This is a genomic window from Streptomyces sp. CB02366, assembly GCF_001905905.1.
Lineage (GTDB): Bacteria > Actinomycetota > Actinomycetes > Streptomycetales > Streptomycetaceae > Streptomyces.
This window is the reverse complement of sequence record NZ_LIVT01000003.1, coordinates 345,663-402,414: the sequence shown is the minus strand read 5'-3', so window position 1 is coordinate 402,414 and position 56,752 is coordinate 345,663. Positions and strand designations below refer to the sequence as shown.

50 protein-coding genes are annotated in these 56,752 nt (G+C 73.1%); 35 read left to right on the top strand and 15 right to left on the bottom strand.

Annotation, left to right across the window (positions count from 1 at the left end; genetic code table 11):
- The first annotated feature begins 63 nt into the window (after positions 1-63).
- On the top strand, positions 64-1,122 hold the full coding sequence (locus AMK24_RS10360; protein ID WP_073767353.1) for a VWA domain-containing protein: 1,059 nt from the start codon (positions 64-66) through the stop codon (positions 1,120-1,122).
- 11 nt (positions 1,123-1,133) lie between these two features.
- Here the strand turns inward: AMK24_RS10360 and AMK24_RS10355 are convergent, their stop codons facing one another.
- Positions 1,134-1,781 carry a LysE family translocator gene (locus AMK24_RS10355; RefSeq protein ID WP_073767351.1) on the bottom strand — a complete coding sequence of 216 codons (648 nt, stop codon included), beginning with the start codon at positions 1,779-1,781 and terminating at the stop codon, positions 1,134-1,136.
- Positions 1,782-1,958: 177 nt separating this feature from the next.
- Here AMK24_RS10355 and AMK24_RS10350 point away from each other — a divergent pair, with 177 nt between their 5' ends.
- Positions 1,959-3,302 (top strand): aminotransferase-like domain-containing protein, encoded by a 1,344-nt coding sequence (locus AMK24_RS10350; RefSeq protein WP_073767349.1) that lies wholly within the window; start codon positions 1,959-1,961, stop codon positions 3,300-3,302.
- A gap of 82 nt (positions 3,303-3,384) precedes the next feature.
- Here AMK24_RS10350 and AMK24_RS10345 read toward each other — a convergent pair whose 3' ends face one another.
- The gene (locus AMK24_RS10345) at positions 3,385-3,816 is read right to left on the bottom strand and encodes a hypothetical protein (RefSeq protein WP_073767347.1); all 432 of its coding nucleotides are present in this window, start codon (positions 3,814-3,816) and stop codon (positions 3,385-3,387) included.
- A gap of 114 nt (positions 3,817-3,930) precedes the next feature.
- On the opposite strand from AMK24_RS10345, the gene AMK24_RS10340 reads away from it, so the two are divergent.
- Positions 3,931-4,746, top strand: coding sequence for a helix-turn-helix domain-containing protein (locus AMK24_RS10340; RefSeq protein WP_073767345.1), 816 nt, complete (start codon positions 3,931-3,933; stop codon positions 4,744-4,746).
- A gap of 25 nt (positions 4,747-4,771) precedes the next feature.
- Here the strand turns inward: AMK24_RS10340 and AMK24_RS10335 are convergent, their stop codons facing one another.
- Complete coding sequence (locus AMK24_RS10335) at positions 4,772-4,990, bottom strand: hypothetical protein (RefSeq protein ID WP_073768747.1); 219 nt, start codon at positions 4,988-4,990, stop codon at positions 4,772-4,774.
- A gap of 153 nt (positions 4,991-5,143) precedes the next feature.
- Between AMK24_RS10335 and AMK24_RS10330 the strand changes: the two genes are divergently transcribed.
- The 5 genes from AMK24_RS10330 (at position 5,144) to AMK24_RS10310 (ending at position 10,243) form a co-directional block, all read left to right on the top strand.
- Positions 5,144-6,097, top strand: coding sequence for a hypothetical protein (locus AMK24_RS10330; protein ID WP_073767343.1), 954 nt, complete (start codon positions 5,144-5,146; stop codon positions 6,095-6,097).
- A gap of 179 nt (positions 6,098-6,276) precedes the next feature.
- On the top strand, positions 6,277-7,326 hold the full coding sequence (locus tag AMK24_RS10325; RefSeq protein ID WP_073767341.1) for an iron-siderophore ABC transporter substrate-binding protein: 1,050 nt from the start codon (positions 6,277-6,279) through the stop codon (positions 7,324-7,326).
- 50 nt (positions 7,327-7,376) lie between these two features.
- Complete coding sequence (locus AMK24_RS10320) at positions 7,377-8,414, top strand: FecCD family ABC transporter permease (protein ID WP_073767339.1); 1,038 nt, start codon at positions 7,377-7,379, stop codon at positions 8,412-8,414.
- The gene (locus tag AMK24_RS10315; RefSeq protein WP_073767337.1) at positions 8,411-9,478 is read left to right on the top strand and encodes a FecCD family ABC transporter permease; all 1,068 of its coding nucleotides are present in this window, start codon (positions 8,411-8,413) and stop codon (positions 9,476-9,478) included. The genes AMK24_RS10320 and AMK24_RS10315 overlap by 4 nt, the downstream gene beginning before the upstream one ends.
- A 225-nt stretch (positions 9,479-9,703) precedes the next feature.
- A complete protein-coding gene (locus AMK24_RS10310) occupies positions 9,704-10,243 on the top strand; it encodes a hypothetical protein (protein ID WP_073767335.1) in 540 nt (179 codons plus the stop codon).
- A 192-nt stretch (positions 10,244-10,435) separates the two neighbouring features.
- On the opposite strand, the gene AMK24_RS10305 is transcribed toward AMK24_RS10310, so the two are convergent.
- A complete protein-coding gene (locus AMK24_RS10305; protein WP_073767333.1) occupies positions 10,436-11,329 on the bottom strand; it encodes an SIS domain-containing protein in 894 nt (297 codons plus the stop codon).
- Between the two features lie 240 nt (positions 11,330-11,569).
- Between AMK24_RS10305 and AMK24_RS10300 the strand changes: the two genes are divergently transcribed.
- The 11 genes from AMK24_RS10300 (at position 11,570) to AMK24_RS10250 (ending at position 24,962) form a co-directional block, all read left to right on the top strand.
- The gene (locus AMK24_RS10300) at positions 11,570-12,367 is read left to right on the top strand and encodes a DeoR/GlpR family DNA-binding transcription regulator (RefSeq protein ID WP_073767331.1); all 798 of its coding nucleotides are present in this window, start codon (positions 11,570-11,572) and stop codon (positions 12,365-12,367) included.
- A 204-nt stretch (positions 12,368-12,571) separates the two neighbouring features.
- Positions 12,572-12,976 carry a cell division protein SepF gene (locus tag AMK24_RS10295; protein ID WP_073767329.1) on the top strand — a complete coding sequence of 135 codons (405 nt, stop codon included), beginning with the start codon at positions 12,572-12,574 and terminating at the stop codon, positions 12,974-12,976.
- A gap of 156 nt (positions 12,977-13,132) precedes the next feature.
- Complete coding sequence (locus tag AMK24_RS10290) at positions 13,133-13,492, top strand: nucleotide pyrophosphohydrolase (RefSeq protein ID WP_073767327.1); 360 nt, start codon at positions 13,133-13,135, stop codon at positions 13,490-13,492.
- A 124-nt stretch (positions 13,493-13,616) separates the two neighbouring features.
- Complete coding sequence (locus AMK24_RS10285; protein ID WP_073767325.1) at positions 13,617-14,111, top strand: DUF6099 family protein; 495 nt, start codon at positions 13,617-13,619, stop codon at positions 14,109-14,111.
- An 82-nt stretch (positions 14,112-14,193) separates the two neighbouring features.
- A complete protein-coding gene (locus tag AMK24_RS10280) occupies positions 14,194-15,117 on the top strand; it encodes an LLM class F420-dependent oxidoreductase (protein ID WP_073767323.1) in 924 nt (307 codons plus the stop codon).
- Between the two features lie 41 nt (positions 15,118-15,158).
- The gene (gene mmuM / locus AMK24_RS10275) at positions 15,159-16,076 is read left to right on the top strand and encodes a homocysteine S-methyltransferase (RefSeq protein WP_073767321.1); all 918 of its coding nucleotides are present in this window, start codon (positions 15,159-15,161) and stop codon (positions 16,074-16,076) included.
- A gap of 191 nt (positions 16,077-16,267) precedes the next feature.
- The gene (locus AMK24_RS10270) at positions 16,268-17,785 is read left to right on the top strand and encodes a 3' terminal RNA ribose 2'-O-methyltransferase Hen1 (RefSeq protein WP_073768745.1); all 1,518 of its coding nucleotides are present in this window, start codon (positions 16,268-16,270) and stop codon (positions 17,783-17,785) included.
- A gap of 116 nt (positions 17,786-17,901) precedes the next feature.
- Positions 17,902-20,466 (top strand): polynucleotide kinase-phosphatase, encoded by a 2,565-nt coding sequence (locus AMK24_RS10265; RefSeq protein WP_073768743.1) that lies wholly within the window; start codon positions 17,902-17,904, stop codon positions 20,464-20,466.
- Between the two features lie 228 nt (positions 20,467-20,694).
- Complete coding sequence (locus AMK24_RS10260; protein ID WP_073767319.1) at positions 20,695-21,930, top strand: arginine deiminase; 1,236 nt, start codon at positions 20,695-20,697, stop codon at positions 21,928-21,930.
- Positions 21,931-22,209: 279 nt separating this feature from the next.
- On the top strand, positions 22,210-23,214 hold the full coding sequence (gene argF, locus AMK24_RS10255) for an ornithine carbamoyltransferase (RefSeq protein WP_073767317.1): 1,005 nt from the start codon (positions 22,210-22,212) through the stop codon (positions 23,212-23,214).
- 260 nt (positions 23,215-23,474) lie between these two features.
- Complete coding sequence (locus tag AMK24_RS10250; protein ID WP_073767315.1) at positions 23,475-24,962, top strand: amino acid permease; 1,488 nt, start codon at positions 23,475-23,477, stop codon at positions 24,960-24,962.
- Here the strand turns inward: AMK24_RS10250 and AMK24_RS10245 are convergent.
- The gene (locus AMK24_RS10245; RefSeq protein WP_073768741.1) at positions 24,913-25,362 is read right to left on the bottom strand and encodes an ATP-binding protein; all 450 of its coding nucleotides are present in this window, start codon (positions 25,360-25,362) and stop codon (positions 24,913-24,915) included. The genes AMK24_RS10250 and AMK24_RS10245 overlap by 50 nt on opposite strands.
- 311 nt (positions 25,363-25,673) lie before the next feature.
- Between AMK24_RS10245 and AMK24_RS10240 the strand changes: the two genes are divergently transcribed.
- The gene (locus AMK24_RS10240; RefSeq protein ID WP_073767313.1) at positions 25,674-26,501 is read left to right on the top strand and encodes an enoyl-CoA hydratase family protein; all 828 of its coding nucleotides are present in this window, start codon (positions 25,674-25,676) and stop codon (positions 26,499-26,501) included.
- 68 nt (positions 26,502-26,569) lie between these two features.
- Complete coding sequence (locus tag AMK24_RS10235) at positions 26,570-28,843, top strand: bifunctional salicylyl-CoA 5-hydroxylase/oxidoreductase (protein ID WP_073768739.1); 2,274 nt, start codon at positions 26,570-26,572, stop codon at positions 28,841-28,843.
- On the opposite strand, the gene AMK24_RS10230 is transcribed toward AMK24_RS10235, so the two are convergent.
- From AMK24_RS10230 to AMK24_RS10220, 3 genes are read right to left on the bottom strand one after another with little or no spacing between them, the layout of a single operon-like run.
- Entirely contained in the window at positions 28,827-29,231 is a 405-nt protein-coding gene (locus tag AMK24_RS10230; protein ID WP_384579014.1) for a hypothetical protein, read from the bottom strand. The two genes, AMK24_RS10235 and AMK24_RS10230, sit on opposite strands and share 17 nt — an antisense overlap.
- A gap of 38 nt (positions 29,232-29,269) precedes the next feature.
- Positions 29,270-30,103, bottom strand: coding sequence for a PaaX family transcriptional regulator (locus tag AMK24_RS10225; protein ID WP_073767309.1), 834 nt, complete (start codon positions 30,101-30,103; stop codon positions 29,270-29,272).
- 40 nt (positions 30,104-30,143) lie between these two features.
- Positions 30,144-31,832, bottom strand: coding sequence for an AMP-binding protein (locus AMK24_RS10220; protein WP_073767307.1), 1,689 nt, complete (start codon positions 31,830-31,832; stop codon positions 30,144-30,146).
- Positions 31,833-31,993: 161 nt separating this feature from the next.
- On the opposite strand from AMK24_RS10220, the gene AMK24_RS10215 reads away from it, so the two are divergent.
- From AMK24_RS10215 to AMK24_RS10175, 9 genes are all read left to right on the top strand, one after another.
- Positions 31,994-33,232 (top strand): acyl-CoA dehydrogenase family protein, encoded by a 1,239-nt coding sequence (locus AMK24_RS10215; protein ID WP_073767305.1) that lies wholly within the window; start codon positions 31,994-31,996, stop codon positions 33,230-33,232.
- Positions 33,229-33,630 (top strand): RidA family protein, encoded by a 402-nt coding sequence (locus AMK24_RS10210; protein WP_073767303.1) that lies wholly within the window; start codon positions 33,229-33,231, stop codon positions 33,628-33,630. Before AMK24_RS10215 ends, AMK24_RS10210 begins: the two co-directional genes overlap by 4 nt.
- A gap of 199 nt (positions 33,631-33,829) precedes the next feature.
- On the top strand, positions 33,830-36,733 hold the full coding sequence (locus AMK24_RS10205; protein WP_073767301.1) for a Na+/H+ antiporter subunit A: 2,904 nt from the start codon (positions 33,830-33,832) through the stop codon (positions 36,731-36,733).
- Complete coding sequence (locus AMK24_RS10200; protein WP_073767299.1) at positions 36,730-37,347, top strand: Na(+)/H(+) antiporter subunit C; 618 nt, start codon at positions 36,730-36,732, stop codon at positions 37,345-37,347. The genes AMK24_RS10205 and AMK24_RS10200 overlap by 4 nt, the downstream gene beginning before the upstream one ends.
- Complete coding sequence (locus AMK24_RS10195) at positions 37,344-38,996, top strand: Na+/H+ antiporter subunit D (protein WP_073767297.1); 1,653 nt, start codon at positions 37,344-37,346, stop codon at positions 38,994-38,996. The genes AMK24_RS10200 and AMK24_RS10195 overlap by 4 nt, the downstream gene beginning before the upstream one ends.
- Positions 38,993-39,622: a Na+/H+ antiporter subunit E gene (locus tag AMK24_RS10190; protein WP_073767295.1), complete on the top strand. Its 630-nt coding sequence runs from the start codon at positions 38,993-38,995 to the stop codon at positions 39,620-39,622. Before AMK24_RS10195 ends, AMK24_RS10190 begins: the two co-directional genes overlap by 4 nt.
- Positions 39,619-39,942, top strand: coding sequence for a monovalent cation/H+ antiporter complex subunit F (locus AMK24_RS10185; protein ID WP_073767293.1), 324 nt, complete (start codon positions 39,619-39,621; stop codon positions 39,940-39,942). Before AMK24_RS10190 ends, AMK24_RS10185 begins: the two co-directional genes overlap by 4 nt.
- Positions 39,939-40,292 (top strand): monovalent cation/H(+) antiporter subunit G, encoded by a 354-nt coding sequence (mnhG, locus tag AMK24_RS10180; RefSeq protein ID WP_073767291.1) that lies wholly within the window; start codon positions 39,939-39,941, stop codon positions 40,290-40,292. The genes AMK24_RS10185 and mnhG overlap by 4 nt, the downstream gene beginning before the upstream one ends.
- Before the next feature lie 115 nt (positions 40,293-40,407).
- The gene (locus tag AMK24_RS10175) at positions 40,408-41,142 is read left to right on the top strand and encodes a CDP-alcohol phosphatidyltransferase family protein (protein WP_073767289.1); all 735 of its coding nucleotides are present in this window, start codon (positions 40,408-40,410) and stop codon (positions 41,140-41,142) included.
- On the opposite strand, the gene AMK24_RS10170 is transcribed toward AMK24_RS10175, so the two are convergent.
- Entirely contained in the window at positions 41,111-41,560 is a 450-nt protein-coding gene (locus AMK24_RS10170; protein ID WP_073767287.1) for an adenylyltransferase/cytidyltransferase family protein, read from the bottom strand. The two genes, AMK24_RS10175 and AMK24_RS10170, sit on opposite strands and share 32 nt — an antisense overlap.
- Before the next feature lie 150 nt (positions 41,561-41,710).
- Between AMK24_RS10170 and AMK24_RS10165 the strand changes: the two genes are divergently transcribed.
- The 3 genes from AMK24_RS10165 to AMK24_RS10155 are packed head-to-tail and all read left to right on the top strand — an operon-like array spanning position 41,711 to position 45,899.
- Entirely contained in the window at positions 41,711-42,973 is a 1,263-nt protein-coding gene (locus AMK24_RS10165) for a glycosyltransferase (protein ID WP_073767285.1), read from the top strand.
- A complete protein-coding gene (locus AMK24_RS10160) occupies positions 42,970-44,658 on the top strand; it encodes a tyrosine-protein kinase domain-containing protein (RefSeq protein WP_073767283.1) in 1,689 nt (562 codons plus the stop codon). Before AMK24_RS10165 ends, AMK24_RS10160 begins: the two co-directional genes overlap by 4 nt.
- Entirely contained in the window at positions 44,655-45,899 is a 1,245-nt protein-coding gene (locus AMK24_RS10155) for a hypothetical protein (RefSeq protein ID WP_073767281.1), read from the top strand. Before AMK24_RS10160 ends, AMK24_RS10155 begins: the two co-directional genes overlap by 4 nt.
- On the opposite strand, the gene AMK24_RS10150 is transcribed toward AMK24_RS10155, so the two are convergent.
- Positions 45,868-47,367 carry a hypothetical protein gene (locus AMK24_RS10150; RefSeq protein ID WP_073767279.1) on the bottom strand — a complete coding sequence of 500 codons (1,500 nt, stop codon included), beginning with the start codon at positions 47,365-47,367 and terminating at the stop codon, positions 45,868-45,870. The genes AMK24_RS10155 and AMK24_RS10150 overlap by 32 nt on opposite strands.
- Before the next feature lie 107 nt (positions 47,368-47,474).
- Here AMK24_RS10150 and AMK24_RS10145 point away from each other — a divergent pair, with 107 nt between their 5' ends.
- Entirely contained in the window at positions 47,475-48,638 is a 1,164-nt protein-coding gene (locus AMK24_RS10145; protein ID WP_073767277.1) for a glycosyltransferase, read from the top strand.
- Between the two features lie 12 nt (positions 48,639-48,650).
- On the opposite strand, the gene AMK24_RS10140 is transcribed toward AMK24_RS10145, so the two are convergent.
- From AMK24_RS10140 to gmd, 4 genes are all read right to left on the bottom strand, one after another.
- On the bottom strand, positions 48,651-49,490 hold the full coding sequence (locus AMK24_RS10140; RefSeq protein WP_073767275.1) for a glycosyltransferase family 2 protein: 840 nt from the start codon (positions 49,488-49,490) through the stop codon (positions 48,651-48,653).
- Complete coding sequence (locus tag AMK24_RS10135; RefSeq protein WP_073767273.1) at positions 49,487-50,218, bottom strand: hypothetical protein; 732 nt, start codon at positions 50,216-50,218, stop codon at positions 49,487-49,489. The genes AMK24_RS10140 and AMK24_RS10135 overlap by 4 nt, the downstream gene beginning before the upstream one ends.
- A gap of 4 nt (positions 50,219-50,222) precedes the next feature.
- Positions 50,223-52,481 (bottom strand): LamG domain-containing protein, encoded by a 2,259-nt coding sequence (locus AMK24_RS10130; protein WP_073767271.1) that lies wholly within the window; start codon positions 52,479-52,481, stop codon positions 50,223-50,225.
- A gap of 356 nt (positions 52,482-52,837) precedes the next feature.
- Positions 52,838-53,851 (bottom strand): GDP-mannose 4,6-dehydratase, encoded by a 1,014-nt coding sequence (gmd, locus tag AMK24_RS10125; RefSeq protein WP_073767269.1) that lies wholly within the window; start codon positions 53,849-53,851, stop codon positions 52,838-52,840.
- Positions 53,852-53,965: 114 nt separating this feature from the next.
- On the opposite strand from gmd, the gene AMK24_RS10120 reads away from it, so the two are divergent.
- Positions 53,966-54,949: a GDP-L-fucose synthase family protein gene (locus AMK24_RS10120; RefSeq protein WP_073767267.1), complete on the top strand. Its 984-nt coding sequence runs from the start codon at positions 53,966-53,968 to the stop codon at positions 54,947-54,949.
- Between the two features lie 71 nt (positions 54,950-55,020).
- Here the strand turns inward: AMK24_RS10120 and AMK24_RS10115 are convergent, their stop codons facing one another.
- The gene (locus AMK24_RS10115) at positions 55,021-56,574 is read right to left on the bottom strand and encodes a sugar transferase (protein ID WP_199876407.1); all 1,554 of its coding nucleotides are present in this window, start codon (positions 56,572-56,574) and stop codon (positions 55,021-55,023) included.
- Between the last annotated feature and the right edge of the window lie 178 nt (positions 56,575-56,752).

Sequence of the window (56,752 nt, the reverse complement as noted above, 5' to 3'; positions counted from 1 at the left end):
CTGTCAGTGCCCCCCCATACAGTCGAAACATCACTCGGGGAGCACCGGAGAAGGAGCCCAGCCATGTCCGCCAACAGGATCCAGCACAAGGTGAATCACGTCGCTCTGGTCGTGGACGCCTCCGGTTCCATGTACCAGCACCAGGGTCAGCTGATCCGCGTCGTGGACGAGTTCGTGGCGGGGCTGAAGGCGGAGTCGGACAGCCTCGGCCACGAGACCCGGATCAGCCTCTACTCCTTCGACCACCGGGTGGAGAACCTGGTCTGGGACATGGACGTGAAGCACCTTCCGTCCATGCGGGGGCTCTACAAGGTCAACAACGGCGCGACCGCGCTCATCGAGGCGTCCCTGAAGTCCCTGGACGACCTGGGGCACATCTGGGAGGAGTACGGCGAGCACAGCTTCCTCCAGATCGTGGTGACGGACGGCGAGGAGAACGCCTCCGGCGGCGACCGGCGGCACGACGGCGACATGACCATCCTCGGGCCCTGGCTCGACCGCATCACCGCGAAGATGAGCGGGCTGCCGGGGCACTGGACCTCCGCGATCCTCGTCCCGAACTCCCTGGCGAAGCGCACCGCCCAGAACTACGGCTTCCCCGCCGGCAACATCGCCATCTGGGACGCCGACTCCCAGAAGGGCGTCGAGGACGCGATCGGCACCGTGCGCGCCGCCGCCACCAGCTTCCTGCGCGGCCGTGAACAGGGCGTGCGCGGTACGAAGAACCTGTTCGCCGTCGGCCAGGACATATCGGTGGCCGACGTGCGGGCCACCCTCGAACCGGTACCGGCCGACAAGTACCGCCTGTTGAAGGTCGACAAGGAGGCGGAGATCCGCGCCTTCGTCGACTCGCACCCGGGCGTCACCTACGAACGCGGCTCCTGCTACTACCAGTTGGGCACCCGCGTCCAGGTGCAGCCCGACAAGGAGGTCATCGTCGTCGAGAAGGACACCGACCGCGCCTACACCGGCGAGGCGGCGCGCAACCTCCTGTTCGGCACGGGCGTGCGCGGGACCGTCTCGGTGAAGGCCGGCACCAACCCCAAGCTGGAGGTGTATGTGCAGAGCCGCTCGGTGAACAGGAAGCTCAAGGCCGGCACCCGCCTGCTCGTCATGCTCTGAGCCGGGGGCGTTCAGCCCGGAGCGGCCGGATCGGAGGTGTCCGCCGCCACCGACACCGCGAGCGCGCCCAGGGCCGTGCCCATGAGAAGGCGCTGGGCGCGGAGCCAGGAGGGGCGGCGGGCGAGGAAGACCGCGAGGGCTCCGGCGGCCAGCACGATGCCCAGGTTGACGGCGAGGGCCACCGCGATCTGGACGGACCCCAGCACCAGCCCCTGGAGCAGCACGTCCCCCCTCTCCAGACTGATGAACTGGGGGATGAGGGAGAGGTACATGACGGCGATCTTCGGGTTGAGCAGATTCGTCGTCAGCCCCATCGCGAACAGCCTGCGCGGGGAGTCCTGCGGCAGGTCGGCGGGTGCGAAGACGGAGACGCCGCCGGGGCGCAGAGCGGACCAGGCCAGATGGGCGAGATAGGCGGCCCCGGCCAGCTTCACCGCCACGTACAGCTCGGGCACCGCGACGAAGACCACGGACAGGCCGAGGTTCGTGGCCAGCAGATAGACCAGGAAGCCCACGGCCACCCCGCCCAGGGAGACCACCCCCGCCCGCCGTCCCTGGGTGATGCTCCGGGAGACGAGATAGATCATGTTCGGCCCCGGGGTGAGGACCATGCCCAGGGCGACCAGCGCGACCCCCAGCACCCCGCTCAGCTCGACCACGTGCGTCCACCGCTCTGTTCACGGAGGGCCGGACGGCCCGGCGCCCTGCGCACCGACCGGTCTGCTCGGTGCGATCGAAGCCTAGGTCCGCCATCCGGGTCGGTTCAATAGCGGACATTGCACTCGGTGCAATGCTGTGCTTCGATGCCGTTCCGTTCACCAGGGGGAGGGGGACCCGTGAAGGATTTCCGGTCCGTCGCGGACGCCGTGGCGCGGGAGATCGCGAGCGGTCGGCTCACGCCCGGGGAACGGCTGCCTCCGCAGCGGGAGTTCGCCCGCCGCCACGCGATCGCCGTCTCCACCGCCGCCCGGGTCTACCGGGAACTCGCCCGCAGGGGCCTCACCGTCGGCCAGGTCGGCCGCGGCACGTTCGTCACCGGGAAACCGGGCGCCCCCGCCCCCGCACCCGTCCTGTCCGAGCCCTCCGCCGCCCGCGTCGACCTGGAACTGAACCACCCCGTCGTCCCCGAACAGGCCGCGCTGCTCGCCGCCGGCCTGGAGCACCTGGCGCACCCCGCCCGACTGGAGTCGGTGCTCCACCCCGTCGGGCCCGCCGGAACCCCCGCCGCGCGCGAGGCCGCCGCGGCACTCCTCGCGCGGGGCGGCGGGCGGCCCGACCCGGGGGACGTCCTGTTCGCCGGGAACGGCCGGCAGGCCGTCTCCGCCGCCGTCGCCGCGCTGACCCGGCCGGGCGCCCGGCTGGGCGTGGAGGAGTTCACCTACCCGGTGCTCAAGGCCATCGCCGCCCGCCTCGGCGTCACCCTCGTGCCCCTGGCCGTGGACGAGGACGGACTGGTCCCCGAAGCGGTGGAGGAGGCGCACCGCACCGAACCCCTGCACGCCGTCTACGTACAGCCGGTCCTCCACAACCCGCTCTCCCGCACCATGTCCGCACGGCGGCTCGACCACCTGGCCGATGTCCTCCTGACCTCCGGGATCCCCGCGGTCGAGGACGCCGTCTGGGCCTTCCTCCGGGACGACCTGCCGTCCCTCGCCTCCCGCGCCCCCGAACGGACCGTCCTCGTGGACAGCCTCTCCAAGCGGCTCTCCCCGGGACTGACCCTCGGGTTCGCGGTGGCCCCCGCCCCGCTGGCGGGCCGGGTCACGGGGGCCCTGCGCTCCGGCGGGTGGACGCCCATGCGGTTCCCCCTGGAGGCGATGGCGCGCTGGCAGGCGGACGGGGCCGTCGCCACCCTCGTACGGGCCAAGCGGCGTGAGGCGCGGGCGCGTCAGGAGATCGCGCACCACCACCTCGGAGACTTCCGTACGAGCGGCGCCACCTGTTCGTACTACCGCTGGTGGGAGCTGCCCGCCCCCTGGCGCGCCGACACCTTCGTCGCCGCCGCCGCGCGACACGGCATCGCGGTGACCCCGGCCGCCGCGTTCCGCGTCGGCCGCCGGAGCGGCCCGCACGCGGTCCGCCTGGGGCTGGCGTCGCCCACCCGGGACGTGCTCTCCCGGTCCCTCGCCACCCTCGCCGAACTCGCCCGGACCGCGCCGGACGACCTGGCGGAGGGCTGAACGGCGTGTCGCCCGCCCGCCACGCCTTCCCCGTCCGGCCGGCCCGTTCGGCGGGACCGGGCCCCGCTCCGGGGGCGGCCGCTCAGGCCGTTCCGGCGGTCATCCGCCGCAGCCCCGTGTACTGGAGCGCGGTGTAGACCCCCACGATCCCCGAGCCGATCAGCAGGAACACCACCCCGGCGTCGTTGAGCGGCACGAAGTCGGCGAAGGCCGTCACCAGGCAGCCCACCGCGCACACGGCGTTGACCGCGACGACGGTCCTGGCCAGGGCGGGCGGGATCACCGGGTAGCCCGCGATCAGGGCGAGGCAGGCCGCGCCGCCGAGCTGGAAGAGCCCGAACGCCACCGCGAAGGCCACCGGCATCCCGGTCAGGGAGGCCAGGGGCGCGGCGGCGGCGACCAGGACGAGACCCATCACGGCGGTGCTGACGCTGTCCACGCGCAGTACCAGACGGAGGAAGCGGGCGGCGTCCGCGGCGGAGGCCGCCGCGGTCGGGGCGAGGGTGTACGACATCACGTGTCTCCTTCGTTCGGGGGGTCGGTGACACCGTGCCAGGCGGGGACGGCGGAACTCCATGACCTCCCGGGTCAAGAACGCGGGGTGCGGCGGCCTGGGTACGGTGGGGGCATGGAGACCCAGGAGCCTTCTCGCGTAGGCCCGTTGCTTCGGGAGTGGCGCCGCCGCCGCAAGCTCAGCCAGCTCGAACTGGCCCTGCGGGCGGACTCCTCGACCCGGCACCTCTCCTGTGTGGAGACCGGGCGCGCCCGACCGAGCCGCGAGCTTCTCCTGCGTCTCGCCGAGCACCTCGACATCCCGCTGCGGGACCGCAACGGCCTCCTGCTGGCGGCCGGTTACGCACCCGCCTACCGGGAGTCGCCGTTCGACAGCGAGCCGATGGCCATGGTCCGCTCCGCCGTCAGGGCGATGCTCGCCGGTCACGAGCCCTACCCGGCCGCCGCGATCGACCGGATGTGGAACATCGTCGACCGCAACGGCGCCATGTCCCTGCTCATGGGCGCCGTGCCACCGCACCTGACGGAATCGGGCGGCAACGTGATGCGGCTGATCCTCCATCCGCAGGGGCTCGCCCCCCAGTGCCTGAACTTCGCCCAGGTCCGCGCCCACGCCCTCGGCCGGCTGCGACACCAGGCCGACACCACCGGCCACCGGGAGCTGCGGGAGCTGTACGAGGAGGTGTCCGCCTATCCCGCCCCGCCGGGCCTCGACGCCGGCCCGGGCCCGGTGGACCCGGCCGGCATCGTCGTTCCGCTGCGCATCCGTACGCCCCTCGGCGACATGGCGTTCTTCAGTACGATCGCCACCTTCGGGGCCCCGGCCGACGTGACCCTGTCGGAGCTGGCGGTGGAGTCGTTCTTCCCGATGGACGAGCGCACGGACGCCCTGCTGCGCACCCTGGCGGCGACGAGCGCCGAGGGCCGCTGACCGTACGCTCCCGGTCCGCGCGGCGTCAGTAGCGGGGCGGGCCGGGGCTCCCCTTGGCGTACGGGTGGGCCCGGAAATCCCGTCCTTCGCTCCGCAACTGCTGGGCCCGCAGCCGGGCCGCCTGTTCGATCAGCAGGCCGTCCGCGTTCTCGGTGGGGCCGCGACGCCCGCGTCGGACCAACACCGTCGCGCACCACGCGGCCACCGCGCCGATGACCCCCACCACTGCGGCGAACGTCCCCATGAGCCCCCGCTCCCCCCGTGCCCCACCGGACCGATGGCCCATCGTCCCGTCCCCGCCGGGGCGGCGCAAGGCCGTCACCGGTTGACTTCATACCCCCAGGGGGTATCTTGGAGAAGTGGCCGCGACCCGGCGGCCCTGACGAGGGAGTGGGACATGCAGACCGGTCTCAAGATCACGGCCTTCGCCGCGGGGCTCGCGGCGGTCTTCGGGTCGGCGTACGCGGTGGGCGGCGCGACGGAGCCCGCCTCCGCCCCGAAGGAACCGGCCCACCGGGACGCCCACGCCGAGAAGGGGCGCCCGGCGGAGAAAGAGGGCGGGGAGTCCCGAGAGCTTCCCAGCGGTCTGCAGATCTCCCGGGACGGCTTCACGCTCGACCTCGACACCCCGCGCATCGAGGCGGGCGAGCCCGCCGAACTGCGCTTCTCCGTCGTGGACGAGGACACCTCCCGCAAGGTGACCGCGTTCCGCCGCGAGCACGGCAAGGAACTGCACCTGATCGTGGCGTCGAGCGACCTCGCCACCTACCGGCACCTGCACCCCGTGCGGGCCGCCGACGGCACCTGGTCCGCCCCCGTCGAACTGCCCGGCGCGGGCGGCTACCGGGTCTTCGCCGACTTCACCCCGGACGCGAAGGACGCCGAGGGCGTCACGCTGGGCGCGGACCTCGCCGTAGCCGGCGACGCGCGCCCCGAGCCGCTGCCGGACGCCGAGCGGACGGTGACCGTCGACGGGTACGAGGTGACGCTCGACGGTGCCCTGCGCCCAGGGGCGGGCAGCGAACTCAAGCTGGAGGTCGAGAAGGACGGCAGGCCGGTCACCGACCTCCAGCCCTACCTCCGCGCGTACGGCCACCTCGTCGCACTCCGCGCGGGCGACCTGGCCTACCTCCACGTCCACCCGAACGGCGAACCGGGCGACGGGCGGACGGAGCCCGGCCCCGAGGTCTCCTTCACCGCGACGGCCCCGAGCAAGGGGGCCTACCGGCTCTTCCTCGACTTCCGGCACGAGGGGAAGGTCCGTACCGCCGCGTTCACCGTCCACGCCGGAGGCGGGTCTCCCGAGAAGCCCGTACCGCAGGACGGGGAGTCCGCCGGCCACGGGCACTGAGCCGGGCGAGGGCTCCGGCTCGCGCGGAGAGGGCCACGCCGCCCTCGGAGGGCGGGGCGAGCCCGGGAGGGTGGACGAGCCCCGGTCCGGAGCGGGGAAGGGGGCCCCGGTTCACGGCAGGGGAATCTCTGGCTTAGGCTTGCCTAACCTTCATTGCTCGGTCAACTTGAGGACCCTCCATGCTCGGCTTCTCCCGCGTGCGCCGCCACACCCTCGCCGCCACGGCCACCACCGTCGCCCTCGCCGTCGCCCTGGTCGGCTGCTCATCGGACAGCGACGGCGACAAGGACGGGGCGAAGGGCTCGGCCAAGGGCGGGGGCGCGTTCCCCGTCTCGATCAAGAGCTCGCTCGGCACCGCGAAGATCGAGGAGAAGCCCGAACGCATCGTCACCCTCGGCCAGGGCTCCGCCGAAACCGCGATAGCCCTCGGCCAGACCCCGGTCGGCATCGAGAGCTACGCCTGGGGCAGCGACGACTCCGGCTACCTCCCGTGGATCAACGAGGCCGTCAAGAAGTCCGGCGACAAGCTGCCCGAGCAGTTCACCGGCGGCGAGGAGATCGACTTCGAGGCGATCACCGAACTGGAGCCGGACGTCATCCTCGCCCCCTGGTCGGGCATCACGCAGAAGCAGTACGACGTCCTCAAGGACATCGCCCCCACGGTCGCCTACCCCGACCAGGCGTGGAGCACCGACTGGGACCAGCAGATCGACATCATCGGCAAGGCGCTCGGCCGCACGAAGGACACCGACGCCCTCAAGACGAAGATCGAGAAGCAGCTCGCCGACGCCGCGGCCACCCGGCCGAACTACAAGGACGTCACCTTCTCCTACATTTACAACTCCGGCCCCGGCACCCTCGGCGTCTTCAAGCCCGAGGAGCAGCGCGTCAAGATGGTCTCCTCGCTCGGTCTGAAGGTCGACCCGGTCGTCAACGGCTTCAAGGAGACCCCCGGCACCGACTCGGCCCTCATCGGCCTGGAGAACGCCGAGAAGCTCAAGGACAGCGACGTCGTCTTCACGTTCTACACGGACGAGAAGAACCGCAAGGAGATCGAGGGCCAGAAGCTGTACGGCGAGATCCCCGCGATCAAGAAGGGCGCCGTCGTCGCGAGCGACGACAACTCCTTCGTCACCGCCTCCTCGATCATCAACCCGCTGACCGTGCCGTGGACGATCGAGCGCTACCTGCCGCTCATCGACCAGGCCGTCAAGGCAGCCGGCAAGTAACCCCGTCCGGGTATCGGAACCACCGAGGCCACAAGGCACACTCCCCTCCCATGGCAACCACCGCGGTCGCACCCCCGAGCGGCGCCGGTACCTCGCGTACCGGCGCCGCTCGGGTGGCGTTCCTCCTGCTCCTCGGCCTGGCAGCGCTGGCGCTCGCGCTCTGCGCCAGCGTCATGTTCGGCAGCCGCTCCACCTCTTCGGGCGACATCGTCGACGTCCTCCAGGGCGCCGCCGACCCCAACATCACCGCCATCGTCGAGAGCCGCTACCCCCGCACCGCCCTCGGCGTCCTCGCCGGGCTCTGCCTCGCGGTCGCGGGCACCCTCATGCAGGGCGTCTCGCGCAATCCGCTGGCCGAACCGGGCCTCCTCGGCATCAACGCCGGGGCCTCCGCGAGCATCGTCGCCGCGACCGCCTGGCTCGGCGCCTCCGGCGCCACCGACACCATGTGGTGGGCGCTGCCCGGAGCCCTGGCAGCCGGCGTCCTCGTCCACGTCATCGGCTCCGCCGGTACGGGGACGAGCGTGGTGCGCCTGGTCCTCGCCGGAGCGGTGCTCACCGCCGTCCTGATGGCGTTCATCCAGGCCGTGACCCTCAGCAAGCCCCGGGTCTTCGACAGCTACCGCTACTGGGTCGTCGGCGCGCTCGGCGGCCGGGACTTCGACGTGTTCTGGTCCGTCCTGCCGTTCGCCGCCGCCGGGTTCCTGCTGGCCCTCGCCCTCGGCCCGGGCCTCAACGCCCTGGCCCTGGGCGACGCGACCGCCGTCGCCCTCGGCTCGCACCCCGGGCGCACACGGGGCGCCGGGCTGCTCGCCGCCACCCTGCTCAGCGCCGCCGCGACCGCCGCCGTGGGCCCGATCGCCTTCGTCGGCCTCGCCGTGCCGCACGTCGTACGGGCCCTGGTCGGCGTCGACTTCCGCGCCCAGATCCTCTTCTCGGCCCTGCTCGGCCCCACCCTGCTGCTCCTCGCGGACGTGGTGGGCCGGGTCGTCATGCGGCCCACCGAACTCATGGTCGGCGTCGTCACCGCCTTCATCGGCGCACCCGCGCTGCTCATCGCCGTACGCAGGATGCGGGGCTCCTCATGACCGTCACCGACCGCGCCGCCCCCGCCCGGAGGTCTCCCCGGGGGTACCTGACCATCGGCGGCGCCGTGGCGATACCCGTGCGCCGGGCCTCCGTGCTCGCGGGCGGCGGGCTCCTCGTCCTCCTCCTCGCGGCCGCCGTGGCGACCCTGGCCTGGGGACGCCTCGGCATCGATCTCGCCGACCTTCCGGCCGCCCTCGCCGGGGACGCCGAAGGCAAGGACCGGTTCGTCTTCAACCGGTTGCGCGGCCCCCGTCTCACCGTCGCCATCGGGGTCGGCGCGGCACTGGGCCTCTCCGGCGCGCTGTTCCAGTCCGTCACCCGCAATCCGCTCGGCAGCCCGGACGTCATCGGACTCTCCGCCGGGGCGGGCGCGGGCGCCGCGTTCTGCGCGCTGATGTTCCCCGACACGGTCCCCGTCCCCGTGGGCGCCCTCATCGGCGCGATCCTGGCGATGGCCCTCGTGTACGTCTCCACCGGCACCGGCTTCCGCAACCCCGCCCGGCTCGTCATCGCCGGCATCGGGGTCGCCGCGATGGGCGCGGCCGTCACCCAGTACGTCGTCTACGCCCTGGAACGCGACAAGGCGTCCGTCCTCACCGCCTATGTCAACGGGAGCCTGACGGCCCGCTCCTGGACCGACGCCACCACCGTCTGGCTGGTCCTCCTCGCCGCCGCCCCGGCCGCCGCGCTGATCTCCCGGCGGCTCGACATCGGCGAGATGGGCGACGACATCGCCGAGGCGCTCGGCTCCGAACCGAAGAAGGCCAAGACCCTGGCCGTGATCCTGGCCGTCGGCCTCTCGGCCGCCGCCGTCAGCGTCTCCGGGCCGATCGCCTTCATCGCCCTGACCGCGCCCCAGATCGCCCGGCGCCTCTCCCGGGGCTCCGGCCCCCACCTGCTGCTCTCCGCGCTCACCGGGGGTCTGCTGCTGGTGCTCGCGGACCTGTGCTCCCAGCAGCTGACGCTCTTCGACGACCTGCCGGTGGGGATCTACACCATGGCGATCGGCGGCGCGTACCTCGGTTGGCTGCTGGTACGGGAGTGGCGCAAGGGAGTGCTCTGAGACCGCCCCGCGCCCGGGGAGGGGTTGGCCGGGCGCCGGTGGGAATCCGGTGCGGCCCACCCCGGGCGGGGCGCACCGGGCGGATCGGCGTTTCCCCACGCCCTTGCCGCCGGGCGGCACTTCGGCCGTTCCACGGAGCGGAGTTCGCCCGCGAGGCGGAGGCCGGCGGCGCGTCGGAGCGATGACGACTGGTCACGTACAGGTTCGTGGACCATACTGCCCGCCGTGGAGCAGAGCATAGATTCGAACAAGAAGCCCGAGTTCGCCGCAGGCACCGACCCGGCGTTCATCCCCCTGCCCGGACTGGCGGCGCCCGTCGCGACCCGGAAGCCCGAACCGGAAGCGGGGGCCGGCCCCGAGGCGGTCGTCCCGGAGGGGGTGGCGGAGCGCGAGGGCGAGGCCGCGACCACCGCCCCCGGTGGCGAGGCCGACCGGGAACCGGAAGCGGCGGAGAAGGCCGCCCTTTCGGACGCCGACGCCGGGGAGGGCCCCGTCTTCGAGGTCAGCGACCGGCGCGGTTCGATCCGGGTGGCCCGGGAAGGCGTCCGCTTCCGGTTGGACGACCAGGAGGCCGAGTTCGACTGGGACGAGATCGGCGCGGTGGAGACCGCCTCGGCCCGTTTCGGCCGCCGGTTCACGGTGACCGTCCACCTGTCGACCCGCCGCTGGTTCAACGCCGAGGTCGAGGCGGGCAGCCGCAGCGAGCTCAAGGGGTGGCCCGCCGAACTGGACAAGGCCCTGGACGCCTACTTCGAGGAGTCCTGAGCTCCCGCGTACGGGGCGTCCTCCCCGGGGTGTCCCGTCCGGCGGGCCGCCGGGGCGGTCCCGGCCGCCCGGACGACGGCCCGGCGGGTGCTGAGGGCGGCCCGGGCGGAGGACACGGCCCGCGCCGCCCCGAACCGTGCCGTCAGGACCTCTTCCGCCCGCGGCCCCGGACGCGTACCAGGACGTAGCCGGTCAGGGCGACGGCGGGTCCAGGACCACCGAGCGGCTCAGGTGGCGCGGCAGATCGGGGTCGAGCCCCCGCGCGGCGGCCCTGGCGAGAGCGAGGCGCTGTACGCGTACGAGATCGGCCAGCGGGTCGAGCGGGCCGTCCACCCACGCGGCGCCCGTCGCGCGCACCTGCTCCGCCAGGCCCTCGGGGGCCTCTCCGAACATCCAGGTGGCGGTCCCCGCCGTGGAGATGCTGATGGGGCCGTGGCGGTACTCCATCGCGGGGTACGACTCCGTCCAGGACAGCGACGCCTCCTTCATCTTCAGCGCCGCCTCGTGGGCCAGGCCGACCGTCCACCCCCGGCCGAGGAAGGAGAACTGCGTGCACTCCAGCAGCCCGTCCGGCAGCGGCTCGGCGAGCGCGGTCTCCGCGTCCGCCACCGCCTGCTCGGAGTGCAGGCCGAGATGGGCCCGCAGGAGGGTGAGGGCGGTCGTGGCGAAGCGGGTCTGCACCACGGACCGCTCGTCGGCGAAGTCCAGGACGACGAGGTCGTCGGCGGCCGTCCTGACCGGGGTCCGGGGATCGGCGGTGACCGCCACCGTGCGGGTGGCGCCGCGCAGCCGGTTCAGCAGCTCCAGCACCTCGGTGGTGGTCCCCGAGCGGGTCAGCGCGACGACCCGGTCGTAGCCCCGGTCGAAGGGGAACTCGGAGGCGGCGAAGGCGTCCGACTCGCCTTGCCCGGAGCCCTCGCGCAGCCCGGCGTAGGCCTGCGCCATGTAGAAGGAGGTACCGCAGCCCACGACCGCGATCCGCTCGCCCGCGGCGGGCAGGCCGACGGCTCCGGGGCCCCCGGCCAGGGCGGCGGCGCGCCGCCAGCAATCAGGCTGACTGGCTGTCTCGGTCTCGGCATACGACACGTCTGCACTCCACGGGAACGAGGTGGACCACGGCAACGGGGCTGGGCGCGACCGGCTTCGGCCCGCCCAGCCCGCATGTAGAATTCTGCACGTTACATGCAGTTATCGAACAAAAACAAGCAACGTGCAGGTGGGCGGCGGACTACCCGCGACCGCTGTGCGACGCTTGCGGCGATCCGGCCCCCGGCGACCGCGTTCCCGCGAAGCGCGGTGCCCGCGCCGGACGGTGAGGAGACGCTCTTGTCCAGGGACGCCCGGTGGGACGCGCTGCTGGAACTGGTCGGCAAGCACGGCAGGGTGGACGTCGAGGAGGCGGCGGCGACGCTCGACGTCTCGGCCGCCACCATCCGCCGCGACCTGGACCAACTGGCCGAGCAGCACCTGCTCACCCGTACCCGCGGCGGGGCGGTGGCGCACGGGGTCTCCTACGAACTGGCGCTCCGCTACAAGACGGGGCGCCACGCGCCCGAGAAGCAGGCCATCGGGCGGGCGGCGTCCGGCCTCGTGGCCGTCGGCGAGGTGGTCGGCCTGACCGGGGGGACGACGGTGACCGAAGTGGCCAGGGCGCTGGCGGTGCGCCCGGACATCGTGGGCGAGACGGCGGCGGCGGGCGGACAGCCGACGCTGACCGTGGTGACCAACGCCCTCAACATCGCGAGCGAACTGGCGATCCGGCCGCAGATCAAGATGGTGGTGACGGGCGGGGTCGCGCGGCCCCAGTCGTACGAGTTGACGGGCCCCCTCGCGGTCGGCGTGATGAACGAGATCACCCTGGACGTCGCCGTGCTCGGGGTGAACGCCATCGACATCGAACGCGGTGCGTACGTCCACCACGAGGGCGAGGCCAGCGTCAACCGGCTGCTCGCGGAACGGGCGCAGCGGGTGGTGGTGGCGGCCGACTCGTCGAAGATCGGCAAGCGGGCGTTCGCCCGGGTCTGCGATCTGGGGCTGGTCGACGTCCTGGTCACCGACTCCCGCATCGGCGCGGAGGCGAGGGACCGGTTCGGCGAGGCGGGGGTCCAGGTCATCGCGGTCTGAGCGGAGCGGCCGGACCGGTACGGTGCGAGTCCGGCGGCGCGCGCGGCACGTCATGAACCGGTGTCGGTCGGGTACCGGAAAGGACATGGAAGCCGAGTTCGCCGTGTCGCTGGTACGCCGAACGGGTGAGGGGCGAGAGGATTGCCCGATGAACAGTGAGTGCAGCCGGTGCGAACCCGCCCGGCTCGACGACGGGGTGGACCGGTGAGCAGGTACGACAGGTATGACAGGTACGACGCCACCGATGAACAGTGGGAGGGGCTCGCCCAGGTCGTACCGTTGCGCGGCCGGGACGAGTGGCCGTCGCGGGTCGACCACCGCACCGTCCCGGCCGAGCGCGCGGCCGAGCAGCGACGCCTCGTCGTGCTGCGGGTGCAGGTCTTCGCGGACGCGCGCGAGGTGGCCGAGTACCTGGTCGCCCAGGTGCCGGTGCTGCTCGACCTGACGGCGGCGGAGACGGACGTGGCGAAGCGGATCCTCGACTTCAGCAGCGGCGTGGTCTTCGGCCTCGGCAGCGGTATGCACCGCGTCGACCGCAACGTCTTCCTGCTCGCGCCCGAGGGCATGGAGGTCGAGGGGGTCACCCCCGCGGGCATCGCCCACTCGTAGCCGTAGCCGTAGCCGTAGCCGTAGCCGTGGTTGCGGCAGCTGTGGGGAGCGGTCGCCGGAGCGGACCGCCGCCCTCCGGCCGCCCCGCGCGCGAGGTCCGGGTCCGGAGGTGGGCGCGGACGTGCGTTGTCGGTGGCCGGTGATAGACCTGGGGCCGTGAAAGACATCGATGTGGCAGAACTCCAGCGCCGGCTGGCCGCGTTCGCCGCGGCACGGGACTGGGGCCGGTACCACACCCCGAAGAACCTGGCGGCCGCGCTCAGCGTCGAGGCGTCCGAACTCCTGGAGATCTTCCAGTGGCTGACGCCCGAGGAGTCCGTCGCGGTCATGGGGGATGCCGGGGCGGCCCGCCGGGTCGCCGACGAGGTCGCGGACGTGTTCGCCTATCTCCTGCAGTTCTGCGAGGTGCTGGGCATCGACCCGACGGCCGCGCTGGTGGCCAAAATGGAGCGGAACGAGGAACGCTTCCCTCTCCCGAGTGGCCCGGAACCCGGTGATCGTCACTCTTCGGAGTGATCGAGTTATCCACATTCGACTTCGTGTCCACAGATTTCCGATTTCCTCTGGCCTTACGGTGCTGTTGCCCTCACTTTGGGTAATGAATGAGGTGAGCGGGTTTTCGTACGGACGGGGGAGACAGATGGAAGCGGAGCGACTCATCGAGGTCGGGCGGCGGGCGCTGGCGGGCAGTCGGGGCGCGCTGGACGTCATGGCGGAGGCGTGGCAGGCCCAGGCGCTCGCACGGGCCATCGGCAGCCGGCTGGCGGCGTGCGGGCCGGTGGAGTTACGGAGCGAGGCGCGGGCGTTGGGGGAGATCGGCGCCGGCTGCTCCGCGCTGGACCACCCCTCGGTTCTCTCCGACGGCGCCCGGGCGGTGCGGCTGACCGGGATGGCCGAGGTGAGGACGACCCTGGCCGCACTCGCGCTGCTGCTCGGTGAGGCCGGGATCGCGCTGGTCGGGGTGGCCTGTGATACGGGGGAGGACAACCTGTACTGGCAGTGCATCGAGGCGATGGACGCGGCGGACGAATCACTGGACCGCGTCCACGGGATGCTGAGACGGCTGGCCGAGCGGGAGCGCGACGGCCCCTACGGGGGCATACGCGGTCCCGCGGCATCGGCGGCCGGGCCCTGAGGCAGGCCCCGGGCGGGGAGGAGCGGGGGCGGGGCCGCCCGGGCTGACGAGGGGGGCCGCGCCGGCGGGGCAGGATGGAGGCATGGATCTTCGCATCTTCACCGAGCCCCAGCAGGGGGCCGACTACGACACCTTGCTCACCGTCGCCAAGGCCACCGAGGACCTGGGCTTCGACGCCTTCTACCGCTCCGACCACTATCTCCGGATGGGCCCCGGCGACGGCCTGCCCGGACCGACCGACGCCTGGATCACCCTGGCAGGGCTGGCGCGCGAGACCCGGCGCATCCGGCTCGGCACGCTGATGACCGCCGGCACCTTCCGACTGCCGGGAGTCCTGGCCATCCAGGTGGCCCAGGTCGACCAGATGTCCGGCGGCCGGATCGAACTGGGCCTGGGGGCGGGCTGGTTCGAGGAGGAGCACCGCGCCTACGGCATCCCGTTCCCCAAGGAGAAGTTCGGCCGCCTGGAGGAGCAGCTCGCGATCGTCACCGGTCTGTGGGCGACGGAGGTCGGCAAGACCTTCAGCTACGACGGCACCTACTACCAGCTCACCGACTCGCCCGCGCTGCCCAAGCCCGCCCAGGCCAAGGTGCCCGTCCTGATCGGCGGCCACGGTGCGACGCGCACCCCGAGGCTGGCCGCGCGGTACGCGGACGAGTTCAACATCCCGTTCGCCTCGCTGGAGGACAGCGAGACCCAGTTCGGCCGGGTACGGGCCGCCGCGCAGGCGCACGGGCGCTCGCCGGACGACCTCGTGTACTCCAACGCGCTGATCGTCTGCACGGGCAAGGACGACGCCGAGGTCGCCCGGCGCGCGGCGGCCATCGGCCGGGACGTGGAGGAGCTCAAGGCGAACGGCCTGGCGGGATCGCCCGCCGAAGTGGTCGACAAGATCGGCCGCTACGGAGCGATCGGCTCGTCGAGGATCTACCTCCAGATCCTCGACCTGGACGACCTGGACCATCTGGAACTGATCTCCTCGCAGATCCAGTCCCAGCTGACCTGACCTGACCTGACCTGACCTGACCTGAGGAGGTGGAGGCGGCTGTGAATACCGGTGGCACGCTCGCCGACGCGCTGGAAGCCGGGCCCGTTCTGCTGGACGGCGGCCTCTCCAACCAACTGGAGGCGCAGGGCTGCGACCTGTCCGACGCCCTCTGGTCGGCCCGGCTGCTGTCGGCCGCGCCGGAGCAGATCGAGGCCGCCCACCTCGCCTACCTCCGGGCGGGGGCGCGGGTGCTCATCACGGCCAGCTATCAGGCCACCTTCGAAGGGTTCGGGCGGTACGGGATCGACCGGTCCGGGACCGAGGACCTGCTCGCCCGCAGCGTGCGGCTGGCCCGGCGCGCCGCCGACACGGCGCGCCGGACCGGTCCCGGGCGGGAGAGCTGGGTCGCCGCGTCGGTCGGGCCGTACGGGGCGATGCTCGCGGACGGCAGCGAGTACCGGGGGCGTTACGGGCTGAGCGTCCGGGAGCTGGAGCGCTTCCACCGCCCCCGGGTGGCGGCCCTGGCCGCGGCCCGGCCCGACGCCCTGGCCCTGGAGACGGTGCCGGACCTGGACGAGGCGGAGGCCCTGGTCCAGGTGGCCGAGGAGACCGGACTGCCGTACTGGCTCTCGTACAGCGTGGCGGGCGGCCGGACCCGGGCCGGTCAGCCGCTGGAGGAGGCGTTCGCGGTGGCGGCGGGCCGGGACTCCGTCCTCGCGGTCGGGGTCAACTGCTGCGATCCCGACGAGGCGCAGGAGGCCGTGGAACAGGCGGTCGCGGTCACGGGCAGGCCCGCCGTGGTCTACCCCAACAGAGGGGAGGGCTGGGACGCCGGGGCGCGGGGGTGGACCGGGCGCGGCACGTTCGACCCGGGGCGGGTGCGGGCCTGGACCCGGGCGGGCGCCCGGCTCGTCGGAGGCTGCTGCCGGGTGGGACCGGAACTCGTGGCCGAACTGGCCGGGCGGCTGGAGGCGTAGGCGGGCGGAGGGCCCGGAACGCCGTGAGGGAGTGGCCGGCGGGGGAGGCGGGGCACGGCGGCCGCATGGCTGGAGGGCCGGGGCGGAGGGACGCCCGGGACGCGTCCGGCGGGGCAGGCAGAGCAGGCGGGGCAGGCAGAGACGGCGAAAATACCTGGTGGGGGCGGGGGCTGATGACCATACTCGGACGGGTGTTCCTGACGATCGGTACGACCGGCACCCCTGAACGCCCCGCCACGGATCTGGGCTTCCTGCTGCACAAGCATCCCGACAAGGCGCAGGCGTTCTCCACCTCGCACGGCTCCGCGCACGTCTTCTATCCCGAGGCGTCCGCCGAGCGCTGCACCGCCGCGCTCCTGCTGGAGGTGGATCCGGTGGCGCTGGTGCGGCGCGGCAAGGGCAAGGGCCGGGGAGGAGCCCCCGACGCGGCGCTCGCGCAGTACGTCAACGATCGCCCCTATGCGGCCTCCTCCCTGCTGTCGGTCGCCCTCGCCACGGTCTTCAAGTCCGCGCTCGGCGGCGTCTGCCGGGCCATGCCCGAGCGGGCCGGGAGCCCGTTGCCGCTGCGGATCGAGGTGCCCGCCCTGCCCGCCCGGGGCGGTGTCGAGCTGGTGCGCAGGCTGTTCGCACCGCTCGGCTGGGACCGGGTCGAGGCCACGGCCGTACCGCTGGACGAGCAGTTCCCCGCATGGGGCGACTCGCGCTACGTACGGCTCGTGCTGGAGGGGGAGTTGCGGCTCGCGGACGCGCTGCGGCAGCTCTACGTCCTGCTTCCGGTGCTCGACGACGCCAAGCACTACTGGGTCGCGCCCGACGAGGTGGACAAGCTGCTGCGGGCCGGGGAGGGCTGGCTGGCCGACCACCCCGAGCGGCCCCTGATCACCCGGCGCTACCTCTCCCACCGCTGGGGGCTCACCCGCCAGGCCGACCAGGCGCTGGAGCTGGTGCGGCTCGCCGAGTCGGACGACCTGGAGGTGGGAAGCGTCGACAACGCGGTGGACGAGAGCACCGACACCGAGGAGAAGCCCGTCCCGCTCGCCGCGCACCGGCGCACGGCGATCCTCGACGCGCTGCGCGCCGCCGGGGCCGGGCGGGTGCTCGACCTCGGCTGCGGCCAGGGCCAGTTGGTGCAGGAGCTCCTCAAGGACGTGTCCTTCACCGAGATCGTGGGCGTCGACGTCTCGATGCGCGCCCTGACCATCGCCTCGCGCCGGCTCAAGCTGGACCGGATGGGCGAGCGCCAGGCCGGCCGGGTCACCCTGCGGCAGGGGTCGCTGACCTACACGGACCGGGCGCTGAAGGGGTACGACGCCGCCGTGCTCAGCGAGGTGATCGAGCACCTGGACCTGCCCCGGCTGCCCGCCCTGGAGTACGCGGTGTTCGGCGCGGCACGGCCGGGGACGGTGGTCGTGACCACGCCGAACGTGGAGTACAACGTCCGCTGGGAGACCCTTCCGGCCGGACACGTCCGCCACGGCGACCACCGCTTCGAGTGGACCCGGGCCGAATTCCGGGAGTGGGCCGAACAGGTCGCCGGACGGCACGGATACACCGTTCGGTACGTGCCGGTCGGAGCCGAGGACCCCGAGGTGGGGCCCCCGACCCAGATGGCCGTGTTCACCCGGCTCCCGGAAGCCGCCGGGAAGACCGGGGACCGCCCCGGCGAGAAGCGCGACCCCGAGAAGAAGAAGGAGGCGGAAGCCGCGTGAACAGGGACCGGAGCAGGACCGGCGCGGAAGCGGCGGCAGCGGCTGCTGACACGACTGTCGCCGACGCGACCGCCACGGACAGGACCGCTGCCGAGGCCACGGCGAGCGCCGCCGGCCTGACCGCGGTCGAGGGGGCCACCGCAGGCCCCGCGCGCGTTCTGCCGGTGACCGACCTCTCCCTCGTCGTCCTCGTCGGCGCCAGCGGATCGGGCAAGTCCACCTTCGCCCGCAGGCACTTCAAGCCGACCGAGATCGTCTCCTCGGACTTCTGCCGGGGCCTGGTCGCCGACGACGAGAACGACCAGAGCGCCAGCCGTGACGCCTTCGACGTGCTGCACTACATCGCCGGCAAGCGCCTGGAGGCCGGGCGGCTCACGGTGATCGACGCCACCAGCGTCCAGTCGGAGAGCCGTAAGCAGCTCGTCCAGCTGGCCCGGAAGTACGACGTCCTGCCGATCGCCATCGTGCTCGACCTGCCCGAGGAGGTCTGCGCCGCCCGCAACGCGGCCCGCCCCGACCGCGCCTCCATGCCGCGCCACGTCATCCAGCGGCACCGCCGCGAGCTGCGGCGCTCCCTGCGCGGGCTGGAGCGCGAGGGCTTCCGCAAGGTGCACGTCCTGCGCACCGAGGAGGAGGCCGAGCGCGCCGAAGTGGTCCTGGAACGCCGCTACAACGACCTGCGCCACCTGACCGGACCGTTCGACATCATCGGGGACGTCCACGGATGCAGCTCCGAGCTGGAGACTCTGCTCGCCGAGCTCGGCTACGTGGACGGCGCCCACCCCGAAGGGCGTACCGCCGTGTTCGTCGGCGACCTCGTGGACCGGGGGCCCGACAGCCCCGGTGTGCTGCGCCGCGTCATGTCCATGGTGGCGGCGGGCACCGCCCTGTGCGTCCCCGGCAACCACGAGAACAAGCTCGGCCGCTATCTCGCCGGCCGCAAGGTGCAGCTCACCCACGGTCTCGCGGAGACCGTCGAGCAGTTGGAGCGCGAGGACGCCGAGCACCCCGAGTTCCGGGGCGAGGTACGGAAGTTCATCGACTCCCTGGTCAGCCACTACGTCCTGGACGAGGGCAGGCTGGTGGTCTGCCACGCCGGGCTGCCCGAGAAGTACCACGGCCGCACCTCCGGCCGGGTCCGCTCGCACGCCCTGTACGGGGACACCACGGGGGAGACCGACGAGTTCGGCCTGCCCGTGCGCTACCCGTGGGCCGAGGAGTACCGGGGCCGCGCCACCGTGGTCTACGGCCACACCCCGGTGCCCAGCACTTCCTGGATCAACAACACCATCTGCCTGGACACTGGAGCCGTCTTCGGCGGGAAGATGACCGCGTTGCGCTGGCCGGAGCGCGAACTCGTCGACGTGCCCGCCGAGAAGGTCTGGTACGAGCCCGTCAAGCCGCTGGTCACCGAGGCGCCCGGGGGCCGGGAGGGCCGACCGCTGGACCTCGCGGACGTCCAGGGCCGCCGTGTGGTGGAGACCCGGCAGCTGGGCCGGGTCGCCGTGCGCGAGGAGAACGCGGCCGCCGCGCTCGAAGTCATGAGCCGCTTCGCCGTCGACCCCCGGCTCCTGGCCTACCTCCCGCCCACCATGGCCCCCACCGCCACCTCCCGCGAGGACGGCTTCCTGGAGCACCCGGCCGAGGCGTTCGCGCAGTACGCGGCGGACGGTGTCGAGCGGGTCGTGTGCGAGGAGAAGCACATGGGTTCCCGGGCCGTCGTCCTCGTCTGCAAGGACGCGGAGGCCGCGACCGCCCGCTTCGGCACCACGGGCCCCACCGGTGCGCTGTACACCCGCACCGGGCGGCCGTTCCTCGACGACACCGCCATGACCGAGGCGGTCCTGGACCGGCTCCGCACCGCCGTCGAGGCCGCCGGGCTCTGGGAAGAGTGGGACACCGACTGGGTGCTCCTGGACGCCGAGCTGATGCCGTGGTCCCTCAAGGCGGGCGGGCTGCTGCGCTCGCAGTACGCCGCCGTCGGCGCCGCGTCCGGCGCCGCCCTCCCGCCGGCCGTCGCCGCTCTGGAGCAGGCGGCCGCCCGGGGCGTCGAGGTGGCGGACCTGGCCGGACGGCAGCGGGACCGCGTCCGGGACACGGTCGCGTTCACCGAGGCGTACCGGCGCTACTGCTGGCCCACCGACGGGCTGGAGGGGGTGCGGCTCGCCCCCTTCCAGGTCCTCGCCGTCCAGGGCCGTTCCCTCGCCGCCGTCCCGCACGACGAGCAGCTCGCCCTGCTCGACCGGCTCGTGGAGCACGACCCCACCGGACTGCTCCAGGCCACCCGTCGGCTCGTCGTCGACACCGGCGACGAGGCGTCGGTCCGGGCGGGTGTGGACTGGTGGCTGGAGATGACCGGGCGCGGCGGCGAGGGCATGGTCGTCAAGCCGCTCGGCGCGCTCGTCCGGGACGCCGGGGGCCGACTCGTCCAGCCCGGCGTCAAGGTGCGCGGCCGGGAGTACCTGCGCATCGTCTACGGCCCCGAGTACACCCGCCCGGAGAACCTGGAGCGCCTGCGCTCCCGGTTCCTCGGCCACAAGCGTTCGCTGGCGCTGCGGGAGTACGCGCTGGGCCTGGAGGCCCTGGACCGGCTGGCGGACGGGGAGCCGCTGTGGCGGGTCCACGAGGCGGTGTTCGCCGTCCTGGCCCTGGAATCGGAGCCGGTGGACCCCCGCCTCTGACCGTTCGGATCCGGGGTCGGCTCCGGCCCTCGCTCACGACCGGCCCGGCCCCGGCTCCGGCCCCGTCCTGATCCGGCTGCCGGGTCGGGTGGGCCCGGAGCCGGAGCCGTCCGGCCCGAGCGGTCCCGGTCGGCTCCGGCCGCGGGGCGGGCCCGGCCGTGGTGCGCGCGGTGGAACAGGTGGGCGATTCGCCGGGTGAACGGCGCTCCGCGCGGTGAGGATGGGGGCATGGGATTCCACGTCGACTCCGAAACCGGGCGGCTTCGCCGCGTCATACTGCACCGGCCGGGGATGGAGCTGAAGCGCCTCACCCCCACCAACAAGGACGCGCTCCTGTTCGACGACGTCCTGTGGGTGCGCCGCGCCCAGGAGGAGCACGACGGGTTCGCCGAGGTCCTGCGCGACCGGGGGATCGCCGTGCACCTCTTCGGCGACCTGCTGCGCGAGTCCCTCGACATCCCGGTCGCGCGGCGGCTCGTGCTCGACCGGGTCTTCGACGAGAAGGAGTACGGTCCGCTCGCCACCGAACACCTGCGAGCCGTCTTCGAGGAGCTGTCCGCCGCGGAGCTGGCCGAGGCGCTGGTCGGCGGCATGACCAAGCGGGAGTTCCTGGAGCGGCACAGCGAACCGACCTCCGTCCGCTTCCACGTGATGGAGCCGGACGACTTCCTCCTCGGCCCGCTGCCCAACCACCTCTTCACCCGGGACACCTCGGCGTGGATCTACGACGGAGTCTCCATCAACGCGATGCGCTGGCCCGCCCGGCAGCGCGAGACCGTCCACTTCGAGGCGATCTACCGGCACCACCCCCTCTTCACCGGCCAGGAGGCGGGCGCCTTCCACCACTGGTCGGAGGGGCAGGACGACTACCCCTCCACGATCGAGGGCGGCGACGTCCTGGTCATCGGCCACGGGGCCGTCCTCATCGGGATGAGCGAGCGCACCACCCCGCAGGCGGTGGAAATGCTGGCCCGCGGACTCTTCGACACCGGCTCGGCGCGTACGATCGTGGCGCTCGACATGCCCAAGGCCCGTGCGTTCATGCACCTGGACACGGTGATGACCATGGTGGACGGGGAGACGTTCACCCAGTACGCGGGGCTCGGCATGCTCCGCTCGTACACCATCGAACCCGGCGGCGGCCCCCGTGACCTCAAGGTCACCGACCACCCGCCCGAGCACATGCACCGCGCCATCGCCGCCGCCCTCGGCCTGGACTCCATCCGGGTTCTCACCGCCACCCAGGACGTGCACGCCGCCGAACGCGAGCAGTGGGACGACGGCTGCAACGTGCTCGCCGTGGAGCCCGGGGTCGTCGTCGCGTACGAGCGCAACGCCACGACCAACACGCATCTGCGCCGACAGGGCATCGAGGTGATCGAGATCCGGGGCAGCGAGCTGGGCCGGGGTCGCGGCGGCCCGCGCTGCATGAGCTGCCCGGTGGAACGCGATCCGGTGACCTGAGCCGTCCGGCCGCGGGCGTCGGGCCGCGGGCGTCGGGCCGCGGGCGTCGGGCCGGGAGCGTGCGCAGGCGGCGGACGCCCCCCGAGTGGGGCCCTGGCGGGTGGCACCCCGGCGTACGGCCGGGGGGCGGGGCCCGGAGGAGTGCGCCCTCGGTGGGCGGGGCCCCTCGCTCCGGAGCCCGGGAGCCCCGACTCCTGTATAGAGATGCGGGTCGTCGTATAGACTTCCAGTTCTGCCGCGCGCAGTGCGCCGATCCCGTCCCACCCAGGAGCAGCCATCATGGCCATAGACCTCACCGGCCGCCACTTCCTCAAGGAGCTGGACTTCACCTCCGAGGAGTTTCTCGGCCTGGTCTCCCTGGCCGCCGAGCTCAAGGCGGCCAAGAAGGCCGGGACCGAAGTCCAGCGCCTGCGCGGGAAGAACATCGCGCTGATCTTCGAGAAGACGTCTACGCGTACGCGCTGCGCGTTCGAGGTGGCCGCCGCGGACCAGGGTGCGTCCACCACCTACCTCGACCCCTCGGGCTCCCAGATGGGCCACAAGGAGTCCGTGAAGGACACCGCCCGGGTGCTCGGCCGGATGTTCGACGCGATCGAGTACCGGGGCGACAGCCAGCGGACCGTGGAGGAGTTGGCCGCCCACGGCGGAGTGCCGGTCTTCAACGGGCTCACCGACGACTGGCACCCCACCCAGATGCTGGCCGACGTGCTCACCATGACCGAGCACGGCGGGGGGCCGCTCACCGGGACGGCTTTCGCCTACCTCGGTGACGCCCGCTTCAACATGGGCAACTCCTACCTGGTCACCGGCGCCCTGCTCGGCCTGGACGTCCGGATCGTGGCGCCCGAGGCGTACTGGCCGGGCGAGGCCGTCGTGGCGCGGGCCAGGGAGCTGGCCCGGACGAGCGGGGCGACGATCACCCTCACCGACGACGTCGCCGAAGGCGTGCGGGGGGCCGACTTCGTCGCCACCGACGTCTGGGTCTCGATGGGGGAGCCCAAGGAGGTCTGGGCCGAGCGGATCGCCGCCCTCGCCCCGTACGCCGTGACGATGGACGTCCTGCGGGCCACCGGCAGGCCCGAGGTGAAGTTCCTGCACTGCCTGCCCGCCTTCCACGACCTCGGCACCCAGGTCGGCCGGGACGTCCACGACCGGTACGGCCTGAGCGAGCTGGAAGTCACCGACGAGGTCTTCGAGTCGTCCCACTCGGTCGTCTTCGACCAGGCGGAGAACCGGATGCACACGATCAAGGCCGTCCTGGTGGCGACGCTGGCCGGGGAGTAGCCGCCTCGCTGCGAAGGGCCGCCTCCGTCGGAAAGGACCCCCGCCGCGAAGGAATGTCTCCGCCCGGAGCGGTCGCGCATGCTCATGCACCCGATGGGGTGAACATGCGCCGTGTTGGCTACGATGTCGGTTCTGGTGGGGTTCGGGCCCGGTGCTCGGACCCCTTGCCTGTGCCGTCGCGGTCAGCGGCGCACAGGCCGTCCCCCCACCGCACCACCAGGCCGTCCCCCACGGCGCCACCAGAGATGAGAACGCCCCCCATGAGCACCGGTCTGCCGCGCCCCGGCACCCCGAAGCGCCCCGGCTCCCCCACGCCGGGCCTGCGCCGCAAGAGCCCCGAACAACTGATCGCCGAGTCCGGCGGCGACCTGGAGGGCCACGGCCTCAAGCGCACGATGGGCCTTTTCCAGCTCGTCTGCTTCGGGGTCGGCGCGATCGTCGGCACCGGCATCTTCGTCGGGCTGTCCGACAGCGTGGCGGAGGCCGGCCCCGCCGTCGTGATCTCGTTCGTCCTCGCGGCGATCACCTGCATCTTCACCGCCCTGTCCTTCGCGGAACTGGGCAGCGCCATCCCGGTCTCGGGAAGCTCCTACTCCTTCGCGTACGCCGCCCTCGGCGAGCGCACCGCCTTCCTCGTGGGCTGGTGCCTGCTGCTGGAGTACGGCGTCTCGGTCTCGGCCGTCGCGGTGGGCTGGAGCCAGTACGTCAACGAGCTGCTGAACAGCCTGATCGGCTGGGAACTGCCCGGCGCCCTGTCCGCCGGGCCGGGCGAGGGCGGGGTGGTCAACCTGCCCGCGGTCGTCGTGATCGCCATGGCCGCCACGCTGCTGGTGCGCGGCGTCCGGGAGAGCGCCACCGCCACCGCCGCCATGGCGGTCCTCAAGATCGGCATCCTCGTCGCGTTCTGCGCCGTGGCGTTCAGCGCGTTCCAGGACGACAACCTGATGCCGTTCGCCACCCACGGGCTGGGCGGGATCACCGCGGGCGCCTCGCTGGCGTTCTTCTCCTACATCGGCTTCGACGCCATCACCACCGCCGGCGAAGAGGTCAAGAACCCCCGGCGGAACATCCCCCTCGCCATCCTGATCTGCATCGGCGTCGTCACCCTGCTCTACTGCGCCGTGGCGCTCTCCGCCATCGGGGCGATCGGCTCGGACGCCGTCGCGAACGAGAGCGCGGCCCTCTCCATCGCCGTCAACAGGGTCACCGACTCGTCGGTCGGCGGCGGCATCGTCGCCTTCGGCGCGGTCGTCGCCATCGCCTCGGTGGTGCTCGCCGTGATGTACGGCCAGACCCGCATCCTCATGTCGATGTCCCGCGACGGACTGATTCCGCGCGTTTTCGAACGGGTCTCGCCCACGACCCGCACCCCGGTCGCCAACACCTGGATCGTGGCCTGCGTCTTCGCCGTCCCCGCCGCCTTCGTCCCGCTCGACGTCGTCGTGAACCTGACGACCATCGGCACCCTGGCCACGATGGTCGCCGTCAACGTCGCGGTGGTGGTCCTGCGGCGCGGCCACCCCGGACTGCGGCGGTCCTTCCGGGTGCCGCTCTACCCGGTGAGCCCGCTGCTGGGCGTTCTGTGCTGCCTGTACCTGATGTACGGGACCGGCTGGACGACCTGGGTCCAGTTCGCTGTCTTCCTGGCCGTCGGCTCGCTCCTGTACACCGGCTACGGCCGCAAGCGCTCCCGGCTGGTCAGCTCCCCGGCGACGGACCCGGCTGCGCCGGTATCGCCGGAAGCGTGAACCAGACGGCCTTGCCGTGCTCCGTGGTGCGGTGACCGCACGCGGAGCTGAGGGTCCGGATCAGCAGCAGGCCGCGGCCGTGCTCCTGCCAGGGATCGACCTCGCAGCCCGGCTCCGGGCGGGACAGGTCGCCCGGCGGGGCGGGGTCGCGGTCGTGCACCTCCACCTGGCAGCCGGTCGGCAGCAGCTCCACGACCAGTTCGATGGGCTCGCCGCCCAGCGTGTGCTCGACCGCGTTGGCCACCAGTTCGGCGGTCAGCAGCTCGGCGGTATCGCTGTCGGCGGGTGCGTCGATGTCCGACAGCGCCGTACGGATGAGAGCACGGGCGATCGGCACGGCCGCGGTGGAGTGCGGCAGAGCGATGCGCCAGGAGGCGGGGGCGGGGACGTCGGGCGGCACGGCGGTTCCGTTCGGGAGCGGGTCTTCCTCGAAGCGGGAGGTCTCGACTCCTCGGGTCACTGCTTCACGGTTCGCGATTCCTCGGGTTCATCTGAAGGTTCGAGTCGAGACTTCCTGGTTTCAACCTTACGAACCGCTCCGGTCCCGCCATAGGGGCGGTCGGCCGGAGCAAAGGGGACTTTCGCCACAACGGTCTCATGGAAGTCGTATTGCGACCTCGTGACGGCGGTCACGTACGAGTGATAGCTTCGGAGGCGGAACGCGACCCGCGCCCGGCCGGCGCCGGCCCGATCGCTGAAGGGAACCCCTCCATGAGCCCCTTTCCCAGCTCGGCCCGGAGTACCGAACGGTGGCGCCATCTGCGGGTCACGCGGAAGGAAGGTGTGGCCACCGTCACATTCGACCGCCCCGAAAAACTCAACCCGCTCACCTTCGGGGCCTACGCCGATCTGCGCGACCTCCTCGCCGAACTGTCCCGGGAGCGTTCGGTCCGCGCCCTCGTCCTGGCGGGGGAGGGGCGCGGCTTCTGCTCGGGCGGCGACGTCGAGGAGATCATCGGCGCCACCCTGGCCATGGACACCGCGCAGCTCCTCGACTTCAACCGGATGACCGGACAGGTCGTCCGCGCCCTGCGGGAATGCCCCTTCCCCGTGGTCGCCGCGATCCACGGCGTCGCGGCCGGCGCCGGAGCCGTGCTGGCCCTGGCGGCGGACTTCCGGGTCGCCGACCCCTCGGCCCGCTTCGCCTTCCTCTTCACCCGGGTCGGCCTCTCCGGCGGCGACATGGGCGCGGCCTACCTGCTGCCCCGGGTCGTCGGCCTCGGCCACGCCACCCGGCTCCTGATGCTCGGGGACGCCGTCCGCGCACCCGAGGCGGAGCGGATCGGGCTGATCAGCGAGCTGGCCGAGGAGGGCGGGGCCGACGAGCGCGCCGCCGAGCTGGCCCGCCGCCTGGCGGACGGCCCCGCGCTCGCGCTCGCCCAGACCAAGGCCCTGCTCACCGCCGAACTCGACATGCCGCTCGCCGCCTCCGTCGAGTTGGACGCCAGCACCCAGGCGCTCCTGATGCACGGCGAGGACTACGCCGAGTTCCACGCCGCCTTCACCGAGAAGCGGCCCCCCAAGTGGCAGGGGCGGTAGCCGTGCCGCCCCCCGAGTCCCCCCGGCGCGCCGACACGGCGGCCGCCTCCCGCCCGGGCGCCTCCTCCGTGCGGCGGGTCGCGGTCATCGGGGGCGGCCCCGGCGGGCTCTACGCCGCGGCCCTGCTCAAACGGCTCGACCCCGACCGCGAGGTCACCGTGTTTGAGCGCAACGCCCCCGACGACACCTTCGGTTTCGGCGTCGTCCTCTCCGACGAGACGCTCGGCGGCATCGAGCACGCCGACCCCGAGGTGTACCGCGCGTTGAGCCGCGAGTTCGTCCGCTGGGACGACATCGACATCGTCCACCGCGGTCGCACCCACACCTCCGGGGGCCACGGGTTCGCCGCCCTCGGCCGCCGCCGACTCCTGGAGGTCCTGCACGAGCGCTGTGCCGCCCTCGGCGTCGATCTCCGCTTCCGCACCGAGGCCCCGCCCGCCGACGAGCTGGCCGCCGGCCACGACCTGGTCGTCGCCGCGGACGGCGTCCACAGCACCACCCGCCGGGCCCGCCCCGAAGTCTTCGGCCCGGTCCTCACCGAGCACCGCAACCGCTACATCTGGCTCGCCGCCGACTTCGCCTTCGACGCCTTCCGCTTCGAGATCGCCGAAACCCCGTACGGCGTCATGCAGCTGCACGGCTACCCGTACGCCGCCGACGCCTCCACCGTCATCGTCGAGATGCGCGAGGAGGTGTGGCGCGCCGCCGGGTTCGACACCCGCGACCCCGCCGCCTCCACCGCGCGCTGCGCCGCGTTCTTCGCCCAAGCGCTCGGCGGCCGCCCCCTGCGCGGCAACCGGTCGTCCTGGCTCACCTTCCGTACGGTCACCAACTCCCGCTGGTCGCACGGGAACACGGTGCTCATCGGAGACGCCGCCCACACCGCCCACTTCTCCATCGGCTCAGGCACCAAGCTCGCCGTCGAGGACGCCCTCGCACTGGCCGCCTGCGTCGGGGAACAGCCCGACGTGCCCACCGCGCTGGCCGCGTACGAGGCCGAGCGGCGCCCGGTCGTCGCCTCCACCCAGCGCGCCGCCGCCGCCAGCCTGCGCTGGTTCGAGGAGGTGGCCGGGTACGTGGACCAGCCGCCCCGCCGCTTCGCTTTCAACCTGCTCACCCGCAGCCGCCGGGTCACCCACGACAACCTCCGGCTGCGCGACCCCGCCTTCACGGCCGCCGTCGAGGAGGAGTTCGGCTGCCCGCCGGGCACCCCGCCGATGTTCACCCCGCTGCGGCTGCGCGGACTCGAACTGCGCAACCGGATCGTCGTCTCCCCGATGGACGTGTACTCCGCCGTCGACGGACTTCCGGGCGACTTCCACCTCGTCCACCTCGGGGCCAGAGCGCTCGGCGGGGCCGGACTCGTCATGACCGAGATGGTCTGCGTCAGCCCCGAAGGCCGTATCACCCCCGGCTGCACCGGTCTGTGGAACGACGAACAGGCCCTGGCCTGGCGGCGGATCACCGAATTCGTCCACACCCGCGCCCCCGGCGCGGCCATCGGCGTCCAACTCGGCCACTCCGGCCGCAAGGGCTCCACCAAGCTGATGTGGGAAGGCATCGACCAGCCCCTGGAGAGCGGCAACTGGCCCCTGACGGCGGCCTCCCCGCTGCCGTACCACCCCGGCGTCAGCCAGGTCCCGGCCGAACTCGACCGGGCCGGACTGGACACCGTGCGCGAGCAGTTCGTCTCCGCCGCCCTCCGTGCCGCCGCCGGCGGCTTCGATCTCCTCGAACTCCACTGCGCCCACGGCTACCTTCTCTCCGGTTTCCTCTCCCCGCTCACCAACCACCGCACCGACGCCTACGGCGGATCGCTGGAGAACCGGCTGATCTTCCCGCTCGAAGTCTTCGACGCCGTACGGGAGGTGTGGCCCGCCGAGCGGCCCATGACCGTACGGATCTCCGCCACGGACTGGGCCGAGGGCGGCACCGGGGCGGCGGACTCCGTGGAGATCGCCCGCGCCTTCGCCGAGCACGGGGCCGACGCCGTCGACGTCTCCACCGGTCAGGTCGTGCCGGACGAGCGCCCCGAGTTCGGCCGCTCCTACCAGACCCCGTACGCCGACCGCATCCGCAACAGCGTGGGCGTCCCGGTCGTCGCGGTCGGCGCGATCTCCTCCTGGGACGATGTCAACTCCCTGCTCCTGGCGGGCCGCGCGGATCTCTGCGCCCTGGCCCGCCCGCATCTGTACGACCCGCACTGGACCCTGCACGCCGCCGCCGAACAGGGCTACACCGGACCCGGCGCGCCCTGGCCCCTGCCGTACGGGGCGGGCAGCCGCCCCCCGCCCACCGGCCGCACCGACGAACCCGGGCCCCGGCTCACTCTGCGGCGATGAGACACGCGTGGCAGAGGCAGGGCGTGGGGTGGGGAGCGCCGTGGTGGGTGTCGCGGCAGTCGGCGGCGAGCCGCTCCAGCAGGGCGGCCAGCTCCTCGGCCTCCTCCCGGGACCGTGACGGCGCCCCGTACGCCTCGGCCCGCCGCAGCACGGCCGGCGAATACACCAACCGCGCCCGGAAGGCGTGCAGATGGCGCGTGCCCGTGTCGATGGTGATCCACCGGCCGGAGCCCCGCCCCCGCCCGATGGTGGACACCTGCTCGTGTCCCGTGCCCGGGTAGGTGTCCACGACGTACACCTTCGTCCCGCCCCGGTACGCCCGGGTGCCCGGCCGGAACTCCTGCCCGCCGTCCCCGTACCGCCGCCACCGCACGACGTTCGCGGCCACCAGCCAGACCGGCTCCGGGCCCGGCCCCTCCTCCGCCCTCACCCGTCCCCGGACCCCCGCACGTACCGCTCCCCGGTGTCCCGCAGCCGCTCGTGCAGGCGGTTGAAGACCTCCGCCGACCGGCCGCCCGGCCAGTCGGCGGGCAGCAGTTCCGCCGCCAACCCCGGGTCCGCGTACGGGAGCCGCCGCCAGGAGTCCAGCGCCAGCAGGTAGTCCCGATAGGCGGCCCGCGGCCGCGGCCCGTCCTCGGTCCCCCCGGCCGCCTCCCACTCCCGCAGCACCGGCTCGTGCAGCTCCAGGAAGTCGTGGTGCAGGCGCGCCACCGCCTCCAGGTCCCACCAGCGTGCCACCGCCTCGCGGGTGGCGGTGAAGCCGAGGTGCTCGCCGCGGAACAGGTCGACGTACGGGGCGAGTTCGAGCCGCTCCAGGGTGTGGCGGGTCTCCTCGTACAACCCGGCCGGCGCGATCCACACCCCGGGCGCGGCCGTGCCGAAGCCCAGGCGAGCCAGCCGGGAGCGGAGCAGGTGGCGCTTGCTGCGTTCCGCCTCGGGCACGGAGAACACCGCCAGGACCCAGCCGTCGGACAGCCGCGGCACGGGCCGCCCGTAGATCCGCCGGTCCCCGTCGTCCAGCACCTGCCGGGCCTCCGGCGAGAGGGCGTACCCCGCCGAACCGTCCGCCGCGCGGGCCGCCACCAGCAGCCCCCGCCGCTTCAGCCGCGAGACGCAGGAGCGTACGGACGGGGCGTCCACGCCCACCGCGTGCAGCAGGCGGATCAGCTCCGACACCGCGAACGGCGAGCCGTCCGCCGGACGGCCGTACGCGCCGTAGAGCGAGACGATCAGGGAGCGGGGGGTGCGCAACTCGGCCACGTGATCACTCTAGGGCCTGTCGTCACACTGCCGTCGTCCCTCAGAGCGGCTCGTCCCGGAGCAGGAAACGCTGGAGCTTGCCCGTCGCGGTGCGGGGCAGGGACTCCTCGAACACGAAGACGCGCGGGCACTTGTGCGGGGCGAGGCCGGCCTTCATGTGGGCGCGCAGCGAGTCCGGCGTCTGCGTGGAGCCCTCCCGCAGCACCACGTGTGCCACCACGATCTCGCCGCGCATCTCGTCCGCCCGGCCCACCACGGCGGCCTCCGCGACCTCCGGATGGCGCAGCAGGGCGTCCTCCACCTCGGGGCCCGCGATGTTGTAGCCGGAGGAGATGATCATGTCGTCGGCGCGGGCCACGTAACGGAAATAGCCGTCCGGTTCGCGGACGAAGGTGTCGCCGGTCATGTTCCAGCCGTGCCGCACGTATTCCGTCTGCCGCGGGTCGGCGAGATAGCGGCAGCCGACCGGGCCGCGCACGGCGAGCAGGCCCGCCTCGCCGTCCGGCAGCTCCTCCCCGTGCTCGTCCACCACCCGGGCCTGCCAGCCCGGTACGGGCACCCCCGTCAGGCCGGGGCGGATCGCGTCGTCGGCCGCCGAGATGAAGATGTGCAGCAGTTCGGTGGCCCCGATGCCGTTGATGATGCGCAGCCCCGTCGCCTCGTGCCAGGCGTGCCAGGTGGCCGCCGGCAGGTTCTCCCCGGCCGACACGCAGCGCCGCAGCGCCGACAGGTCGTGGCCGTCGAGCCGGCCGAGCATCGTGCGGTAGGCGGTGGGCGCGGTGAACAGCACCGAGACCCGGTGCCGCGCCAGTGCGGGCAGCAGGTCCCGCGGGCCCGCCTGCTCCAGCAGCAGCGCCGAGGCCCCGGCCCGCAGCGGGAAGACCAGCAGCCCGCCGAGGCCGAAGGTGAAGCCGAGCGGCGGGCTCCCCGCGAACACGTCGTCGGGCACCGGGCGCAGCACGTGCCGCGAGAAGGTGTCCGCGATGGCCAGGAGGTCCCGGTGCAGGTGCATGCAGCCCTTGGGCCGCCCGGTGGTCCCCGAGGTGAACGCGATGAGCGCGACCTCGTCGGCGGCCGTGTCCACCGCCCGGAACGGCCCGCTCCGCCCCTCCGCCAACCGGGTCAGGTCCCCCTCCCCGTCCCCGCCGAACAGGGTGATCCGCAGCCCCCCGACGTCCGCCTCCACCAGATCCCGTACCGACCGGGCGTCGCACAGGGCGTGGCCGATCCGGGCCGACGAGCAGATGGCGGCCAGCTCCGTGGCGCGCGCCTGCGCCAGTACGGTGACGGCGACCGCGCCCGCCTTCATGACGGCGAGCCAGCAGGCGGCCAGCCATGGTGTGGTCGGCCCGCGCAGCAGCACCCGGTTGCCCGGCACCACGCCCAGGTCCTCCGTCAGAACCCCGGCGATCCGGTCCACCGTCTCCCGCAGCTCGCCGTAGCTCCACACGCCGCCGTCCGCCGAGCGCAGTGCGGGACGGCCGGGACCGTGCTCCTCGACGGTGCGGTCCAGCAGCTCGTGGCCGCAGTTCAGCCGGTCGGGGTAGTGCGGCGCGGGATCGTCCAGGAGGAGTCCGGGCCACTGCTCCGGCGGCGGGAGGTGGTCGCGCGTGAACGTGTCGACGTGGGCGCCGGGGACGGACCCGGGCGCCCCGGGATGCGCGCCGCGGACGCGTGCGGACGCGTCAGCGGCGGCTGCGGGCGTGCTCTGCGAGGAATTCGGCTCCATCAAGGATCGCCCCCTTGTCGCCTCTGGAGCGTATCGTTTGAGTGACGGTAGTCAACGGCCCGCGATAGAACGGCGACGCGACCCGTGCGGCACGGCCGTCGCGGCAGGGGCGGCATGACAGTGACGCGACACGGTGGACACCCGACAAGAGAGGCGCCGCCATGACGGCATTCTCCCTCGAACCGGAACAAACCGCCTGGTGCGAGGAGCTGCGCACCCTCGCCGAGCGGGAACTGCGCCCGCTCGCGGAGAAGGGAGAGCCCGGCCGCGTCAACCGCCCGCTGCTGAGGGCTCTCGGCGACCTCGGCCTCCTGGGCCGGATGCTCGGTTCCGGCGCACTGGACCTGTGCCTGCTGCGCGAGTCCCTGGCCCGGGGCTGCGCCGAGGCCGAGACCGCCCTCGCCCTCCAGGGCCTCGGGACCGCCCCGATCGTCCAGGCGGGCGCCCCCGCCCACCGCGAACGCTGGCTCCCCGAGGTCCGGGCCGGGCGGGCCGTCGCCGCGTTCGCACTGAGCGAGCCGGGTGCGGGCTCCGACGCGGCGGCCCTGAGCCTGGCCGCCGAGCCCACCCCGACCGGCTGGGCGCTCACCGGCGAGAAGTGCTGGATCTCCAACGCCCCCGAGGCCGACTTCGCCGTGGTCTTCGCCCGGACCACCCCGGGCGCGGGCTCCCGGGGCGTCACCGCGTTCCTGGTCCCCGCCGACCGCCCCGGGCTCACCGGCTCCCCCCTCGACATGCTCTCCCCGCACCCCATCGGAACCCTGGAGTTCGACGGCGTACCGGTCACCGCCGACGACGTGCTCGGCGAACCCGACCGGGGCTTCCGGGTCGCGATGAACACCCTCAACCTCTTCCGGCCCAGCGTCGGGGCGTTCGCCGTGGGCATGGCGCGCGCCGCGCTGGACGCGACCGTGGACCACACCGCCCGCCGGACCGCGTTCGGCGGTCCGCTGAGCGACCTCCAGGCCGTCTCGCACCAGGTCGCGGAGATGGCCACCCGCACCGAGGCCGCCCGCCTCCTGGTGTACGCGGCGGCCGCCGCGTACGACGCGGGGGAGGAGGGCGTACCGCGCCGCGCGGCGATGGCCAAGCTGTACGCCACCGAGACCGCGCAGTACGTCGTCGACACCGCCGTCCAGCTCCACGGGGCCCGCGCCCTGCGCCGGGGCCATCTGCTCGAACACCTCTACCGCGAGGTCCGCGCGCCGCGCATCTACGAGGGCGCGAGCGAGGTGCAGCGCGCCATCATCGCCAAGGAGCTGTACGCGAACGCCGCCCGGCGACCGCGTGGTCCGAGGCCGCCCGGCACCGCCCCCGCCCCCTCCGCCGCGCCGCCCGACCCCTCCGCCGTCCACGAGCCGCCGTCCGTCGCGCCCCCGACCCAGGAGCCGCCCGCATGAGCCCGTCCCACCGGATCAACCCCGCCGAACTCTCCCCGCCCACCGGATTCAGCCACGCGGTCGTCGCCACCGGCGGACACCTGGTCTTCCTCGCCGGGCAGACCGCGCTCGACCCGCGGGGCGAGGTCGTCGGGGACACCCTGCCCGACCAGTTCGCCCTCGCGCTGGGCAATCTGCTCACCGCCCTCCACGCGGCCGGCGGCGCCCCCGCCGACCTCGCCCGGGTCACGGTGTACGCCACCGACGTGGACGACTACCGCGCCCACGCCTCCGAGCTGGGCCGGATCTGGCGCAGGCTCGCCGGGCGGGACTACCCGGCGATGGCGGTCATCGGCGTGGCCCGGCTCTGGGACGAACAGGCGATGGTCGAGATCGACGGGATCGCGGTGCTGCCGTGAGGCGGGGCCCCGGTGGGCCGTGACCCGCGTTGCGGTCCTGGGGCGGCGGCCCCGCCCCAGGACCGCCCCTCCCCTCGGGGGCGAGCAGAGTGGAACGGGGGCGCGCGGCGCGCCGGATGGGTGAAGCAGGTCAGGGGATATATCTGTATTAAGTGCCCTTTATCCCGGACTCTCCACCGTTCCGACCGGTCCCCTCGCCGTGATCGCGCTCATCGTCGCCCACTTCGCCCTGGCGGCCTGCGCCGGCCCGCTGGTCCACCGGCTGGGCCGACGGGCGTTCGCCGTGCTCGCGCTGCCCCCGGCCGCCGCCACCGTCTGGGCGCTCACCCGCTGGAACACCGCCGCGTCCGGTGGCGCGGACACCTGGTCCTGGCGGTGGATCCCGGACTACGACGTCGCCGTGGACCTGCGGCTCGACGCGCTGTCCGAGCTGATGGTGCTCCTCGCCGCCGGAGTTGGAGCGCTCGTCCTGCTCTACTGCGCCTCCTACTTCACCGACGACACCCCGCAGCTGGGCCGCTTCGCCGGGAACCTCCTCGCCTTCACCGGGGCGATGCTCGCCCTCGTCCTCGCCGACGACCTGATCACGCTCTACGTGTTCTGGGAGCTGACCACGGTCTTCTCCTACCTGCTGATCGGCCACGGCAGCGAACACCGGCACAGCCGCCGCTCCGCCCTCCAGGCCCTCGTCGTCACCACCTTCGGCGGGCTCGCCATGCTCATCGGCTTCCTGATCATCGGTCAGGCCGCCGGTACCTACCGGATCTCCGCCGTCGTCGCCGAACCCCCCGAGGCGACGCTCGCCGTCTCCGTCGCCGTCGTCCTCGTGCTGTGCGGGGCGCTGTCGAAGTCCGCGATCTGGCCGTTCTCCATGTGGCTGCCGAACGCCATGGCCGCCCCGACCCCCGTCAGCGCCTATCTGCACGCCGCCGCGATGGTCAAGGCCGGGGTCTACCTGATCGCCCGGCTCGCCCCCGCCTTCGCCGACGTCCCCGTCTGGAAACCCGTCGTCCTCGTCCTCGGCGGCGCGACCATGCTGCTCGGCGGCTGGCGGGCCCTGCGGCTGAACGACCTCAAGCTCGTGCTCGCCTACGGAACCGTCAGCCAGCTCGGCTTCCTCGCCCTGCTCGCCGGGACCGGCAACCGCGACGCCGCGCTCGCCGCCGTCGCGATGATCCTCGCCCACGCCCTCTTCAAGGCCCCGCTGTTCCTCGTCACCGGCATCGTCGACCACGCGGCCGGCACCCGCGACCTGCGCGCACTCTCCGGAGTCGGCCGCTCCCTGCCGTACGTCGCCGCCGTCGCCGGGCTCGCCGCCGCCTCCATGGCCGCCCTCCCGCCGCTGCTCGGCTTCGCCGCGAAGGAGGCCGCGTTCGAGGCACTGCTGCACGGCTCGGCGGCCGAACGGTGGGCGCTCGCCGTCGTGGTGGCCGGGTCCGCGCTGACCACCGCGTACACCCTGCGGTTCCTCTGGGGCGCGTTCGCCCGCAAACAGGGCCTCCCCGACACCCCCGTGCACCGCGTCGGGCGGGCCTTCCTCGCCCCGCCCGCCCTGCTCGCCGTCCTCGGCCTGGTCCTCGGCCCCGGCGTCGGCTGGACCGACCGCCTGCTGGGCGCGTACGCCGACACGCTCCCGGCCGGCCCCGACCCGTACCACCTCGCCCTCTGGCACGGACTCGGGACCGCCCTGCTGCTGTCCGCCCTCGCCTGGGCCGCGGGCGCCGTGCTCTTCCTCGCCCGCGCCCGGGTCACCCGCGTCTCCCGGCGGATCGCCTGGCCCACCGCCGACAGCGTCTTCGGCCACCTGCTGCTCGGGCAGGAACGCCTCGCCCTCCAGGTCACCGGCTTCATCCAGCGCGGCTCCCTCTCCGTGTACCTGGCCACCACCCTGCTCGTCATGCTCGCCGGACAGTTCGCCGTCCTCGTGGTCGACACCCCCTGGGAGGGGGCCGCGCGCCCCCGGCCCTGGGACAACCCCCTCCAAGGCGCCGTGGCCGTCCTGACCTGCGCCGCCGCCCTGCTCTGCCTGACGGTGCGACGGCGCATGAAGGCCGTCGTGCTGGCCGGGCTGACCGGCTACGGCACCGCACTGCTCTTCGTCGTCCAGGGCGCCCCCGACCTGGCGCTCACCCAGTTCTGCGTCGAGACGGTCGCGATGATCGTCTTCGTCCTGGTGCTGCGCCGCATGCCCGTCCACTTCCAGGAGACCGTGTCCACCTGGCGGCGGGCCGTCCGCGTCCCCGTGGCCCTCGCCGCCGCGGCCACCGTCGGCGTCGGCCTCTGGGTCACCGCCGCCGCGCGCACCGCCGAACCGGCCGGCGCCGCCATGGTCGAAGAGGTCGCCGACCACGGGCTCAAGGACGTCGTGGCCACCATCCTCGTCGACCTGCGCGCCTGGGACACGATGGGGGAGTCGGCCGTGCTGGCCGCTGCCGCGATCGGCGTCACCAGCCTCATCTACCTGCACCGCCGCAGCGAGGGCACCATGGCCCCGGAGGAGTTGCGGGGCCCCACCGCCTGGTCGCTGTCCGCGCACCACTCCGCCCGGCTGCCGCAGGGCGACGAGGTGGCGCCCGAACGCGACTGGCTGGCCGCCGGCTCCACCCTCGCCCCCGAACACCGCTCGATCGTCTTCGAAGTCGTGGCCCGGCTGCTGTTCCACCCGATCCTGGTGCTCTCGGTCTATCTGCTGTTCTGCGCCGAGAGCCTGCCCGGCGGCGGGTTCGTCGCCGGACTCGTCGCCGGACTCGCGATGATCACCCGCTACCTGGCGGGCGGGCGCTTCGAACTCGCCGAGGCCGCCCCCCTCCAGCCCGGACTCTTCACCGGCCTCGGCCTCTTCGTCTCCACCGCCGTCGGCCTCCTGGGCCTCCTCGACGGCACCGTCCTGCACGCCTTCACGTACCACGGGCGCCTGCCGGTCTTCGGCGCGTACCACCTGAGCACCCCGGTCCTCTTCGACTTCGGCGTCTACCTGCTGGTGCTCGGCGTCGTCCTGGACATCGTGCGCGCCCTCGGCGCCAAGGTCGACCGCCAGATCGAACGGGCGGCGGGCGTCCTCACCCCCGAAGGCGGCCCCGAAGCGGGAGGGCCCGCCCGGTGACCGTCAGCGCCTCGCTCATCGCCACGGCCGTCGTGCTCTGCGCCGTCGGCGGCATCCTCATGCTCACCCGTCCGCTGACCCGCATCCTGCTCGGCGCCGTCATCGTCGGCAACGGCATCAACCTGCTGGTCCTCTCCACCACCGGCCGGGCCGGCGCCGAACCCCTGCTCTACGGGGTCTCGTTGAGCCGGGTCACCGACCCGCTGCCGCAGGCCATCGCGCTGACGGCCATCGTCATCACCCTGGCCACCACCGCGTTCCTGCTGGCCATGGCCTACCGCAGCCACCAGCTCACCGGCACCGACGAGGTCCACGACGACCTGGAGGACCGGCGCATCGTGCTGCGTGCCGAAGTGCTCGACGAACGGGCCGAGTTGCGGGAGCGGTTCCGGTCGGGGGCCGAACCCACCGCCGGGGAGCGCGAGCGCTACCGCGAGGAGCGCCGCCGCCTCCGCGGCCGGCTCCGCGCCGACCGGGCCCGCCAGGCCCGAGGCCGCGACGCCTCCGGAAACCTCTGGAACGACGTGCTCGGGGCGGACCCGGAGGACTACGCGCGCGAAGGCGACGCCAAGGCGGACGACCGCTACCCCCGCGACCGAGGAGCTGACGGATGAACGCGATCGTTCCGCTGCCGGTGCTGCTGCCGCTGTGCGCCACCGGCCTCAGCCTCGCCTTCGGCGTCCGGCTGGCACGCTTCCAGCGCTTCATCAGCGTCGCGGTGCTCACCGCCGTGCTCGTGCTCTCGGTGACCCTCATGGTCGCCGCCGACCGGCAGGGCCCGCTCTCCGTCCACCTCGGCGACTTCGCCCCGCCGCTCGGCATCACCCTGGTCGCCGACCGCCTGTCCGGGCTGATGCTCACCGTCTCCTCGGCCGTGACGCTGTGCGTGCTGGTCTACTCCCTCGGCCAGGGCATGACCGACCGGGACAAGGAGACCCCGCTCGCCGTCTTCCACCCCGCCTATCTGATCCTGGTCGCCGGGGTCTCCTGCACCTTCCTCGCCGGCGACCTCGTCAACCTCTACGTCGGCTTCGAGATCATGCTGGTCGCCAGCTTCGTCCTGCTCACCCTCGGCGGCACCGGTCCCCGGATGCGGGCGGGCTCCACGTACGTGATCATCTCGCTGTTCTCCTCGATGCTCTTCCTCACCGCCATCGCCATGACGTACGCGGCCACCGGCACCGCCAACTTCGCCCAGCTCGCCACCCGCGTGGCCGACCTCCCCCTCGGCGTGCAGACCCTGATCCAGGCGATGCTGCTGACCGTCTTCGCGATCAAGGCCGCCGTCTTCCCGCTCGCCGCCTGGCTGCCCGACTCCTACCCGACCGCCCCCGCCCCGGTCACCGCCGTCTTCGCCGGGCTGCTCACCAAGGTCGGCGTCTACTGCATGCTGCGCACCGAGACCCTGATCTTCCCCGGCAACCGCCTCGGCGACCTCCTCATGGCCGTCGCGCTGGCCTCGATGGTCATCGGCATCCTCGGCGCCGTCGCCCAGACCGACCTCAAGCGGCTGCTCTCCTTCACCCTGATCAGCCACATCGGCTACATGGTCTTCGGGATCGGCCTCGCCACCCGGGAGGCGTACGGCGGGGCCATCGTGTACGTCGCCCACCACATCACCGTCCAGACGGCCCTGTTCCTCGTCGCCGGGCTCATCGAACGCCGGGGCGGGACAACCGAGTTGACCCGTCTCGGGGGCCTCGCCAAAGCCGCCCCGATACTCGCCCTGCTCTTCTTCGTCCCGGCGATGAACCTCGCCGGGATCCCTCCGCTCTCCGGTTTCATCGGCAAGCTCGGGCTGATGCGGGCCGGCGTCGCGGACGGCGGCGCCTGGGCCTGGGTCCTGGTCGCCGGCTCGGCGGCCACCAGCCTGCTCACCCTCTACGTCGTCGCCAAGGTCTGGAACCTGGCCTTCTGGCGCGCGGCCCCGCCCGGCCAGGCCGCCGCCGGCACCGTCCTGGAGTCCGGCGACGACAGCGACGACGACAGCGACGCGGGCCCCGACGACATCCCCGGCACCGGCGACGAGGGCACCGCGCCCGCCCGCCGCCCGGAGGGCCGGGCCGTCGCCGCGACCCTGCACGGGCGGGCCGTCACCACCACCAGCAGGCTGCCCCCCCCGATGACCGCGGCCACCGCCGCCACCATCGCCATCGCCCTCGCCTTCACCGTGTTCGCCGACCCGCTCACCTCCTACACCGACCGCACGGCCGCCGAACTCATCCAGCGGTCCCCCTACATCCAGGAGGTGCTGGGCCGGTGAGACGCGGGTTCCGCTTCTCGTTCCGCAACGCCGATCTGCCGCCGCTGAGCTGCGAGTTCGGAACCCGCCGCCGACGGGTGCTGGACCTGCCGCTGATCGCCTGGCTGACCGTCATCTGGGTCCTGCTCTGGTCCACGCTGACCTGGGCGAACGTCCTCACCGGCCTGGTCGTCTCGGTCGCCGTCTGCCTGGCCTTCCCGCTGCCCCGGGTGGACCTCGGGCTGCGGCTCCATCCCTGGGGCATCCTCCACCTGGCCTGCCACCTCTTCCACGACATGTACACCTCGGGGGTGAAGGTCACCCGGCAGACCTTCTTCGGCCTGCCCCACCGGGCCGCCGTCATCGGCGTCCCCCTGCGCTGCCGCGGCGACCTGATGCTCGCGGCCACCGCCGTCGCCGTCTCCAACGTCCCCGGCGGCTCCGTCATCGAGGTGCGCCGGGCCACCGCCACCGTCTTCCTGCACGTCCTGGACGCCGACCGGCCCGAGGAGCTGGAAGCCGCCCGCCGCCAGGTCTGGCGGATGGAGGAACTGACCGTACGGGCCTTCGGCACCCCCGACGAGATCGCCCGTGTCGCCGAACCCCCGCCACCGCCCCAGCTCGCCGCCGGGAGGCCCGCACCATGACCGCACCCGAACAGGCCGACCGGATCCTGCTGACCGCAGCCGTCGTGCTGATCCTCGTCGCCGGAGCGCTGCTGCTGGCCCGGATCTGGCGCGGCCCCTCCATGCTGGACCGGGCGATCTCGCTGGACGTCTGCGCCGCCCTGATCATCGCGGGCCTCGCCGCCAAATCGGCGTTCGCCCGTGACCCGTTCTACTTCCCGATCATGCTGGTGCTGGCGTTCCTCGGGTTCACCGGCTCGGTGGGCATCGCCCGCTTCATCGCCGTACGCGACCGGCCCCGCCCCCTGCGCCCCGGCGCGGCCGAGGAGGACCCGCGATGAACGTCTGGCTCCAGATCGTCGACACGGCCGGCGCCGCGCTGCTCCTCCTGGGCGCCGCGATCTGCCTGCTCGGGGTGATCGGCATGGTCCGGCTGCCCGACGTCCTCTCCCGCAGCCACGCGGCGACCAAGCCGCAGACCCTCGGCATGATCCTGGTGCTGGCCGGGGTGGCGCTGCGGCTGCGCAGCGGAATGGACCTCGCCACCCTGGCCCTCATCGCCTTCTTCCAGATGCTCACCGGGCCGGTCGCCTCCCACCTGGTGGCCCGCTCCGCGTACCGCACGGGCCAGGTCGACCACGAGGACCTGCTCTTCGACGAACTCGACGAACAGCTCACCGACGGCAGATGAGACCGGGGCGGGGCGGACCCTCGCCCCGCCAACCGATCCCCTCCCGCCAAAACGCCCCGGGACCGGCCTCCACGTGCCATGATGCGGGCGGACCATGCCGGACGCTGGGGGGCGTATGGGAAGCACGGGCACGGTGCTGCGCGAATTGCGCGGCGCACAGAAGAGCGCCAAGGGCGTCTCGCTCTACTCGCGGTACGTGAACCGGCCCGCCGGGCGCGTGCTCGCGGCCGGGGCCTGCCGGGCGGGTATGACGCCCCATCAGGTCACCTTGGCGAGCGCGCTGTTCACCTACGGCGCCCTGGCCGCGGTCGCCCTCGTCGAACCGTCCTGGACGCTCGCCGTCCTGGTCTACGCCGCCCTCGTGGTCGGCTTCGCCCTCGACTCGGCGGACGGGCAGCTCGCCCGGCTCACCGGCCGGGGCGGGCCCGACGGGGAGTGGCTGGACCACGTGGTGGACTGCGGCAAGCTGCTGCTCGTCCACACCGCCGTCCTGATCTCCTTCTACCGTTTCGGACAACTGCCCTCGGACGCCTGGCTGCTGCTGCCGCTGGGCTTCCAGCTGGCCGCCGTGGTGACCTTCTGCGCCGGGCTGCTGCGCGAACAGCTCGGCAGGGCGGCGGTGAGCGCCCGGGGCCCTTCGTGGGCGGTTCCGGCGGCGCCGGCCTCCCGGACGCGGGCGGTGGCACTGCTGCCCGCCGACTACGGCGTGTTCTGCCTGGTGTTCCTGCTGCTCGGCGCACCCGGGGCCTTCCGCACCGGGTACGCCGTGCTCGCGGTGGTGCACACGCTGTTCCTGGCGGCCTTCCTCGCCAAGTGGTTCAGGGAGCTGAAAGCGCTCCGGGCCGGCTGACGAGGACGTCCAGCGCCCGGCGGAGCTGGGTGCTGGACGTGTGCACGGTGTACGGGAAGTAGACGACCTCCACGCCCACTTCGGCGAAGTCGCGCTCCAGCTTCCGGCCCCTCTCCGTGCCCCGCCAGTCGTCCCCCTTGAAGATCACGTCGAACCGGACCTGCTGCCAGGTCTCGACCTTGTCCGGCACGGTCTCCACGAACGCGGCGTCCACGAAGCGCACGCTGCGGACGATCTCCAGGCGTTCGCGGAGCGGGACGACCGGCGTGTGGCCCTTGGCCAGGGCGGCCATCTCGTCCGACACGACCCCCGCCACCAGGTAGTCGCACTGGCTGCGGGCATGCCGCAGAATGTTGAGGTGCCCGACGTGGAACAGGTCGTACACCCCGGGTGCGTAACCCACCCTGTGCTGCACCATCCGTATCTCTCCCCCCACGGTGAACGTGATCCGGTGATGTGCCACCGACCTTACTGTGAAGAACACTTGTGCAAGCCGTGAACGGATAAGCTCGGCACGGGCTGTTCCCCGTCGGGGACAGCGGCTGTCGTGGGGGAAGGCGATCGTCCGATGTCCGAAGTCTCAGGGACCAGTCCGCTCGGAGGCCGCCGCCTTCTGGTGGTGTCGACCAACTACGCGCCGGAGCTCACCGGCATAGGCCCCTACGCGACCCAACTGGCCGAGCACTGGGCCGCGTCCGGCGCCCGCGTCCGGGTCCTCGCCGGCCTGCCGCACTACCCGTCCTGGCGGGTGGAGGAGGGCTACCGGGGCGTCTGGCGGACGGTCGAGATACGCGGCGGCGTCGGCGTGCACCGACGCCGGCACTACGTGCCGCCCCGTCAGACCGCCCTCAAGCGCGCCGCGTTCGAGGCGAGCGTCCTGGCCACCGGGCTGTTCGCCCCGCCGCCGGGCCGGCCCGACGCCGTGGTCTCCCAGATGCCCAGCCTCGCCGGGGGCGTCATCGGAGCCCGTATCGCCCGCCGCCACCGCGTCCCCCACATACCCGTCGTCCAGGACCTGATGGGCGCCGCCGCGGCGCAGAGCGGCATCCGGGGCGGCGGCAGGGCCGCGGCCGTCGCCGCGGCGGCCGAACGGTACGCCCTGCGCGGGGCCGCCCTCGTCGGCGTCATCCACGAGAGCTTCGTGCCCGGCGTCCGGGCGCTCGGCGTCGACCCCGGCCGCATCCGGATCGTCCCCAACTGGACCCATGTGCAGGGCCCCACCGCCGACCGGGCCGCGACCCGGGCCCGGCTCGGCTGGTCCGAGTCCACCCCGGTGATCCTGCACTCCGGCAACATGGGCCTCAAGCAGGGCCTGGAGGTCCTGGTGGACGCCGCCCGCCTCGCCCCCGACGTCCGCGTCGTCCTGATGGGCGGCGGCAACCAGCGCGACGCCCTGCGCGCCCGCGCCGAACGGCTGCCCAACGTGGACTTCCTGGAGCCCGCCGGGGCCGAGGAGTTCACCGACGTCCTCGCCGCCGCCGACGTCCTCGCGGTCACCCAGCGCGCCTCGGTCCTCGACATGAGCGTCCCCTCCAAGCTCACCTCCTACTTCACCTCCGCACGACCCGTGATCGCCTCCGTCGCCGACGAGGGCGGCACCGCCGACGAGGTCCGCCGCTCGGGGGCCGGGCTGCTCGTCGCCCCCGAGGACCCCGTCACCCTGCTCGAAGCCGTGCGGAAGCTGGCCGCCGACCCGGCGGCCGCCGACGCCCTCGGGGCCGAGGGCCCCCGCTACGTCGCCCGCCACCTGAGCCGGGAGGCGGGACTCGCCCGCTTCGACGCCCTGCTCGACGAGGTCCTGCCGGCCACCCGAGGGAGCCACCGCCGATGACACCGCCGCACCGCGCCCCCGACGAGCAGGACGAACCGGCGCTCCTGCGCGACCAGTTCCGCCAACTTCTGCGCTACCGCTCGCTGCTGGCCACCGGCGTCGTCATCGGCCTGATCGGCGGCGGCTACCTCGCCCTCGGCGGCGAGGACGCCTACACGGCCACCGGCGAGGTCCTCGTACGCTCCGCGATCTCCGACCCCTTCGCCGCCGGAGCCACCGCCGACAAGGGCATCAACATCGGCTCCGAACGCCAGACCGCCGTCAGCGACACCGTCGGCACCCTGGCCGCCGGAACCCTCCTCAAGGCGGGCGACGACGTCACCGCCCAGGAGCTCCTCACCGGCCTCCAGGTCACCAACCCGCCCAACACCCTCACCCTCCGCTTCTCCTACACCGCGGCCGACCCCGAACAGGCCCGCGCCCGCGCCGAAGCCCTCGCGGGCGCTTACCTGACCCACCGCAAGGCGCGCACCGAGGAGAGCATCCAGAACATGTCCGACGGCTACCGGGCCCAGCTCGGTCCGCTGGAGGAGAAACGCGACCTGCTGGAGAAGCAGACCGGCGCCGGCGCGGCCGACGACGTCACCAGCGCCCGCGCCAACATCATCGTCTCCATCTCCGAGCTGAGCCGGAAGATCTCCGAGCTCAAGGCCCTGGACACCACCCCCGGCTACCTCAACAAGAAGCCCGTCGCCCCCACTTCGCCCACCGGGCCGGGACTGCTCCTGCTCCTCGGCCTCGGCGGGGTCGTGGGCCTCGCCCTGGGACTGCTGCTCTCCTGGGTACGCCTCGTCTTCGACCCCGCCGTACGCTCCACCCGCGAGCTCGTCCACTCCCTCGGCGCGCCGCTGCTCGGCACCCTGCCCCGCGAACGCACCGCCGCCGACGGCCTGCTCGCCATCGGCCGCGGCGGCTCCCGGCTGGCCGAGGAGTACCGGGCCGTGGCCTTCCGGCTCGCCTACGACCCGTCGTTCGCCGAGCGCCGCCGACTCCTGGTCACCGCGCCGCGCGGCGACAACGCGGCGGCGGCCGCCGCTGCCGCCAACCTGGCCGCCGCCTTCGCCGAGATGGGCCGCGACGTCCTGCTCATCGAGGCCGACCTGCGCACCCCCACCCTCGCCCGCGAGCTGGGCAAGGCCGCCCACGAGATGCGTCCGCCGCGCTGGGCCGCCGAGGAGGGCGACCGCACCTGGCCCAACGGCGGCCGTACCAACGTGGACGTGCCCGGCTCCGGGGCCTTCGCCCTCATTCCCGGCACCACCGCCGACAACGTCCCGCGCGCCCTGACCTCCCCGCCGGTCGGCCGCATCGTCGCGGAGGCCGACCGGCCGGGCAACGTCGTCATCGTCCTCGCCCCGCCCGTCCTCTCCTACGCGGACGCGGTCGCCCTGGTCGACCGGGTGGAAGGCGTCGTGATCGTCTGCGACCCGCGCGAGGTGCACCGCAGCGACCTGGAACGCATCCGCGAGATCATCGGCGCCTCCGGCGGCTCCGTCCTCGGCGCGCTGCTCCACCCGAGCCGGGGGCGCCTGCGCCGGGCCGAGCGCCGGGCCGCCTCCCCCCGCCGCCGCTCCGGAGGCGGGGGCGGAACCCCGGCGGCCGAGGCGGACGGCCCCGAGCTGACCGGCGACCCCACCGAAACCCTCGGCCTGCGCGCCTTCACCCCGCCGGCCGCGCGCCGGTGAGAGCCCGCACCGCCGTCCTCTGCTCGGTCGCCGACCAGGGGGTGGCGGCGCTCACCAACATCCTGGTGCTGGTGGCCGCCGCCCGTCTGACCACCGTCTCCGACTTCGCCCGGTTCTCCGCCGTCTACCTGGTCTTCACGGTGCTCCTCGGCGCCTCGGGCGCGTACACCGGGCAGCCGCTGGTCCTCCGGCGCGGCGCGGGGGAGGAGGCGCGGAGCGCGTGCCGTTCCGCCGTCGCCTTCACCCTCCTCGCGTCGGCGGCCCTCGGCGCGCCCCTCGCCGCGGTCTGCGCCCTCCTCCCCGGCGGCACGGCGGGGGGCCTGGCGATGCTCGGTCTCGTCCTCCCCGCGGTGCTGGGACAGGACGCCGTGCGGTACGCCTTCTCCACCCTCCAGCTTCCCCACCTCGCCCTGCTGTCCGACCTGTTGAGGCTCGCCGGGGCGATCGCGGCGCTCTCCGCGCAGACGTACGGCGCGTCCCCGGCACGCCTGATCGCCGTCTGGGGCCTGTCCGCCCTGCCCGCTCTCCTGCTGTCGGCGGTCCTCCTCCACCGGGCCACCCCGGGGGCCCGCGTACGGCTGCGTCCGATGCTGCGGCGCGGGCACCTCGGGCAGCGCTTCACCGTCGAGTTCGGCGTGGGCAACGCGACCGCCCAGCTCTCCGTCCTCGGCCTCGGCGCGGTCGGCACCCCGCTCCTGATCGGCGCGCTGCGCGGGGCCACCACCCTGTTCGGCCCGCTCAACGTGCTCTACACCTCGGCGACCTCCTTCGGCCCCCCGCTGCTCGGCCGCATCGGCGACGAACGCCGCCGGGTCCGCGCCACCGCCGCCCTCGCCGCCGTCCTCGCGGCGACCGCCGCGCTCTGGGCCACCGTGCTCGCCCTGCTGCCCGACGCCGCGGGCCGCCGGCTCCTCGGCGACACCTGGCCCGCCGCGGCCGCCCTGCTCCCCGCCACCGGCAGCCAGTACGCCGCGATGGCGGCCGGCACCTGCGGCCTGCTCGCCCTGCGCATGCTCGACCCGCGCACCACCCTCGCTCTCCAGGTCGTCTTCTCCCTCACCGCCGTGGCGTTCCTCGCGGGCGGTTACCTCGTCGGAGGCGTCCCGGGCGCGGCCTGGGGCCTGTTCCTGGGATCGCTCTGCAAGGCGGCCGCCACCTGGACCAGGGTGGCCCGGCTGCGGCGCCGCGGGCCGGACCCGGCGGACGCCGTCAGCGCCGCCGCTTCACCCGCTGCTCCCTGAACGTGCTGAGCAGCAGCAGGCACAGCGCGGCGATGGCCAGCTTCCCCGCCGCCTGGAGCAGCGGGCCGCGCAGCAGGATGAAGGTGTACCCGGCGATCAGCGGCGCGGCGATGGCCAGCACGCTGCCCGGCCCGGGTCCGGCCCGGGTGACGGCGAGCGCGTACCGGCGGTCGGTGCGGGCCGCCGCGTAACCGATCAGCGCCATGCCGCCGACCATGCCCGCCGCGCCCGCGTCGACCCAGAACTCGGTCCACAGCGGGGCCGAGAGATTGGTCATCCGCAGCCCCATCCACTGCCCGACCCGGACCCCGGTGTCCTCCGGCTTCCCGCTCCACACCGCGCGCGGCACGAAGAACAGGGCGGAGCCCGACAGTTGGCGGCCGTAGGTATGGCCCCGGGTGTCGACCCACGAGATGGTGTTGGCGAACATCACCATCTGGTCGTAGTCCTTGGTCACCAGCGGCTCGAAGACCGAGGCCGCCTGCGCCGGCCGCTGCCCGCCCTCGTCGTACCGGAACTTGTCCGCGTACGGGAACACCACCAGCGCCCCCACCACCCCCGTCGTCAGCACCGTGCGGTAGACCGCGGCGCTGCTGGGGAGCGCGGTGAACACGAACGCCATCAGCACCGTCAGGAACCAGTAACGGGCATTGGATATCGGGTTGTTCACCACGAGGTTCAACGCACCCAGCGCCACCCACACCAGCACCGTGGACGGGGCGCGCCGGGCCCGGCGGGAGGTCGCCAGACGGCGGGTGTAGAAGAGCAGCGCCAGCAGCGCCGGGACCTGGCCGAAGCCCTTGAGGAACGCCGAGCCGACGTTGGAGCCCTCGGCGACGACCCCGCTCGCCGCGACGGTCTCGCTGATCTCCTGCCGGCTGGAGAAGAAGACGGCGGGCCCGCCCAGCTTCAGGACGTAGAACGCGCTCGCCGTGAAGGCCAGCAGTACCAGCAGCCGCAGCCGCACGGGATGGGCCACGGCCGGTCCCCAGCTCCGGGCCGAGGGCCTGCGGCGCCGCAGCGGGCGCCGGGAGGCCAGCAGCGCCCCCAGGTCGTAGGCGGCGCACCCCATCAGGACCATCGCGATGGCCGTGATCAGGTCCTGGCGCGGTCCCACCATCGGCGTCGGGGTCTGGCCGATCACCACCTGGGCGAACGGGGCCACGCCCATCGCGATGTACACGAACATCCAGAAGACGCCCTGGAGCAGCCGCCGCCGGGTCGACAGGATCATCGTCGCGAGCCGGGCCCCCGCATAGCAGGTCAGCACCAGTTGGAGCCAGTACGCGGTGTCCCGCACCCCGGCGCCGGGCTGGGCGGCGATCACGGCGGGCAGGAAGCAGACCAGTCCGAGGATGAGCGGGACCGCCACCGCCCGGGACAGCATCGCCCAGGCGATGGGCCGCGCGGGCGTCCCGTCGGCCTTCCTCCGCGTCGGCGTGGGCGCCGACGTGTGCACCGACGTCATGCGCCCCCCCGGATCAGTGAACCGCTGCACACTCTAACGAATCGGCCCGCTTGAGGAGGACCGATGACTACGCTGTGCATACATAGCCGTAGTTGAGGGGAACTCTGGTGAAAATCCTGCACGTTGTCACGCTCCATACCCCGGACCACGCCTTCGGCGGTCCGACCCGGGTGGCGTTCAACCTCTCCAAGGTCCAGCGTGCGAACGGCGACGACGCCCGCGTCATGGCGCTCGGCGACGGCTTCTCCGGCGGCGAACTGCCCAGCCGTGTCGAGGGAGTTCCGGTCCACCTCTTCCAGGCCCGGCACCTGCTCCCGATGTTCGAGGTCAGCGGGATCACCTCGGCGTCCCTGCTGCGTACCGCGTACCGCATGATGCGCGGCGCCGACCTCGTCCATGTGCACCTGATGCGCGACCTGGTGACCCTTCCGGCGGCGCTCCTCGCCCTCGCGACCCGCACGCCCCTGGTCGTCCAGACCCACGGCATGATCGACCCCACCGAGAAGAGGGTCGCCCAGCTCACCGACCTTCTCGGGGTGCGCAAGGTGCTGCGCGAGGCGGACGCCGTCCTGCACCTCACCGAGATGGAACGGGTCGACGTGAACGCCGTCGCCGCTCCCGTCCCGCTCACCCGCACCGTACGGCTGGTCAACGGCGTCCGTCCGCAGGAGCGCAAGCCCGCCCGCCGGCCCGGCCGGCCGCCCACTGTGCTCTACCTCGCCCGCGTCCAGAAGCGCAAGCGGCCCGAGGACTTCGTCGCCGCGATGCCGCACGTCCTCGCCCGCCACCCCGACGCCCGCTTCGTCCTGGCCGGGCCGGACACCGGCGCGCTGGAGGGCACCCTCGCGCTCGCCCGGAAACTGGGCGTCACCGACTCCCTGGACCATGTGGGACCGCTGGAGCACGAGGAGGTCCTCGCCGCCGGGCGCGAGGCCGATGTGTACGTGCTGCCCGCCATCGAGGAGCCCTTCCCGGTCTCGGTGCTGGAGGCGATGTCCGTCGGCACCCCCGTCGTCATCACCCGTACCTGCGGGCAGGCGCCCGACGTCGCCGGGGCGGGGGCGGGACGGGTCATCGACAGCCGGGTCGGCGAGGACGCGGCCAACGCCCGCAAGGTCGCCGACGCGATCCTGGAACTGCTGGAGCCGGAGGCCGCCGAGCAGGCGGGCAAGGCCGCCTGGGAGCTGGTGAACGGGCAGTTCACCATCGAGGCCGTCACCGCCACCCTCCGGCGGACCTACGAGGACGTAGTCCGCCGGAGGCGAGGATGAGCGGCCCCTCCGTCAACGCAGCGGCTTCTCGCGTGACTTGAGCGATATCTGCCAGCGGTAGAAGCTCATCGCCAGCGCGAAGTCGAACCCCGCCCGGCCGTCCAGGAAGCCCCGCTTGTAGAGGTACATGTAGGCGAAGGACACCACCGGCTTGAACGGCGCCTTGTGGAACAACTGCCCCTGGCGCGACTTGACCTGGCGCACCTGCTCCTTCACCCGGGGGTGGTGCTCCAGCCACGCCTCCCAGTCCGAGTAGCGGTTGTGCCGCTCGAACCAGGCGGTCACCGGGTCGAGGTCCTGGTGCTCGATGGGGTGGGTGAACGTGCCCACGCTCGGCGCGACCGGCTGATAGTGGCCCTCGACCTCCCCGATGCCCGGCGCGTCCAGGTCCCCGACCTCCGGGTAGTGGCAGCGGGTCCGGTCGGTCAACGACCGCTTGCGGATGGTGTATCCGTGCCGCAGCCGCTTCCCGGAGAACCAGTAGCCGAGCGGGATGTCGTACGCGGCCGGCTTGGGGGCCGCCGGATCGCGGAACGCCTCACGCAGCTCGGCCAGCAGCCCGGGGCTGAGCCGCTCGTCGCCGTCCAGGAGCAGGATCCAGTCCAGGTCGGTGCGGACGTTCTCCAGGCACCACTGCTTCTTGCGCGGATGGCCTCCGTCCCAGGTGTAGGACATCACCTCGGCCCCGCACTCCTCGGCGATCTTGACCGTGTCGTCGGTGCTGTGGGAGTCCACCACCACGACCGCCTCGAAGTGGCCGAGCACCGATCTCACCGCCTCCGCGATGTTCAGCCCCTCGTTCTTCGTGGGGATCGCCACGGCTATCGGGAGTTTCGGCGTACCTGCGGTCATCCCCGGTCTCCTTCGGGCAGCCAGGCGTAGCAGCCTGTGGAGGTGAACGTGCGGGCGGACTTCGGGATCGTGATCTTCCGGGACTTCCCCGTGGCGGAGGTGTCGGCGGCCAGCTCCTCGCCGCCCGCTCCGGCGATCCGCCAGGAGCAGTCGGCGGTGGGGGAGACGGAGCGGTAGACGCCCGGCCGGAGCTTCTTCCCGATGTGTGTGCCGTCCGGGTAGGCGTACGCCGCCTCCTCCACCAGGTCCTGGTGCTTGGGGCAGAGCCCGGCGACCGCGTCCGCCGCGTCCGGGATCTCACCGGTGGCGACGGCCCCGACGGCCGTGTCGCGGTCGGCCTTGACCAGGTAGCGGAGCTTGTCGCAGGTCTCCTGTCCGGTCTGGAGCACGGCGGCCGGGTCCATGCCCTTGGGCACCCGGTCCGCCAGGTACTCCTTCTGCTTCTTCGTGAAGGTCCCGGTGGCCGGGGTGAGCGCGTCGGACGGGGTCTTCGGGCCTTCGGTGCGGGGGGCGGGCCGCTCGGCCCCCCGGCTCTCCTCACCGCTGTCGCCGGTCCCGGCGGAGGGCGGAGCGGACGCGGTGGGCGCGCCGGGGACGGCGGGCCCGGAGGCCGCGGGGCGCCGAGCGCCCGCGGCCTCCGGGTCGTTCCCGTCCGCGGACGAGCCGCAGGCGGCCAGCGCCGCCGCCGCCAGGACGGCGGCGGCGCAGGCCAGGAACGGATTCCTCATGAGATCAGCCGTTCCTCAGTGCGTAGTGCGCGCTGACCTGGGAAGCGCTCAGCGTGGTCGGGTAGACGGCGGTCTCGTCGATCTGCCCCTCGAAGAAATTGCTGGTCGGACGGTTCGGCCACCCGGAGAGGTTGTCCCCGCCGACCCGCCAGTAGCCGGGGTAGTTCTCGTTGCCGGAGACCAGGATGTTCGACGCCCGGGCCTGCCCGTCGACGTACAGCGTCATCCCCTGCCCCAGGGGCCCCTGGGTGGCGACGACATGGTGCCACTGGCCGTCGTTGTAGGCGCCCGAGGTGGTGACGGTGCGTGCCCCGCCGCTCTGGACGCCGAACACGAGCCGCCCGTCGTTGCGCATGTAGACGTGCTTGTCGTGCCGGGTGCTGTTCTGCTGGGTGAGGTTCCCGAAGCCGATGATCTTTCCGCCTTGGGTGGTGGTCGTCTTGATCCAGGTCTCCACCGAGAACCGGGGCGGTGCGGCGTGCAGCCGGTTGCTGTACGCGTACTCGGAGGAGCCGTTGAAACCGATCGCCGTGGAGGGTCCGGCGACCGCCGCCGGGGTCTGCCGGTAGGCGGGGCCGCCCCGCAGGAAGCCGTTGTTCAGCTTGCCGCCGCTGTCGTGCGCGAACGTGGACGCGCCTTCGTCGTAGCGCCAGTAGAGGCTCGCCCCGTCGGACCTGACGCGGGCCGGGTACGCCTCCGTCGAACTCGCCACGGTGGCGGACTGGGCCGGGGACTTGGCGCTGGTGTTGGGCCCGTCGCTCGCGGTGATCCGGTACGAGTGGGTCTCGCCCGGCGCGACGTCGGTGTCCGTCCAGGTCAGCTGGGGCCGGTCCCAGAAGACCGAGTAGCCGGTCGTCGTGTGGACGGGGGTGCTGGAGCCGTCCTTGTAGATCCGGTAGGTCAGCTCACCGTCGTCGGTGTCGAAGCTGGTCTGCCAGTTCACGTCGATCCGCCCCGGCGTCAGGGTGGACAGGCTGACGTTGGGCACCCAGGGCGCGCCCGTGTCGGGGCCGTCCGCGAACCGGGTCAAGCCCTGCTGCGGGCGGCCGTTGACCGTGGTGAACTCGCCGCCCACCCACAGGTAGTCGCTGCCCCCGCCGCTCGCCGCGGTCAGCACCCGGGGACCGACCGGCTCGCCGATGCCGTCGTTGGTGTCCGGGAACCAGGGCAGCAGCTTCGGGTCGTCGACCGACTGGGCCAGCAGGTGCTTGCGCGGCTGGTCCGGGAAGGCGCCCATGCTGGCGCAGTCGTGGGCGTGGCTGCCGCTGTAGAGCACACCGGAGTGGACCGCGACGGCCTGGGTGGCGCCGAGGCAGGTGTCCCGCCAGCGCTGCTCGAAGTCGTTCAGGTTCAGGGCGATGCGCCCGTCGAACACCCCGCCGCCGGTCCCCTCGTTGCCGGTGTAGAAGCCGGTGGCGTCCGTGGTGATGTCCTGGACCGTGGAGTTGTTGTGGATGAACCCCGGGTAGGCCTTGGCCAGTTGGCCGGTGGTGGCGTCGACCACCGCCAGGGCGTGGGTGGTGGTGCCGTTGATCCGGAAGAAGTCCCCGCCGAGCAGCACGTGCCGTCCGTCCGGGGTGACCTCCACGGCCCGTCCGACCTCGTCGCCGTCGGCGGTGAAGGGCAGCAGGGAGGCCCCGGTGGTGACGGCGGCGAAACTGTTCCTGGTCTGCCCGCCGACGCTGGTGAAGTCGCCGCCCAGGTAGACGGTGTCGTCGGTGGCGGCGAGCGCCCGCACGGTCGCGGTCACGGAGATCTTGAAGTCGTCCCGCGGGGTGCAGGTGTCGGTGTCGATCGCCGCGATGTTGCTGACGCCGACCCCGTTGACCGCTCCGAACCGACCACCCGCGTAAAGGGTTTCGCCGTCCGGGGAGAGCGCCAGGGCGCGGACGGTGGCGGTCCCCGACGAGACGGTGAAGGAGAGCGAGCAGTCGGTGGGGGCCCCGGTCGCCGTGTCGAACGCGGCGAAGTTCACCGCGGGCCGTTCGTCGGAGCCGGGGGCCGCGGTGGGGGGCCGCAGGGTGGAGAAGGTGCCGCCCGCGTAGACGACGCCGTCGCCGGCCGCCATCGACCAGACGATGCCGTTGGTCTGCCAGGTGGTGAGGTCGTCCGCGGTGATGGCGACCGGTGGTGTCAGCGCCGCCGCCGGAGAGGACCCGCCCGCGGTCGCGGTCAGGGCTCCGGCCAGCAGGCCGAGAGCGAGGGAAGCGACGCGTACACGGCCGCGTCCTCCGCTTCTCTGCCCCGTACTTCCGTTCATCATTCAGCTCCGAGGTGAGATTCGAGCTGCGGCCGAGAGGCCGCGGATGCTGCCCCGCCCGAACCGTCGCGGGGACGGCGTGTCCCCGCGATCGGCCGCGGCGAGTGGGTGGAGGGGGCCTGGGGCCCCGCCCGTGGCCGGCGCGGAGAGCTCCACCGAGCGGTCGGTGGAGTCGGCGGTCGCGCCGGCGGTCTTCCCGGACCCGGGCGCGGGAAGCGCCGGCCGGGCGTCGTGGGTGGCCGCGGACCCCGTGGGGGCGCAGGCCGGGTGGTTCCGGAGGAGCGGTAAGGGCAGCGGGGCCCGGCGGAGCCGTCCGGACCGGCCGCCGGGGGCGCGGGGCACACGACGGCGGGGCCGGGTCACCTGTCCACCCGGACGGCGGCCCCGGAGAGCTGGTCCTCCAGGCGGCGGATGTCGGCGTCCACCATGATCCGGGCCAGCTCCCGCGACTTCACCTCGGGCTTCCAGCCCAGCAGCTCCTCGGCCTTGGAGGCGTCGCCGATCAACGCGTCGACCTCGCTGGGACGTTCGTACTTCGGGTCGTACCGCACGTGCTCGGCCCAGTCCAGCCCGGCGTGCTCGAAGGCGAACTCCAGGAACTGCCGGACGCTGACGCCCTCACCGGTGGCGACCACGTAGTCGTCGGGGGTGTCGCACTGGAGCATCCGCCACATGGCGTCCACGTACTCCGGCGCGTACCCCCAGTCCCGGACCGCGTCCAGATTGCCCAGGTGCAACCGGTCCTGGAGCCCCGCCTTGATCCGGGCGACGGCCCGGGTGATCTTCCGGGTCACGAAGGTCTCACCGCGGCGCGGCGACTCGTGGTTGAAGAGGATGCCGTTGACCGCGAACATGCCGTACGCCTCGCGGTAGTTGACCGTGGCCCAGTAGGAGTAGACCTTCGCCACGCTGTACGGACTGCGCGGGTGGAACGGCGTCTTCTCGTTCTGCGGCGGCGGGCTGGCCCCGAACATCTCGGAGGACGACGCCTGGTAGAGCCGGGTGTGGACGCCGCTGGCCCGCACCGCCTCCAGGAGCCGGACGGTACCGAGCCCCGTGACGTCGCCGGTGTACAGCGGGGCGTCGAAGGAGACCCGCACATGCGACTGGGCGCCCAGGTTGTAGACCTCGTCGGGCTGGATGTCCCGCAGCAGGTTCACCAGCGCCACACCGTCGGACAGGTCCGCGTGGTGCAGGACGAAGGAGCGCTCCGGCTCCTCGGGGCCCTGGTAGATGTGGTCGATCCGCTCGGTGTTGAAGCTTGAGGAACGGCGTATGAGCCCGTGCACCGTGTAGCCCTTGTCGAGCAACAACTCGGCCAGATACGAACCGTCCTGGCCGGTCACCCCGGTGATGAGCGCGGTCTTCGCCACGATTCCCCCCTCTCTGCTGATCGCCTCGGCGGCGATGTTCCCCGATATTTCGGAATTGGAATGTTCTGCGGCAAAGTGTCACCGCAGTCCCTCTCTGCTGGCACAATCCGAGCCATGACGACCGAACTCCCCGCCCCGCCCCAGGAATCCGCCCGCCCCCTACTGCGTCCCGGCTCCCGCATATTCGTCGCGGGCCACCGCGGTCTGGTCGGTTCCGCAGTGGCCCGCCGCCTCGCCGACGACGGCCACGAGGTGGTCGCCCGCGGCCGCGACCTCCTCGACCTGCGCGACGCCGAGCGGACCGGGGCGTACCTCAAGGAGGCCCGCCCGGACGCCGTGGTGCTGGCCGCCGCCAAGGTGGGCGGGATCATGGCCAACAGCACCTGGCCGGTGCAGTTCCTGGAGGACAACCTGCGCATCCAGCTCAGCGTGATCGCCGGGGCGCACGCGGCCGGGACCGAGCGGCTGCTCTTCCTCGGATCGTCGTGCATCTACCCCCGGCTCGCACCCCAGCCGATCCGCGAGGACGCCCTGCTCACCGGCGCGCTGGAGCCCACCAACGAGGCGTACGCCCTCGCCAAGATCGCCGGAATCGTCCAGATCCAGTCCTACCGGCGGCAGTACGGCGCCTCCTACATCAGCGCCATGCCCACCAATCTCTACGGACCCGGCGACAACTTCGACCTGGAGACCTCGCACGTCCTGCCCGCCCTGATCCGCCGCTTCCACGAGGCGCGCCGGGACGGGGCCCCCGAGGTGACCCTGTGGGGCTCCGGATCCCCGCGCCGCGAGTTCCTGCACGTGGACGACCTCGCCGCCGCCTGCGTACGCCTGCTGGAGGCGTACGACGGCGACGAACCCGTCAACATCGGCTGCGGCGAAGACCTCGCGATCCGCGAACTCGCAGAAACGGTACAGGAGGTGACGGGTTACCAGGGGAAGATCGTCTGGGACGCCTCGAAGCCGGACGGGACGCCCCGCAAGCTGCTCGACACCACCCGCCTCACCTCCCTCGGCTTCACGCCGCGGATCCCGCTGCGCGACGGCATCGCCCGTACCTATGCCTGGTGGCTCGATCACCTCTCGTCGGGGCGATGACCGTTCGCCGCCGTGAGGGTCCTCGCGACGGCGCCCCGGTGGTGCTCCTCGCATCCGCACGCCCGCCGCTCTCAGTACGCCCCGCGGCCGTCGGCGACGGCGCGCACGGTGCGGGCGAGGAGTCCCAGGTCGGCGGCGACCGACCAGTTGTCGACGTACCAGAGGTCCAGGGAGACGGTCTCCTGCCACGACAGGTCGGAGCGGCCGCTCACCTGCCACAGGCCCGTGAGACCCGGTTTCACGGCGAGCCGGCGGTGCTCCCGCTCGTCGTAGCGCGACGCCTCCTCCGGCAGCGGCGGGCGGGGCCCCACCAGCGACATGTGACCCAGCAGAACATTGACCAGCTGGGGGAGTTCGTCGATCGACGTGCGCCGCAGCACCCGTCCGACCGGTGTCACCCGGGGGTCGCGGCGTATCTTGAACAGCGGACCGTCGACCTCGTTGGCCACGGCGAGCCGCGCCTTGAGCTGTTCCGCGTCCGCCACCATCGTGCGGAACTTCCACATGGTGAACGGCCGGTTGTGCCGCCCCTGCCGGACCTGCCGGTGGAAGACCGGACCCCGCGAGGACAGCCGTACGCTCAGCACCACCGCCAGGAGCAGCGGAGCCAGCACCAGCAGCCCGAACAGGGCCCCCGTGCGGTCCAGCACGTTCTTCACCACCGCTTGCGGGCCCCCGCGCAGGGGCGGGGTTATGTGCAGCAGGGTGAGCCCGGCCGCGGTGACGGGGCGCACCCGCTCGGCCGCCACACCGGACAGCCCCGAGACCACGGAGAGGGCGACGCCCCCGTCGTGCAGCCCCCAGCCGAGCCGACGCAGCCGGTCCCCGGTCATCAGGGGCCCCGGGGCCACCAGTACCAGGTCCGCCGCATGGGCGTAGACCCCGCCGAGCACCGTCGTGACGTCGTCGTCGGCCGGCCGGGACGCCAGCCGTCCCGGCACCTGCACCCCGTCCAGCTCCAGTTGGCCGGGGCCCACCGGTATGGCGGCGACCAGCCGGTAGTCGTGGTCCCTGCGGGAGGAGAGCAGCTCGGCGGCCCGGTCCACGCAGGACGCTTCGCCCACCAGCAGCACCCTGCGGGTCCGGTGGCCCCGGCGTGCGGAGCGGGGCCAGGCGCGCAGCCCCGTCGCCGCGGTGGCGGCGAGCAGCCCCGGTGCGACGGCGACGACGGCCGCGGCCGGGTCCACCGGGCTGCCCGCGGCCGTGTGCAGAAGGGCCAGCAGCCCGATCAGGACGAGCCAGTCACCGAGCGCGCCGACCGCACCGCCGGTCTCGGCCCCCGGCCCCGCCGCGTACCGCCCCCGGGCCGCGCGCAGCCCGGCCCACAGCACCCCCGCCACCGCGGCGGCGGCCACCGGGTGCGGTTGGTCGCCCGCCCGCAGCAGCAGCCAGGCCGGCCCGGCCAGCCCCAGCAGATCCGTCAGCGAGGCGAGCGCCGGGCCGGGCGCCCGCCTGCGCCGGACCGGAGCGCGGCTCGCCTCCTCGCGCCGTGCCGTCGGAGCCCTGAACTGCCGCTCCAACGCGGCTGTCGTACGGTTCCGGGAGGTGGCGGTCCGGGGGCGCGGCGCGCCCCGGAGCCCCACCGGCCCGGACAGTTCGGTATCAGGTATCTCGACATGCCCCATGGACCCCCCAGTCACAGTCGCACCCCCCCAAACGCGACGCATCCGCCGATCCCATGGACTGACGGATGCGCCCTCGCTCGGTGCACGATATCCACACACGTGCCATTTCGCTGGAGTTCCCGTGAAGTTCAGGCGACTCCGGCCGGACTCCTCCGATCGTCCGCAACCGTCCTTCTGG

Excerpts from the sequence above, each read along its gene's own strand:
- AMK24_RS10360 (WP_073767353.1), top strand. The coding sequence starts at position 64 with ATGTCCGCCAACAGGATCCAGCACAAGGTGAATCACGTCGCTCTGGTC.
- AMK24_RS10345 (WP_073767347.1), bottom strand. The coding sequence starts at position 3,816 with ATGTCGTACACCCTCGCCCCGACCGCGGCGGCCTCCGCCGCGGACGCC.
- AMK24_RS10340 (WP_073767345.1), top strand. The coding sequence starts at position 3,931 with ATGGAGACCCAGGAGCCTTCTCGCGTAGGCCCGTTGCTTCGGGAGTGG.
- AMK24_RS10335 (WP_073768747.1), bottom strand. The coding sequence starts at position 4,990 with ATGGGGACGTTCGCCGCAGTGGTGGGGGTCATCGGCGCGGTGGCCGCG.
- AMK24_RS10330 (WP_073767343.1), top strand. The coding sequence starts at position 5,144 with ATGCAGACCGGTCTCAAGATCACGGCCTTCGCCGCGGGGCTCGCGGCG.
- AMK24_RS10325 (WP_073767341.1), top strand. The coding sequence starts at position 6,277 with ATGCTCGGCTTCTCCCGCGTGCGCCGCCACACCCTCGCCGCCACGGCC.
- AMK24_RS10320 (WP_073767339.1), top strand. The coding sequence starts at position 7,377 with ATGGCAACCACCGCGGTCGCACCCCCGAGCGGCGCCGGTACCTCGCGT.
- AMK24_RS10315 (WP_073767337.1), top strand. The coding sequence starts at position 8,411 with ATGACCGTCACCGACCGCGCCGCCCCCGCCCGGAGGTCTCCCCGGGGG.
- AMK24_RS10285 (WP_073767325.1), top strand. The coding sequence starts at position 13,617 with ATGGAAGCGGAGCGACTCATCGAGGTCGGGCGGCGGGCGCTGGCGGGC.
- AMK24_RS10280 (WP_073767323.1), top strand. The coding sequence starts at position 14,194 with ATGGATCTTCGCATCTTCACCGAGCCCCAGCAGGGGGCCGACTACGAC.
- AMK24_RS10260 (WP_073767319.1), top strand. The coding sequence starts at position 20,695 with ATGGGATTCCACGTCGACTCCGAAACCGGGCGGCTTCGCCGCGTCATA.
- argF (WP_073767317.1), top strand. The coding sequence starts at position 22,210 with ATGGCCATAGACCTCACCGGCCGCCACTTCCTCAAGGAGCTGGACTTC.
- AMK24_RS10250 (WP_073767315.1), top strand. The coding sequence starts at position 23,475 with ATGAGCACCGGTCTGCCGCGCCCCGGCACCCCGAAGCGCCCCGGCTCC.
- AMK24_RS10240 (WP_073767313.1), top strand. The coding sequence starts at position 25,674 with ATGAGCCCCTTTCCCAGCTCGGCCCGGAGTACCGAACGGTGGCGCCAT.
- AMK24_RS10220 (WP_073767307.1), bottom strand. The coding sequence starts at position 31,832 with ATGGAGCCGAATTCCTCGCAGAGCACGCCCGCAGCCGCCGCTGACGCG.
- AMK24_RS10215 (WP_073767305.1), top strand. The coding sequence starts at position 31,994 with ATGACGGCATTCTCCCTCGAACCGGAACAAACCGCCTGGTGCGAGGAG.
- AMK24_RS10210 (WP_073767303.1), top strand. The coding sequence starts at position 33,229 with ATGAGCCCGTCCCACCGGATCAACCCCGCCGAACTCTCCCCGCCCACC.
- AMK24_RS10195 (WP_073767297.1), top strand. The coding sequence starts at position 37,344 with ATGAACGCGATCGTTCCGCTGCCGGTGCTGCTGCCGCTGTGCGCCACC.
- AMK24_RS10185 (WP_073767293.1), top strand. The coding sequence starts at position 39,619 with ATGACCGCACCCGAACAGGCCGACCGGATCCTGCTGACCGCAGCCGTC.
- mnhG (WP_073767291.1), top strand. The coding sequence starts at position 39,939 with ATGAACGTCTGGCTCCAGATCGTCGACACGGCCGGCGCCGCGCTGCTC.
- AMK24_RS10175 (WP_073767289.1), top strand. The coding sequence starts at position 40,408 with ATGGGAAGCACGGGCACGGTGCTGCGCGAATTGCGCGGCGCACAGAAG.
- AMK24_RS10170 (WP_073767287.1), bottom strand. The coding sequence starts at position 41,560 with ATGGTGCAGCACAGGGTGGGTTACGCACCCGGGGTGTACGACCTGTTC.
- AMK24_RS10165 (WP_073767285.1), top strand. The coding sequence starts at position 41,711 with ATGTCCGAAGTCTCAGGGACCAGTCCGCTCGGAGGCCGCCGCCTTCTG.
- AMK24_RS10160 (WP_073767283.1), top strand. The coding sequence starts at position 42,970 with ATGACACCGCCGCACCGCGCCCCCGACGAGCAGGACGAACCGGCGCTC.
- AMK24_RS10150 (WP_073767279.1), bottom strand. The coding sequence starts at position 47,367 with ATGACGTCGGTGCACACGTCGGCGCCCACGCCGACGCGGAGGAAGGCC.
- AMK24_RS10140 (WP_073767275.1), bottom strand. The coding sequence starts at position 49,490 with ATGACCGCAGGTACGCCGAAACTCCCGATAGCCGTGGCGATCCCCACG.
- AMK24_RS10135 (WP_073767273.1), bottom strand. The coding sequence starts at position 50,218 with ATGAGGAATCCGTTCCTGGCCTGCGCCGCCGCCGTCCTGGCGGCGGCG.
- AMK24_RS10130 (WP_073767271.1), bottom strand. The coding sequence starts at position 52,481 with ATGATGAACGGAAGTACGGGGCAGAGAAGCGGAGGACGCGGCCGTGTA.
- AMK24_RS10120 (WP_073767267.1), top strand. The coding sequence starts at position 53,966 with ATGACGACCGAACTCCCCGCCCCGCCCCAGGAATCCGCCCGCCCCCTA.
- AMK24_RS10115 (WP_199876407.1), bottom strand. The coding sequence starts at position 56,574 with ATGGGGCATGTCGAGATACCTGATACCGAACTGTCCGGGCCGGTGGGG.